The sequence below is a fragment of the Pseudomonas sp. LAP_36 genome, from assembly GCF_019456785.1.
Lineage (GTDB): Bacteria > Pseudomonadota > Gammaproteobacteria > Pseudomonadales > Pseudomonadaceae > Aquipseudomonas > Aquipseudomonas tritici.
In genome coordinates, this window is record NZ_JAHZMS010000006.1 from 346029 (window position 1) to 403699 (window position 57671).

At 60.2% G+C, this 57671-nt stretch carries 49 protein-coding genes and 2 tRNA genes (2 of these 51 cut by a window edge); 23 read left to right on the forward strand and 28 right to left on the reverse strand.

Annotated features, from left to right (window positions below):
* Positions 1-957 carry the 5' portion of a glycogen/starch/alpha-glucan phosphorylase gene (locus JBO08_RS20530; protein ID WP_065875768.1) on the reverse strand. The gene continues 1494 nt to the left of window position 1, outside the view, so only the first 957 of its 2451 coding nucleotides appear in the window; its start codon is at positions 955-957; its stop codon lies off the left edge, out of view.
* A gap of 240 nt (positions 958-1197) precedes the next feature.
* Here JBO08_RS20530 and JBO08_RS20535 point away from each other — a divergent pair, with 240 nt between their 5' ends.
* Positions 1198-1632 (forward strand): YkgJ family cysteine cluster protein, encoded by a 435-nt coding sequence (locus JBO08_RS20535; protein WP_017529542.1) that lies wholly within the window; start codon positions 1198-1200, stop codon positions 1630-1632.
* 204 nt (positions 1633-1836) lie between these two features.
* Here the strand turns inward: JBO08_RS20535 and typA are convergent, their stop codons facing one another.
* Both typA and thiI read right to left on the reverse strand, forming a co-directional pair.
* Positions 1837-3657 carry a translational GTPase TypA gene (typA, locus tag JBO08_RS20540; protein ID WP_053140412.1) on the reverse strand — a complete coding sequence of 607 codons (1821 nt, stop codon included), beginning with the start codon at positions 3655-3657 and terminating at the stop codon, positions 1837-1839.
* Between the two features lie 139 nt (positions 3658-3796).
* The gene (gene thiI / locus JBO08_RS20545) at positions 3797-5251 is read right to left on the reverse strand and encodes a tRNA uracil 4-sulfurtransferase ThiI (RefSeq protein ID WP_065879802.1); all 1455 of its coding nucleotides are present in this window, start codon (positions 5249-5251) and stop codon (positions 3797-3799) included.
* A gap of 332 nt (positions 5252-5583) precedes the next feature.
* On the opposite strand from thiI, the gene glnA reads away from it, so the two are divergent.
* The 4 genes from glnA to ntrC all read left to right on the forward strand — a co-directional run bounded on the left by glnA (position 5584) and on the right by ntrC (position 10597).
* On the forward strand, positions 5584-6990 hold the full coding sequence (gene glnA, locus JBO08_RS20550; protein ID WP_012721762.1) for a type I glutamate--ammonia ligase: 1407 nt from the start codon (positions 5584-5586) through the stop codon (positions 6988-6990).
* Positions 6991-7170: 180 nt separating this feature from the next.
* On the forward strand, positions 7171-7707 hold the full coding sequence (locus JBO08_RS20555; protein ID WP_065889163.1) for a chorismate mutase: 537 nt from the start codon (positions 7171-7173) through the stop codon (positions 7705-7707).
* A gap of 371 nt (positions 7708-8078) precedes the next feature.
* Complete coding sequence (gene glnL, locus JBO08_RS20560) at positions 8079-9164, forward strand: nitrogen regulation protein NR(II) (RefSeq protein ID WP_065875771.1); 1086 nt, start codon at positions 8079-8081, stop codon at positions 9162-9164.
* A complete protein-coding gene (gene ntrC, locus JBO08_RS20565) occupies positions 9161-10597 on the forward strand; it encodes a nitrogen regulation protein NR(I) (RefSeq protein WP_065875772.1) in 1437 nt (478 codons plus the stop codon). The genes glnL and ntrC overlap by 4 nt, the downstream gene beginning before the upstream one ends.
* A 529-nt stretch (positions 10598-11126) precedes the next feature.
* Here the strand turns inward: ntrC and JBO08_RS20570 are convergent.
* Positions 11127-11567 carry a hypothetical protein gene (locus JBO08_RS20570; RefSeq protein ID WP_065945585.1) on the reverse strand — a complete coding sequence of 147 codons (441 nt, stop codon included), beginning with the start codon at positions 11565-11567 and terminating at the stop codon, positions 11127-11129.
* Between JBO08_RS20570 and JBO08_RS20575 the strand changes: the two genes are divergently transcribed.
* Positions 11566-12021: a tRNA (cytidine(34)-2'-O)-methyltransferase gene (locus tag JBO08_RS20575; RefSeq protein WP_065875774.1), complete on the forward strand. Its 456-nt coding sequence runs from the start codon at positions 11566-11568 to the stop codon at positions 12019-12021. The two genes, JBO08_RS20570 and JBO08_RS20575, sit on opposite strands and share 2 nt — an antisense overlap.
* Positions 12022-12141: 120 nt before the next feature.
* On the opposite strand, the gene secB is transcribed toward JBO08_RS20575, so the two are convergent.
* The 3 genes from secB to JBO08_RS20590 are packed head-to-tail and all read right to left on the reverse strand — an operon-like array spanning position 12142 to position 13333.
* Entirely contained in the window at positions 12142-12621 is a 480-nt protein-coding gene (secB, locus tag JBO08_RS20580) for a protein-export chaperone SecB (protein WP_003237490.1), read from the reverse strand.
* A gap of 42 nt (positions 12622-12663) precedes the next feature.
* Positions 12664-12918 (reverse strand): glutaredoxin 3, encoded by a 255-nt coding sequence (gene grxC, locus JBO08_RS20585; RefSeq protein WP_033896917.1) that lies wholly within the window; start codon positions 12916-12918, stop codon positions 12664-12666.
* A 1-nt stretch (position 12919) separates the two neighbouring features.
* A complete protein-coding gene (locus JBO08_RS20590) occupies positions 12920-13333 on the reverse strand; it encodes a rhodanese-like domain-containing protein (RefSeq protein ID WP_049710466.1) in 414 nt (137 codons plus the stop codon).
* Between the two features lie 151 nt (positions 13334-13484).
* Between JBO08_RS20590 and gpmI the strand changes: the two genes are divergently transcribed.
* The 5 genes from gpmI (at position 13485) to JBO08_RS20615 (ending at position 19976) form a co-directional block, all read left to right on the forward strand.
* Positions 13485-15011 carry a 2,3-bisphosphoglycerate-independent phosphoglycerate mutase gene (gpmI, locus tag JBO08_RS20595; RefSeq protein WP_065875775.1) on the forward strand — a complete coding sequence of 509 codons (1527 nt, stop codon included), beginning with the start codon at positions 13485-13487 and terminating at the stop codon, positions 15009-15011.
* Positions 15012-15189: 178 nt separating this feature from the next.
* Positions 15190-16485: a murein hydrolase activator EnvC gene (locus JBO08_RS20600; RefSeq protein ID WP_065875776.1), complete on the forward strand. Its 1296-nt coding sequence runs from the start codon at positions 15190-15192 to the stop codon at positions 16483-16485.
* 31 nt (positions 16486-16516) lie between these two features.
* Positions 16517-17833, forward strand: a complete 1317-nt coding sequence (locus JBO08_RS20605) for a S41 family peptidase (protein WP_012721751.1) — start codon at positions 16517-16519, stop codon at positions 17831-17833.
* 1 nt (position 17834) lies between these two features.
* Entirely contained in the window at positions 17835-18620 is a 786-nt protein-coding gene (locus JBO08_RS20610; RefSeq protein ID WP_065875777.1) for a divergent polysaccharide deacetylase family protein, read from the forward strand.
* Positions 18621-18683: 63 nt separating this feature from the next.
* Positions 18684-19976, forward strand: coding sequence for a Vps62-related protein (locus JBO08_RS20615; RefSeq protein WP_065875778.1), 1293 nt, complete (start codon positions 18684-18686; stop codon positions 19974-19976).
* Here JBO08_RS20615 and JBO08_RS20620 read toward each other — a convergent pair.
* The 7 genes from JBO08_RS20620 to JBO08_RS20650 all read right to left on the reverse strand — a co-directional run bounded on the left by JBO08_RS20620 (position 19929) and on the right by JBO08_RS20650 (position 25746).
* A complete protein-coding gene (locus JBO08_RS20620; RefSeq protein ID WP_220074892.1) occupies positions 19929-20684 on the reverse strand; it encodes an ABC transporter substrate-binding protein in 756 nt (251 codons plus the stop codon). The genes JBO08_RS20615 and JBO08_RS20620 overlap by 48 nt on opposite strands.
* Positions 20685-20750: 66 nt before the next feature.
* Positions 20751-21521: an imidazole glycerol phosphate synthase subunit HisF gene (gene hisF / locus JBO08_RS20625; protein WP_017138643.1), complete on the reverse strand. Its 771-nt coding sequence runs from the start codon at positions 21519-21521 to the stop codon at positions 20751-20753.
* Positions 21522-21530: 9 nt separating this feature from the next.
* On the reverse strand, positions 21531-22268 hold the full coding sequence (gene hisA / locus JBO08_RS20630) for a 1-(5-phosphoribosyl)-5-[(5-phosphoribosylamino)methylideneamino]imidazole-4-carboxamide isomerase (RefSeq protein WP_220078212.1): 738 nt from the start codon (positions 22266-22268) through the stop codon (positions 21531-21533).
* 39 nt (positions 22269-22307) lie between these two features.
* Complete coding sequence (locus tag JBO08_RS20635) at positions 22308-22565, reverse strand: DUF2164 domain-containing protein (RefSeq protein ID WP_010213888.1); 258 nt, start codon at positions 22563-22565, stop codon at positions 22308-22310.
* Entirely contained in the window at positions 22565-23203 is a 639-nt protein-coding gene (gene hisH / locus JBO08_RS20640) for an imidazole glycerol phosphate synthase subunit HisH (protein ID WP_065875780.1), read from the reverse strand. Before hisH ends, JBO08_RS20635 begins: the two co-directional genes overlap by 1 nt.
* On the reverse strand, positions 23203-23796 hold the full coding sequence (hisB, locus tag JBO08_RS20645; RefSeq protein ID WP_017849940.1) for an imidazoleglycerol-phosphate dehydratase HisB: 594 nt from the start codon (positions 23794-23796) through the stop codon (positions 23203-23205). Before hisB ends, hisH begins: the two co-directional genes overlap by 1 nt.
* Positions 23797-24084: 288 nt before the next feature.
* Complete coding sequence (locus JBO08_RS20650) at positions 24085-25746, reverse strand: OFA family MFS transporter (RefSeq protein WP_065875781.1); 1662 nt, start codon at positions 25744-25746, stop codon at positions 24085-24087.
* A 324-nt stretch (positions 25747-26070) separates the two neighbouring features.
* Here JBO08_RS20650 and JBO08_RS20655 point away from each other — a divergent pair, with 324 nt between their 5' ends.
* The 4 genes from JBO08_RS20655 (at position 26071) to JBO08_RS20670 (ending at position 29793) form a co-directional block, all read left to right on the forward strand.
* Positions 26071-28281, forward strand: a complete 2211-nt coding sequence (locus JBO08_RS20655) for an AsmA family protein (protein ID WP_220074893.1) — start codon at positions 26071-26073, stop codon at positions 28279-28281.
* A complete protein-coding gene (mutY, locus tag JBO08_RS20660) occupies positions 28278-29345 on the forward strand; it encodes an A/G-specific adenine glycosylase (protein ID WP_065890265.1) in 1068 nt (355 codons plus the stop codon). The genes JBO08_RS20655 and mutY overlap by 4 nt, the downstream gene beginning before the upstream one ends.
* Positions 29342-29614, forward strand: coding sequence for an oxidative damage protection protein (locus JBO08_RS20665; RefSeq protein WP_065875784.1), 273 nt, complete (start codon positions 29342-29344; stop codon positions 29612-29614). The genes mutY and JBO08_RS20665 overlap by 4 nt, the downstream gene beginning before the upstream one ends.
* A 103-nt stretch (positions 29615-29717) precedes the next feature.
* Positions 29718-29793: transfer RNA gene (locus tag JBO08_RS20670), tRNA-Phe, on the forward strand.
* A 119-nt stretch (positions 29794-29912) separates the two neighbouring features.
* Here the strand turns inward: JBO08_RS20670 and JBO08_RS20675 are convergent.
* Both JBO08_RS20675 and JBO08_RS20680 read right to left on the reverse strand, forming a co-directional pair.
* The gene (locus JBO08_RS20675; RefSeq protein ID WP_186754393.1) at positions 29913-31505 is read right to left on the reverse strand and encodes a glycosyltransferase family 39 protein; all 1593 of its coding nucleotides are present in this window, start codon (positions 31503-31505) and stop codon (positions 29913-29915) included.
* Between the two features lie 87 nt (positions 31506-31592).
* Positions 31593-32558: an arsenic resistance protein gene (locus tag JBO08_RS20680; RefSeq protein ID WP_220074894.1), complete on the reverse strand. Its 966-nt coding sequence runs from the start codon at positions 32556-32558 to the stop codon at positions 31593-31595.
* Between the two features lie 172 nt (positions 32559-32730).
* Here JBO08_RS20680 and JBO08_RS20685 point away from each other — a divergent pair, with 172 nt between their 5' ends.
* Together JBO08_RS20685 and JBO08_RS20690 are read left to right on the forward strand one after the other, a co-directional pair.
* Positions 32731-33675 carry an alpha/beta fold hydrolase gene (locus tag JBO08_RS20685; protein WP_220074895.1) on the forward strand — a complete coding sequence of 315 codons (945 nt, stop codon included), beginning with the start codon at positions 32731-32733 and terminating at the stop codon, positions 33673-33675.
* A 12-nt stretch (positions 33676-33687) separates the two neighbouring features.
* On the forward strand, positions 33688-34101 hold the full coding sequence (locus JBO08_RS20690) for a hypothetical protein (RefSeq protein WP_065875788.1): 414 nt from the start codon (positions 33688-33690) through the stop codon (positions 34099-34101).
* 108 nt (positions 34102-34209) lie between these two features.
* Here the strand turns inward: JBO08_RS20690 and gabP are convergent, their stop codons facing one another.
* Positions 34210-35601 carry a GABA permease gene (gene gabP, locus JBO08_RS20695; protein ID WP_065875789.1) on the reverse strand — a complete coding sequence of 464 codons (1392 nt, stop codon included), beginning with the start codon at positions 35599-35601 and terminating at the stop codon, positions 34210-34212.
* Between the two features lie 555 nt (positions 35602-36156).
* Between gabP and JBO08_RS20700 the strand changes: the two genes are divergently transcribed.
* The 5 genes from JBO08_RS20700 to JBO08_RS20720 all read left to right on the forward strand — a co-directional run bounded on the left by JBO08_RS20700 (position 36157) and on the right by JBO08_RS20720 (position 40320).
* Positions 36157-36930 (forward strand): ABC transporter ATP-binding protein, encoded by a 774-nt coding sequence (locus JBO08_RS20700; RefSeq protein WP_010213906.1) that lies wholly within the window; start codon positions 36157-36159, stop codon positions 36928-36930.
* 13 nt (positions 36931-36943) lie between these two features.
* Positions 36944-37696: an ABC transporter substrate-binding protein gene (locus JBO08_RS20705; RefSeq protein ID WP_003187758.1), complete on the forward strand. Its 753-nt coding sequence runs from the start codon at positions 36944-36946 to the stop codon at positions 37694-37696.
* Between the two features lie 74 nt (positions 37697-37770).
* Positions 37771-38463 carry an ABC transporter permease gene (locus JBO08_RS20710; RefSeq protein ID WP_065875790.1) on the forward strand — a complete coding sequence of 231 codons (693 nt, stop codon included), beginning with the start codon at positions 37771-37773 and terminating at the stop codon, positions 38461-38463.
* Positions 38463-39152, forward strand: a complete 690-nt coding sequence (locus JBO08_RS20715) for an ABC transporter permease (protein WP_065875791.1) — start codon at positions 38463-38465, stop codon at positions 39150-39152. The genes JBO08_RS20710 and JBO08_RS20715 overlap by 1 nt, the downstream gene beginning before the upstream one ends.
* Positions 39133-40320 carry a methyltransferase gene (locus tag JBO08_RS20720; protein ID WP_065875792.1) on the forward strand — a complete coding sequence of 396 codons (1188 nt, stop codon included), beginning with the start codon at positions 39133-39135 and terminating at the stop codon, positions 40318-40320. Before JBO08_RS20715 ends, JBO08_RS20720 begins: the two co-directional genes overlap by 20 nt.
* Before the next feature lie 241 nt (positions 40321-40561).
* Here JBO08_RS20720 and bcsQ read toward each other — a convergent pair whose 3' ends face one another.
* Both bcsQ and JBO08_RS20730 read right to left on the reverse strand, forming a co-directional pair.
* Entirely contained in the window at positions 40562-41497 is a 936-nt protein-coding gene (bcsQ, locus tag JBO08_RS20725; RefSeq protein ID WP_065890255.1) for a cellulose biosynthesis protein BcsQ, read from the reverse strand.
* 264 nt (positions 41498-41761) lie between these two features.
* On the reverse strand, positions 41762-42172 hold the full coding sequence (locus tag JBO08_RS20730; protein WP_065875794.1) for a hypothetical protein: 411 nt from the start codon (positions 42170-42172) through the stop codon (positions 41762-41764).
* 197 nt (positions 42173-42369) lie between these two features.
* Between JBO08_RS20730 and JBO08_RS20735 the strand changes: the two genes are divergently transcribed.
* Positions 42370-42445, forward strand: a tRNA-Thr gene (locus JBO08_RS20735).
* A 410-nt stretch (positions 42446-42855) separates the two neighbouring features.
* Here JBO08_RS20735 and pelG read toward each other — a convergent pair.
* From pelG to JBO08_RS20780, 9 genes are all read right to left on the reverse strand, one after another.
* On the reverse strand, positions 42856-44226 hold the full coding sequence (gene pelG, locus JBO08_RS20740) for an exopolysaccharide Pel transporter PelG (protein WP_065875795.1): 1371 nt from the start codon (positions 44224-44226) through the stop codon (positions 42856-42858).
* Positions 44227-45741, reverse strand: coding sequence for a GT4 family glycosyltransferase PelF (gene pelF / locus JBO08_RS20745; RefSeq protein ID WP_065875796.1), 1515 nt, complete (start codon positions 45739-45741; stop codon positions 44227-44229).
* Complete coding sequence (locus JBO08_RS20750) at positions 45734-46726, reverse strand: transporter (RefSeq protein ID WP_065875797.1); 993 nt, start codon at positions 46724-46726, stop codon at positions 45734-45736. Before JBO08_RS20750 ends, pelF begins: the two co-directional genes overlap by 8 nt.
* Entirely contained in the window at positions 46704-48071 is a 1368-nt protein-coding gene (locus tag JBO08_RS20755; protein WP_065879782.1) for a PelD GGDEF domain-containing protein, read from the reverse strand. The genes JBO08_RS20750 and JBO08_RS20755 overlap by 23 nt, the downstream gene beginning before the upstream one ends.
* 5 nt (positions 48072-48076) lie before the next feature.
* Entirely contained in the window at positions 48077-48595 is a 519-nt protein-coding gene (locus JBO08_RS20760; protein ID WP_065875799.1) for a penicillin-binding protein activator LpoB, read from the reverse strand.
* Positions 48596-48622: 27 nt separating this feature from the next.
* The gene (locus tag JBO08_RS20765; protein ID WP_065875800.1) at positions 48623-52231 is read right to left on the reverse strand and encodes a tetratricopeptide repeat protein; all 3609 of its coding nucleotides are present in this window, start codon (positions 52229-52231) and stop codon (positions 48623-48625) included.
* On the reverse strand, positions 52209-55022 hold the full coding sequence (locus JBO08_RS20770) for a bifunctional glycoside hydrolase 114/ polysaccharide deacetylase family protein (RefSeq protein ID WP_220074896.1): 2814 nt from the start codon (positions 55020-55022) through the stop codon (positions 52209-52211). Before JBO08_RS20770 ends, JBO08_RS20765 begins: the two co-directional genes overlap by 23 nt.
* Before the next feature lie 61 nt (positions 55023-55083).
* Complete coding sequence (locus JBO08_RS20775; protein ID WP_220074897.1) at positions 55084-56016, reverse strand: NAD-dependent epimerase/dehydratase family protein; 933 nt, start codon at positions 56014-56016, stop codon at positions 55084-55086.
* A gap of 504 nt (positions 56017-56520) precedes the next feature.
* A protein-coding gene (locus tag JBO08_RS20780; protein ID WP_220074898.1) for an OprD family porin crosses the window boundary here: on the reverse strand, positions 56521-57671 show its 3' portion. It continues 166 nt past the right edge of the window; the window shows 1151 of its 1317 coding nt (coding positions 167-1317); its start codon lies beyond the right edge, outside the window; it ends in the stop codon at positions 56521-56523.

Here is a 57671-nt window from a genome sequence, read left to right on the forward strand (position 1 = left end):
CGCAGCGTGTTCGCCCAGGCTCAGCACCGAGCCATGCATGTTCTTGTGGCGACGCAGCAAATCCTGCAGCGAGGCCGAGACGAAGAAGTATTCCTGGCGCAGGCGCAGTTCCTGCCCCGCTTCGGTGCTGTCCGCGGGGTAAAGCACCCGGGAGATGCTTTCGGCGCGGGCCACTTCGGCGACGGCGCCCAGGTGGTCGCCGGCGTTGAAACGTTCCAGGTGCAGGTCTTCCACTGCGCGAGCACGCCACAGGCGCAAGGTATTGACACTCGCGCCGCGCCAGCCGACCACCGGGGTGTCGTAGGCAACCGCGCGTACGGTTTCGCTCGGCGTCCACACTTGGATCAGCTTGCCGGAAGCATCCGGCAGGGTTTCGACGCTGCCGCCAAACCCGATCGGGTAAATCACTTCGGCCCGTTCGAATTCCCATGGGTTGCCGAAATCCAGCCAGCGTTCGGTTTGCTCCTGTTGCCAGCCATCGACAATCGCTTGGCGGAACAGGCCGTGCTCATAACGAATGCCATAACCGTGACCCGCAATGCCCAACGTCGACATGCTTTCCATAAAGCACGCGGCCAGGCGACCCAGGCCACCGTTGCCTAGCGCCGCATCGGGCTCCAGCAGGCGGATGCGCTCCAAGTCGACGCCCAGCTCCGAGAGTGCCTCGCGCGCGATCTCCAACACACCAAGGTTGCTCAGGCTGTCGTACAGCAAACGACCGATGAGGAATTCCAGGGAAAGGTAATAAACGCGCTTTTGACCTTTGCGGTAAATACGCCGCGTATGGTCCATCCAGTGGTCGACCATCTGGTCGCGTGCGGCCAGGGCAATGGCTTCGAACCAGTCGTGGTCGAAGGCGTGATCCGGGTCCTTGCCCACCGCGTAGGTGAGTTTGGTCAAGACGGCATCGCGAAACGCGGCTACCTCTGCTTCTCGTGCAAGTGGTTCCTGAGACATCAATTGCGACCTCGGGCGAGATAGAAGGAGTTGCTAGAGCCTAGACGGTCTGACAGACGGCGGCCGCTCTGGTTCGGCAGTTTTTTAACGCATTCACCTATACAGGATTTAGATGCAGGGGCCGTGCCTGCTTTGACGTTCCAAAAGCCTTCCAGCAGAAACCCGGAAAATATTGTTCAAAAAATCACCAATCCCGGTATCATCGCGCGCCCGGATACAGCCCCACCTTTTGGAACCCTGATGAAGCCTCAACTGATCGCCGCCGCGGAACTCGACCGTCTTGAAACGTGGCAGAAATATTCCGCGCACATGTGCGGTGGTTGCGTGTCCAGCTGCTGCACGCTGCCGGTCGAAGTGAAGATCAAGGACCTGATCCGCATCGGCATCGTCGATGAGTTCGAGCGCGGCGACCCGCCAAAGAACATCGCCAAGCGCTTGCAGAAGGAAGGCATCGTCGAGCGTTTCAATTCCAAGTCAGAAATTTTTACTCTGCAGCGCATGAGCAACAACGATTGCCTGTACCTGGATCGTAAGACGCGCTTCTGCACTATTTATGACAAGCGCCCGGATACTTGCCGCAATCACCCGAAGATCGGGCCACGGCCTGGGTATTGCGCGTATAAGCCGAAGGAAGTGGTGCGCGAGACTAAGTTCAAGACCCTCGATAAGTTCTGATCTGGATTTTGGGGTGTTCTGACTGGCCTCTTCGCGAGCAAGCCCGCTCCCACACTTGACCGCGCTCATCCTGAAACAACGCGGTCGAATGTGGGAGCGGGCTTGCTCGCGAAAGGGTCGGCACAAACACCACACAAACTGCAGGCATAAAAAAACGCCCCCGGCCTTTCGACCGGGGGCGTTTTTCATTCAGCCTGAGTTAACTCAGTTCTTGGCTTTCTTGGCAGCGCGGGTACGCTCGCCTTCGTCCAGGATCTTCTTACGCAGGCGGATCGACTTAGGCGTCACTTCGCACAGCTCGTCGTCCTGGATGAATTCCAGGGCCTGTTCCAGGGTGAAGCGAACAGGTGGAACCAGGGCGATGGTTTCGTCTTTACCCGAAGCACGCATGTTGTCGAGCTTCTTGCCTTTGGTTGGGTTGACGCCCATGTCGTTGTCACGGCTGTTCAGACCAACGATCTGACCGTTGTAGATCTCTTGACCGTGTTCAACGAACAGCTTGCCACGCGCCTGGAGGGTTTCCAGGGAGTAGGTCAGTGCCTTGCCGGTTTCAACCGATACCAGAACACCGTTCTGACGGCCGGACATGTCGCCGGACTTCATGGTGTCATAGCGATCGAAGATCGAGGTCAGGATGCCAGCACCGTTGGTCAGGGTCAGGAACTGGTTACGGAAACCGATCAGACCGCGAGCAGGGATGTTGTATTCCAGACGTACACGGCCTTTGCCATCCGGCACCATGTTGGTCAGGTCGCCCTTACGCAGGCCCATCTCTTCCATGACCTTGCCCTGGGATTCTTCAGGGGTGTCGATGGTGACGTTTTCGAACGGTTCCTGCTTCACGCCGTCAACGGTACGGATGATCACTTCCGGACGACCAACGCCCATTTCGAAGCCTTCGCGACGCATGGTTTCGATCAGTACCGAGAGGTGCAGCTCACCACGGCCCGACACCTTGAACTTGTCAGCCGAGTCGCCTTCTTCAACGCGCAGAGCAACGTTGTACAGCAGCTCTTTGTCCAGACGTTCCTTGATGTTACGGGAGGTCACGAACTTGCCTTCTTTACCGCAGAAAGGCGAGTCGTTTACCTGGAAGGTCATGGAAACGGTTGGCTCGTCAACGGTCAGAGGCTTCATCGCCTCGACGGTGTCCGGCTGGCACAGGGTGTCGGAGATGAACAGCGAATCCATGCCGCTGACGCATACGATGTCGCCAGCAAAGGCTTCTTCAACGTCGATGCGGTGCAGGCCGTGGTGACCCATCAGCTTCAGGATACGACCGTTACGCTTCTTGCCGTCGGCGCCGATAGCCACAACCGGGGTGTTCGGCTTGACGCTACCACGCGCGATACGGCCAACGCCGATAACACCCAGGAAGCTGTTGTAGTCCAGTGCCGAGATTTGCATCTGGAACGGGCCTTCACGGTCAACCTTCGGTGGTGGAACGTGGTCAACGATCGCCTGGTACAGCGGGGTCATGTCTTCCGCCATGGCGGTGTGTTCCAGACCGGCAATACCGTTCAGGGCCGAGGCGTAGATAACCTGGAAGTCCAGTTGCTCTTCGGTAGCACCCAGGTTGTCGAACAGGTCGAAGATCTGGTCCAGAACCCAGTCCGGACGCGCGCCTGGACGGTCAACCTTGTTGATGCACACGATCGGACGCAGGCCGGCTTCGAAAGCCTTCTTGGTCACGAAACGGGTTTGCGGCATAGGGCCGTCTTGAGCGTCAACCAGCAGCAGAACGGAGTCAACCATCGACATTACGCGTTCTACTTCGCCGCCGAAGTCGGCGTGGCCCGGGGTATCCACGATGTTGATGTGGTAGCCGTTCCAGTTGATAGCGGTGTTTTTAGCCAGGATGGTAATACCGCGCTCTTTTTCCTGGTCGTTGGAGTCCATCACGCGCTCGTCGTTGAGCTCGTTGCGCTCCAGGGTGCCGGATTGACGCAAGAGTTTGTCTACCAGGGTGGTTTTACCGTGGTCAACGTGAGCAATGATGGCGATGTTACGTAGATTTTCGATCACTTGTGTATCTCGATCAGAGGATTCGGTGTGCTGACAGGTCGTGGCAGCGATTTACAGTAGAGTCAGGCCTTGCCGTTACAGCTTGACGGCAGAGTCGGGGGGCCGGTGACGCAGGCCACAGGCAAACAGCCCCGGGCTCTTAGCTCGGTCGATAAACGCGCACATTGGCATGCCCCTCACTGAGCAAATGGTGGGCATGCAGGCGACTCATCACGCCTTTGTCGCAATACAACAGGTACTGACGGCTGTTATCCAGTTCCTTGAAACGCGCGTTCAATGCATAAAACGGCAGCGTTTGTACGTCGATGCCGGCGATTTCCAGCGGCTCATCTTCGGCGGCATCCGGGTGACGGATGTCGACGACGATCTGGCCGGCCAGGGCTTCGCTGACTTCTTCGATCTTTACGTCCTGGCCCAGTTCGTCGATGACGCGATCGATCGGGACCATTTTGGCGTTCTCAAGCGCACGCTCAAGAATCGCCATGTCGAACTGTTGTTCTTCGTACTCCACGCGGTTGCGCTTGGCGTGGGTCTTGGGGTTCACCGAGATGACCCCGCAATATTCAGGCATATGCTTGGCGAAATCAGCGGTACCGATTTCTTCGGCCAGGTCGATGATGTCCTGCTTGTGACTGGCGATCAGCGGGCGCAGCACCAGCTTTTCGGTCACGCAGTCAATCAGCGACAGGTTCGGCAGCGTCTGGCTGGACACCTGGGAGATCGCCTCACCGGTCACCAGCGCGTCGATCTGCAACTGGTCGGCGATCCGCGACGCAGCGCGCAACATCATACGCTTCAAAACTACGCCCATATGACTGTTATCGACTTTGCCGAGAATTTCGCCCAACACTTCCTCGAACGGTACGCTTACAAATAGCACGCGTTGGGAGCTGCCGTATTTCTTCCAGATAAAGTGCGCAACTTCCATCACGCCCAATTCGTGTGCACGCCCGCCCAGGTTAAAGAAGCAGAAGTGGCTCATCAGGCCGCGGCGCATGATCTGGTAAGCCGCCACCGTGGAATCGAAACCGCCGGACATCAATACCAGGGTCTGTTCCAGGGCGCCCAGCGGGTAGCCGCCGATACTGTTGTGCTGGCTGTGGATCACAAACAACCGTTGGTCGCGAATTTCCATGCGCACTTCAATTTGCGGCGCTTTCAGGGAAATTCCGGCGGCGCCGCACTCGCGACGCAGCTTGCTGCCGACGTATTTTTCGACATCCATGGAGCTAAAGGTGTGCTTGCCGGCACGCTTGCAACGCACCGAAAAGATCTTCCCTTCCAGCTCATTACCGAAGTGCTGTTTGCACTTCTCGGTGATGTCGTCGAAGTCGCCAAGCGGGTACTCATCCACCTGCAGGAAATGCGCGATGCCCGGCATGCAGCTCAGGCGCTCGGTCATGTCCTTCAAGGCTTTGGGCTCGGTGACACGGGTTTCCAGCTCGAGGTTGTCCCACACGCCATTCACCACCACAGCCGGGTCCAGATCGCGGAGCACGGCACGGATGTTCTTGGCCAATTGACGGATGAAACGCATCCGTACCGGTCGGCTCTTGATGGTGATTTCGGGGAAGACTTTAACGATTAATTTCATGGAAACAGCGCGCGCCGGGCCTGCTGAAAAAGGGGGGCGCGGATTATAGCGGAAATCGCTCACGGTTTAACCAGTTAATATGCATAGCACACGCAACGCACTAAATGGGTGCGCTTTCGTTCCATTGCGCCACATTGCGGTGCGAAGATTTTACGCTTTTGTCGCAATGCACCTTTATAGGGGCGTTTTTGGATCAAAAAACCCATGTTGGCGCACTGGCATGCAATTTGCTCTCTTGTGAGGCAGGTTGCCATGGCGGAGTATCCGCGCCGGCATCACCCAAATTCTAAGGGCTACTCCACTACCCAGCCCGAAGCCACCCGGAGGACACTATGTCGAAGTCGGTTCAACTCATCAAAGATCATGACGTTAAATGGATTGATCTGCGCTTCACGGACACCAAAGGCACTCAGCACCACGTGACCATGCCGGCTCGCGATGCGCTGGATGATGCTTTCTTTGAAGAAGGCAAAATGTTCGACGGTTCCTCCATCGCTGGCTGGAAAGGCATCGAAGCCTCCGACATGATCCTGATGCCGGACGACAGCACTGCCGTGCTGGACCCGTTCACCGAAGAGCCAACCCTGATCCTGGTTTGCGACGTGATCGAGCCTTCGACCATGCAAGGCTACGACCGCGACCCACGTGCGATCGCCAAGCGTGCCGAGGAATACCTGAAGTCGACCGGCATCGGCGACACTGTATTCGTAGGCCCGGAGCCAGAATTCTTCATCTTCGACCAGGTCAAGTTCAAGTCCGACATCTCCGGTTCGATGTTCAAGATCTACTCCGAACAAGGCTCCTGGATGTCCGACCAGGACGTGGAAGGCGGCAACCATGGCCACCGTCCAGGTATCAAAGGTGGCTACTTCCCGGTTCCGCCGTTCGACCATGACCACGAAATCCGTACCTCCATGTGCAACGCCATGGAAGACATGGGCCTGGTCATCGAAGTGCACCACCACGAAGTGGCGACTGCCGGCCAGAACGAAATCGGTGTGAAGTTCAACACCCTGGTGGCCAAGGCTGACGAAGTTCAAACCCTGAAGTATTGCGTACACAACACTGCCGTTGCCTACGGCCGTACCGCTACCTTCATGCCTAAGCCGCTGTACGGCGATAACGGCTCGGGTATGCACGTTCACTTGTCCATCGCCAAAGATGGCAAGAACACCTTCGCTGGCGAAGGTTATGCCGGCCTGTCCGACACCGCCCTGTACTTCATCGGCGGTATCATCAAGCACGGTAAGGCCCTGAACGGCTTCACCAACCCGTCGACCAACTCCTACAAGCGTCTGGTCCCAGGTTTCGAAGCACCGGTAATGCTGGCTTACTCGGCACGTAACCGTTCCGCGTCGATCCGTATTCCTTACGTGTCCAGCCCTCGTGCTCGCCGTATCGAAGCGCGCTTCCCGGATCCAGCAGCCAACCCATACCTGGCCTTCGCTGCCCTGGTCATGGCCGGCCTGGACGGTATCCAGAACAAGATCCACCCTGGCGACGCCGCCGACAAAAACTTGTACGACCTGCCGCCTGAAGAGGCCAAAGAGATCCCACAAGTGTGTGGCAGCCTGAAAGAAGCCCTGGAAGAGCTGGACAAGGGCCGTGCGTTCCTGACCAAAGGCGGCGTGTTCAGCGACGACTTCATCGACGCTTACATCGAGCTGAAAAGCGCGGAAGAAATCAAGGTTCGCACCTTCGTACACCCGCTGGAATACGAGCTGTACTACAGCTGCTGATCCGGTAGCGCCGCTTAACGTGGCGTGCTGAAAAAAGACCTCCTTCAGGAGGTCTTTTTTTGCCCGCGATTTGTGAAGAATGCGGGAGCAGGCTGGCCCGCGATAGCGTACTGCCCGCCACCTGATGTATGACTGACCCACCGCCATCGCGGGCAAGCCCGCTCCCACAGGAGATCACCTTTGAAATACCGATTTGTGTTCGCTCTGTTATTTGTCAGTACCGGTGCGAGCGCCGCGCCACCTACCCTTGAGCCGCTGCTCAACAGCATCGCCGAGCGCCTGGAAATTGCCGACCAGGTAGCCCTGAGCAAATGGGACAGCAAAAAACCCGTAGAAGATAAGAAACGCGAACAAGAGGTGATCGCCAGCGTTGTCGCCCAGGCGCCAAGCTACAAGCTGGACCCTGCCGCCGCCGAGCAGTTTTTCTCGGCGCAGATCGAAGCGAACAAACTGGTGCAGTACACGCACCTGTCCGACTGGCAGTTCCAGGGAAAGGCGCCCGATGATCCGCGCCCGGACCTGGTCAAGCAGATTCGCCCGCAGCTGGATGAACTGCAAAAGCGCCTGCTGCAGCAACTGGCCGACTTCAGCCCGCAGCGCACCGACCCGCAGTGCCCGCAATGGCTCGCCACGGCCGTGCATGAGCCGCTGAACGATCCTTTGCGGCAACTGGCAATGATTCGCGCCACGGCCGAGCTGTGCATCCAGAAGAACTGAGGCTGTAACCCCGATCACAATGTGGGAGCTGGCTTGCCTGCGATAAGCGCGGTACATCCAAAACCGCTATCGCAGGCAAGCCAGCTCCCACACCCACCGCAACCTTCCAGGCGATTCACCGTAATTTCCTAGTTCCTGAACAACCTTCACAAAATCGCACTATATTGGTGCGACCCACTGCACCCTTCCCACCTGGCCAACCCATTTTGGTTCGAATCTTCCCGATGAAGCTGGCAGAACGCCACAGATTCGAGCCTTAAACGCCTATTTCAGGCGATTAACGCTTCTTTTCGGAGCCTTGGTTTGGTTTTTGCATTTTCCTTGTATCAGCGTGTGCCTCAAGCACGCGCCTTGCTCCAAAAGAGGTCCCGATGACCATCAGTGATGCACTGCACCGTTTGTTACTCGACAACCTGACCACCGCGACCATCCTGCTCAACGCCGATCTGCGTCTTGAGTACATGAACCCGGCAGCAGAGATGCTCCTGGCCATCAGCGGCCAGCGCAGCCATGGGCAGTTCATCAGCGAGCTGTTCACCGAGTCGGCCGAAGCCTTGAGCTCATTGCGCCAGGCGGTGGAGCAGGCACACCCGTTTACCAAACGCGAAGCGATGCTCACCGCCCTCACCGGCCAGACGCTGACGGTCGACTACGCCGTCACCCCGATCCTGAGCAATGGCGCGACCCTGCTGCTGCTCGAAGTGCACCCTCGCGACCGCCTGCTGCGCATTACCAAGGAAGAAGCGCAGCTGTCCAAGCAGGAAACCAGCAAGATGCTGGTGCGCGGCCTGGCCCATGAGATCAAGAACCCCCTCGGCGGGATTCGCGGCGCGGCGCAACTGCTGGCCCGCGAGCTGCCGGAGGAACACCTCAAGGACTACACCAACGTCATCATCGAAGAAGCCGACCGCCTGCGTAACCTGGTGGACCGCATGCTCGGCTCCAACAAACTGCCGTCGCTGGCGATGACCAACGTGCACGAAGTGCTGGAGCGCGTCTGCCACCTGGTCGAGGCCGAAAGCCAGGGCTGCATTACCTTGGTGCGCGACTATGATCCGAGCATTCCGGACGTATTGATCGACCGCGAACAGATGATCCAGGCAGTGCTCAATATCGTGCGCAACGCCATGCAAGCCATCAGCAGCCAGAACGAACTGCGCCTGGGCCGCATCAGCCTGCGCACCCGTGCCCTGCGCCAGTTCACCATCGGCCATGTGCGCCATCGCCTGGTGACCAAGGTCGAGATCATCGACAACGGCCCGGGCATTCCTGCGGAACTGCAGGAAACCATTTTCTTTCCCATGGTCAGCGGCCGCCCGGACGGTACCGGGCTGGGCCTGGCCATTACCCAGAACATCATCAGCCAGCACCAGGGTCTGATCGAATGTGAGAGCCATCCTGGCCACACCACGTTCTCGATCTTTCTGCCACTGGAACAAGGAGCCCCATCGACATGAGCCGTAGTGAAACTGTCTGGATCGTCGATGACGACCGTTCTATCCGCTGGGTCCTCGAGAAAGCCTTGCAACAGGAAGGCATGACCACCCAGAGCTTCGACAGCGCCGACGGGGTGATGAGCCGCCTGGCTCGCCAGCAGCCCGACGTGATCATTTCCGACATCCGCATGCCCGGCGCCAGTGGCCTGGACCTGTTGGCACGGATTCGCGAGCAGCATCCGCGTTTGCCGGTGATCATCATGACCGCGCACTCGGACCTGGACAGCGCTGTCGCGTCCTACCAGGGCGGCGCCTTTGAATACCTGCCCAAGCCATTCGACGTGGACGAGGCGGTGGCGCTGGTCAAACGCGCCAACCAGCACGCCCAGGAACAGCAGAACCAAGAAGCCCCACCCGCCCTGACCCGCACCCCGGAAATCATCGGCGAAGCGCCGGCGATGCAGGAAGTGTTTCGCGCCATCGGGCGTTTGAGCCACTCCAACATCACCGTACTGATCAATGGCGAATCGGGGACCGGTAAAGAACTGGTGGCCCACGCCCTGCACCGTCACAGCCCACGAGCGGCTTCGCCATTTATTGCGTTGAACATGGCGGCTATCCCGAAGGACTTGATGGAGTCCGAGTTGTTCGGCCATGAAAAAGGCGCGTTTACCGGCGCCGCCAACCTGCGTCGCGGGCGTTTTGAACAGGCGGACGGCGGCACGCTGTTCCTCGATGAAATCGGTGATATGCCGGCCGATACCCAGACCCGCCTGCTGCGCGTGCTGGCGGACGGCGAGTTCTACCGGGTTGGCGGGCACACGCCGGTCAAGGTCGACGTGCGTATCATCGCCGCGACCCACCAGAACCTGGAAACCCTGGTGCATGCGGGCAAATTCCGTGAGGACTTGTTCCACCGCCTCAATGTGATCCGTATCCACATTCCGCGGATGTCGGACCGTCGCGAAGACATCCCGACGCTCGCCCGCCACTTCCTTGCCCGCGCCGCGCAAGAGCTGGCGGTTGAGCCGAAGCTGCTCAAAAGCGAGACCGAGGAATACCTGAAGAACCTGCCGTGGCCAGGCAACGTGCGCCAGCTGGAGAACACTTGCCGCTGGATCACGGTGATGGCGTCCGGGCGCGAAGTGCATATCAGCGACCTGCCACCGGAACTGCTCAGCCTGCCGCAGGACTCTGCGCCGGTGACCAACTGGGAGCAGGCGCTGCGCCAATGGGCGGATCAGGCCCTGGCTCGCGGCCAGTCGAGCCTGCTGGACAGCGCCGTACCAGCGTTTGAGCGGATCATGATCGAAACCGCCCTGAAGCACACCGCAGGTCGCCGTCGCGATGCCGCCGTGCTGCTGGGCTGGGGCCGCAACACCCTGACGCGCAAGATCAAGGAGCTGGGGATGAAGGTCGATGGTGGTGACGACGATGAGGGCGACGACGCCTGACTTACAGGCTCACTGAAGATCTAATGTGGGAGCGGGCTTGCTCGCGAAGGCGGTGTCATTCAGCACATCAGTGACTGAAACACCGCCTTCGCGAGCAAGCCCGCTCCCACATTTGGATCTCCATAAGGGTCCAGGCGCGTGCACCGCTTCAATGCACCCTGTACCAGCATCGCGCACGCCTTCCAAGCCTCAAGCAAGCATCGTAGTAAGAACATAGAGAATCCCGAAAACAACGAAGCCCCGTATTCCGGGGCTTTGCGCTTTCTAGAAGTTTTTTTTGGCACACCTTGGCCACTCTGGCACGCGCCCTGCAATAACCCCTGTACTACCCAGTTTCGGGGACCTTGGTACAGGCAGGCCGAGACTCCCCTCTTTACACCCGGGGTGCTTGATGCGAACCGCATCGCGCTCCACACCGCTTTGGGGAACCTTGGTACAGGCAGGCCGGGGATTCCCTCTTTAACACCGAAGCCTCTGGCTTCACCCCGTTTTGGGAGCCCTGGTACAGGCAGGCCGGGAACTCCCTCTTTTATTGCTCTTGGAGATGGATCTCCAGCCGCCAGCGGCCATCAACTTCTTCCCCCCTCCAATCCCCGCGCAACGGCCGAGCCGCCACCAGGTTCAGCAGCAAGCCGCCGTCGGTCTTGCGCACGCGCCAGTTCACGTCCTTTTCATTGATCTTGAGTTGCCCACTGGTGCCCTTGCCTTGGGCGTCAAACAACAGCGCCACGGTGCCGTCGATATGCTCGCCGTGCAGCTTGGGTTCGCTGTTGAACCACACCACCACGCCATCCGCCGCGGTCTCAACCTGCTGCAGTTCGACCGGGTCCGGGGTGGTCAGGCGGCCAATCATCAAGCCGATCATCAAGCCGACAATCGCCAACGAGCCCATGACCCTGGGCAATAGCTTCGGCCTTGGGTCCTCTTCGGGGGTAGAATGCAGCGCATCTTTGCCTTCGGAGCCGTGCATGTTTCACGTCATCCTTTTTCAACCAGAAATTCCGCCGAATACCGGCAACGTTATCAGGCTGTGCGCCAACAGTGGCTGCCACCTGCATTTGATCGAGCCCCTGGGCTTTGACATGGACGACAAGCGCCTGCGCCGCGCCGGGCTGGACTACCACGAGTACGCCACCCTCAAGCGCCATGCCGACCTGGCGAGTTGCCTGGAAAGCCTGGGGCACCCGCGACTGTTCGCGTTCACCACCAAGGGTTCGCGACCGTTCCACGATGCCAGCTTTGCCGAGGGCGACGCGTTCCTGTTCGGCCCGGAGAGCCGGGGCCTGCCGCCGGAGGTGCTGGACGCACTGCCAGACGGTCATCGTCTGCGTTTGCCGATGCGCGAGGGGTGCCGCAGCTTGAACCTGTCCAACACCGTGGCCGTCGCTGTCTACGAAGGCTGGCGCCAACTCGGCTTTAAATAACACCCCTAACGAATGTGGGAGCGGGCTTGCTCGCGAAAGCAGTGTGCCAGTCAATGAAGGTATCGACTGAAGTACCGCCTTCGCGAGCAAGCCCGCTCCCACATTTTTTACATCCGCAGCTTATTGAACGGTCGACGAACCTTCACTTTGCATGCGCTGCAGCTCTTGCGCATACAGGGCATCGAAGTTCACCGGTGCCAGCATCAGCGCCGGGAACGAGCCACGGGTGACCAGGCTGTCCAGGGTCTCGCGGGCATACGGGAACAGGATGTTCGGGCAGAACGCACCCAGGGTGTGGCTCATGGACGCTTCGTCCAGGCCTTGGATCAGGAAGATACCGGCCTGTTGCACTTCAGCGATGAAGGCCACTTCTTCGCCGTTCTTGACGGTGACCGACAGGGTCAGCACGACTTCATGGAAATCGCCTTCCAGTGCTTTTTGACGGGTATTCAGGTCCAGCGCAACGCTTGGGGTCCATTCCTGGCGGAAGATCGCCGGGCTTTTCGGCGCTTCGAACGACAGGTCACGCACGTAGATCCGCTGCAGCGAGAACTGTGGGCCTTGGGCTTCTGCTGCTTCGGTGTTCTGTTGATCAGTCATCGCAGATCCTTCTCTATCTTGGGGTCTTTTAGGGTTTAGAAGTCAGACGAGCAGCAGCGCATCGAGTTTACCGGCGCGCTCCAGGGCGAACAGGTCATCGCAGCCACCGATGTGCCTGGCGCCGATCCAGATTTGCGGCACGGACGTGCGCCCCGCCTTCTGGGCCATTTCGGCACGCACCTGGGGTTTGCCGTCGACCTTGATCTCTTCGAAGGCAACGCCCTTTTTCTCCAGCAAGGCCTTGGCCCGCATGCAGTAAGGGCACCAATCGCTGGAATACACGACAACCTGGCTCATATCACTTCACCAGTGGCAGGTTATCGGCCTTCCAGCTGCCAATACCGCCGGACAGTTTGGCGGCGGTGAAACCGGACTTGAGCATCTCACGGGCGTGGGTGCCGGAGTGCTGGCCTTGGGCGTCGACCAGGATGATGGTCTTGGCCTTGTGCTTTTCCAGCTCGGCCAGGCGCGCGATCAGCTTGTCCTGAGGAATGTTCAGGGCGCCGACGATATGGCCAGCGGCGAAATCCTTGGCCGGGCGGATATCCACGACAACGGCCTCATCCTTGTTGACCAGCGCGGTCAGCTCCGCCGTGCTCAGGCTGCGGCCACCGCGGCTCAATTCGTGAGCGATCAGCAGCGCCAGCAGGATGACGAAGGCACCCACAAGCAGGTAGTGGGCAGTGGCAAATGCAATCAGGTGATCAACCATCAAGGAGGTTCCAGGGCGTTAAAATGGCGGTAAGTATACACAGCCGTCAGGGGGGGCCAACCCCCGTAAAGCGGTGACGTGGTCGGAACTTCGCTTTAAACTGCCACTCCCTTTTCAATTGTCTTCCTTTATTACCGCCGCGAGAGGATCTATGACTACCACGCCTAAACCTTTGGTCCTGATAATTCTCGATGGCTTCGGACACAGTGAAAGCCACCACGACAACGCGGTGTACGCGGCCAAGAAGCCGGTACTCGATCGTTTGACCGCCACCGTGCCGAACGGCCTGATCTCCGGCTCGGGCATGGACGTGGGCCTGCCGGACGGCCAGATGGGCAACTCGGAAGTCGGCCATATGAATCTCGGCGCCGGACGAGTGGTCTATCAAGACTTCACACGTGTGACCAAAGCGATCCGCGATGGCGAGTTCTTCGAGAACCCGACCATCTGCGCGGCGGTCGATAAAGCAGTGGCTGCCGGTAAAGCTGTGCATTTCATGGGCTTGTTGTCGGATGGTGGCGTCCACAGCCACCAGGACCACTTGGTCGCCATGGCCGAACTGGCGTTCAAGCGCGGCGCTGACAAGATCTACCTGCACGCCTTCCTCGACGGCCGTGACACCCCGCCGAAAAGCGCGCAATCGTCGATCGAACTGCTCGACACCACCTTCGCCGCCCTGGGCAAAGGCCGTATCGCCAGCCTGGTCGGCCGTTACTTCGCCATGGACCGCGACAACCGCTGGGACCGCGTAGCCCAGGCCTACAACCTGATCGTCGACGGCCAGGCCGAATTCCACGCCGCCACCGCCCAGGAAGGCCTCGAAGCCGCCTACGCCCGTGGCGAGAGCGATGAATTTGTCAAAGCCACCACCATCGGTGAGCCGGTGAAAGTCGAAGACGGCGACGCCGTGGTGTTCATGAACTTCCGCGCCGACCGCGCCCGCGAGCTGAGCCGCGTGTTTGTCGAAGACGGCTTCAAGGAGTTCGAGCGCGCGCGCCAGCCGAAGGTGCAGTACGTGGGCCTGACCCAATACGCCGCGAGCATCCCGGCTCCCGCCGCTTTTGCAGCAGGCACCTTGGATAACGTGCTGGGCGACTACCTGGCGAAAAACGGCAAGACCCAGCTGCGCATCGCCGAAACCGAAAAATACGCCCACGTGACGTTTTTCTTCTCCGGTGGCCGTGAAGAGCCGTTCCCGGGCGAAGAGCGCATCCTGATCCCGTCGCCAAAAGTCGCCACTTACGACCTGCAGCCGGAAATGAGCGCGCCGGAAGTCACCGACAAGATCGTCGACGCCATCGAACACCAGCGTTACGACGTGATCGTGGTCAACTACGCCAACGGCGACATGGTCGGCCACAGCGGCAACCTGGAAGCCGCCACCAAAGCCGTGGAATGCCTGGACCTGTGCGTCGGCCGCATCGTCGATGCCCTGGAAAAAGTCGGCGGCGAAGCGCTGATCACTGCCGACCACGGCAACTGCGAGCAAATGTCCGACGAATCCACCGGCCAGGCCCACACCGCCCACACTACCGAGCCGGTACCGTTCATCTACGTCGGCAAGCGCGACTTCAAAGTGCGTGAAGGCGGCGTGCTGGCGGATGTGGCGCCGACTATGTTGATGTTGATGGGGCTGGAGAAGCCGCAAGAAATGACCGGGACCTCGATCCTGGTCTGATTCTCAGCCTCACCCAAAAACCCGCTCCCACATTGGTTTTGCGCTGTTTGGAAGATATCTTTTCGCCATACCTGTGCCACTCGGCACCTATCTTGCCTTCCAGCCCCAATTGGGCGTTTTTTTTGCCGCGCTTGGCGGGCATACTAGGCCGTCCATTTCCCTGGTGTCGCCCGCCTCTATGCTTCGCGCCTTGATTACCCTTGCTCTTGTCTGCCTGCTCCAACCGGCGTTTGCCGATGAGCGCGCACAAACCCAACAACAGTTGGACGCTACGCGTCAGGACATTACCGAGCTGAAAAAGCTGCTCGGCAAGCTCCAGGAAGAAAAGTCCGGGGTGCAGAAAGACCTACGCGGCACGGAAACCGAGATGGGCAAGCTGGAGAAGCAGGTCCAGGAGCTACAAAAAGAATTAAAGAAGAGCGAGTCGGAACTGGAGCGACTCGACGCTGAGAAAAAAAAACTCCAGAGCGCACGCGTTGAACAGCAACGCCTGATCGCAATCCAGGCCCGCGCCGCCTACCAGAACGGCCGCCAGGAGTACCTCAAGCTGCTGCTCAACCAGCAGAACCCTGAGAAATTTGCGCGCACCCTCACCTACTACGACTACCTGAGCAAAGCCCGCATGGAGCAATTGAAAAGCTTCAACGAGACTCTGCGCCAGTTGGTCAATGTGGAACAGGAAATCGCCAACCAGCAATCGCAATTGCAGGACCAGAAAAGCGCCCTCGACACCCAGCGCAACGAGCTGGACAAGGTCCGCAAGGAGCGCCAGCTGGCCCTGGCCAAGCTCAATGACGACGTAAAGGCGCGCGACGCCAAGCTGCAAGCCCGCGAGCAGGACCAGGCCGACTTGGCCAAAGTGCTCAAGACCATCGAAGAAACCCTGGCTCGCCAGGCACGTGAGGCCGAAGAAGCGCGGCAGAAAGCGCTGATCGCCCAGCAGGAAGCCGAAAAAAAGCGCCAGCGTGAGGCCGAACTGGCTGCCACCTCGGACGCCCCGGCACCGCGCAAACCGGCGCATGCAGCCCCTGGCCCGCTGGTTTCCAGCGCCGGCGAGTCGTTCGGCGGCCCTTTTGCTTCAGCTCGCGGCAAACTTCCATGGCCGGTTGATGGTCGATTACTGGCACGCTTCGGTGAAACCCGTGGCGATGACACCCGCGCCAAGTGGGACGGGGTGATGATCAGCGCCTCTGCCGGCAGCCAGGTCCACGCTGTTCACGGTGGGCGCGTGGTATTTGCCGATTGGCTGCGCGGCGCCGGTTTGTTGGTGATTCTCGACCACGGTAATGGCTATTTGAGCCTTTACGGCCACAATCAGACTTTACTCAAGTCGGCAGGTGATGTTGTAAAAGCCGGTGAATCCATCTCCACTGTGGGTAACAGTGGTGGCCAGGACACTCCGGCGCTGTACTTCGCTATTCGTCAGCAGGGTCGCCCGAGCGATCCTGCACAATGGTGCAGAACCCAAGGATAAGGGTCGCATCTACATTAGGAGTTCGTTCGACATGCTGCATTTGTCCCGCCTCACTTCGCTGGCCCTGACGATCGCCCTGGTGATCGGCGCGCCCCTGGCTTTCGCCGACCAGGCCGCCCCGGCTGCACCTGCTGCCACCGCCGCGACCACCAAGGCGCCGTTGCCGCTGGACGAGCTGCGCACCTTTGCCGAGGTCATGGACCGGATCAAGGCAGCCTATGTCGAACCCGTAGATGACAAGACCCTGCTGGAGAATGCCATCAAGGGCATGCTCAGCAACCTCGACCCGCACTCCGCCTACCTGGGCCCGGAAGATTTTGCCGAGCTGCAGGAAAGCACCAGCGGTGAGTTCGGCGGCCTGGGCATTGAAGTTGGCGCCGAAGACGGCAACATCAAGGTGGTCTCGCCGATCGATGACACCCCCGCGTCGAAGGCCGGCATCCAGGCCGGCGACTTCATCGTCAAGATCAACGGCCAGCCGACCCGTGGCCAGACCATGACCGAAGCCGTCGACAAGATGCGCGGCAAGATCGGCCAGAAAATCACCCTGACCCTGGTACGCGACGGCGGCAACCCGTTCGATGTAACGCTGACCCGCGCGACCATTGTGGTCAAGAGCGTGAAGAGCCAGCTGCTGGAGTCGGGCTACGGTTACATCCGTATCACCCAGTTCCAGGTCAAGACCGGTGACGAAGTGGCCAAGGCCCTGGCCAAGCTGCGCAAGGACAACGGCAAGAAACTCAGCGGCATCGTGCTCGACCTGCGCAACAACCCAGGCGGCGTGCTGCAATCGGCGGTGGAAGTGGTTGATCACTTCATCACCAAGGGCCTGATCGTCTACACCAAGGGCCGTATTGCCAACTCCGAACTGCGCTTCTCGGCCACCGGCAACGACCTCAGCGAAAACGTGCCGCTGGCCGTGCTGATCAACGGCGGCAGCGCCTCGGCGTCGGAAATCGTCGCCGGCGCCCTGCAAGACCAGAAACGCGGCGTGCTGATGGGCACCACCAGCTTCGGCAAAGGCTCGGTACAAACCGTGTTGCCGCTGAACAACGAGCGTGCGCTGAAGATCACCACTGCTTTGTACTACACGCCGAACGGCCGCTCGATCCAGGCCCAGGGCATCGTGCCGGACATTGAGGTGCGCAAGGCCAAGATCACCAACGAGATCGACAGCGAGTACTACAAAGAAGCGGACCTGCAAGGTCATTTGGGCAATGGCAACGGCGGCGCCGACCAACCGACCGGCAGCGGCAAGAAAGCCAAGCCGATGCCGCAGGACGACGACTACCAGCTGGCTCAGGCACTCAGCCTGCTCAAAGGCCTGAGCATCACGCGCAGCCGTTGATATGCGTTTTGCCCTGATCATCGCGGTGCTGTGCAGCCTGGCAGGCGTCGCCCATGCGACGCCTGCCGGCGAGCCGCACAAAGCCTACCTGACCCTCATCATCGACGACCTCGGGCAGAACCTGCCCCGGGATCGTCGCGTGCTGGCCCTGCCTGGGCCGGTCACCACGGCGGTCATGCCCGACACACCCCACGCCGCCGAATTTGCCCGCGAGGCACACAAAGCCGGCAAGATCGTGATCCTGCATATGCCCATGGACCCGGCGACCGGCCCCTTCGCCTGGCACCCTGAGCTGCCCATCGAAGAACTCGCCAAGCGCCTGGACGCTGCGTTCAAGGCGGTGCCCTACACCGCAGGCATCAACAACCACATGGGCAGCCGCATGACCGCGCAACCGGTCGCCATGGCCTGGTTGATGGCCGAGCTGCAACGGCGCAACAAGTTCTTCGTCGACAGCCGCACCAGCGCGCAGACCGTCGCGGCAGCCGAGGCGCAGAAGATTGGATTGGCCCATGTCTCGCGGGATGTATTCCTCGATGACGAGCGCACTGAAGCAGCGATCACCACGCAATTGCAGACCGCAATCAAGCTGGCCCACAAGCAGGGTTCGGTCGTGATGATCGGTCACCCTTACCCGCAAACCCTGGCGGTGCTGGAGCGCGAGCTGCCCAAACTTAAGGCTCAGGGCGTCGATTGGATCGATATCAAGTTGATGATCAGCGTGCGCAGTAACCAAGCGATGGCGGGTCACGGCAAAAACGGCACCTACCTTCCTGCGCGTAGATAGATACAGCCCGGCAATGCGCTGACTGCTCGATAGTTGATGCTCCCATCAACTGGAGAGCCCATCATGAAGCCTCTGCAATTCAACGACCTGCTCATCAGCTTTACCAGCGAATTCCTGCCCCTGTGGAACGACAAGGGGTCCAGCGCGCACGAAGCCGTCGGCCTCTGGCGGCCCAGCATGACATCCGACGCGCTGAACCCGTTTTACGCCCTGGGTGATATTGCGGTGGGTCACTATCGCAATATCAACCACAGCAAGATCGTCGCCGTCGTGAGCGACGCGAATAAGGTCGACGGCACGGCCCTGCGTGCGCCCGTTGACTATCAATTGGTGTGGCACGATGAAGGGACTGGCGCTCACGCCAATTTTTCAATCTGGCGCCCGCTGCCCCCGGAGGGTTACGTCACGATGGGACTGGTGTGCGGTGTCGGCTACGACAAACCTTCGCGCCATGCCGTACGCTGCGTACGAGCAGACCTGGTCGTAACAGCTCAAGCGGGCGAACTGATCTGGAATGATAAAGGCAGCGGCTCCGCCAACGATTTCAGCGCCTGGTCGGTCATCCCTCCCGGTGCATCTCCCGGCGAAGCCTACCTGGCACCTGGCACCTTCCTTGGCAGTGACAGTTATGCCAGGCCAAGCGTAGAGACCTACGCGCTGCGGCTGGCGCTGACCGCGCAACTCAGCGACCTGCCGGCACCTCCCGCCCTCATCGGGCATGAAAGCCCTGCTGCGGATGACACCACCTCAACGCTTCAGGTGTGCGAGCTGCCGTGGTTCTGTGTAAAAGACCCGGAGCTGACTGCAGTCGAACAGTCTCAGTCGTCGCCCACCTATCGCCTGGAGCGCACGGACCGCCACCTTATCGCCGGCTTCGGGCACAACACCGAGGCGACCAGTCAGCCGTTCATGTGGACGGCCACCAAGGGCGAACTGGGAGGAAATGCCAAGGCCCTGGCAGCCAACACCAGCATCGACCTGAGCAACGAGTGGCCCGTGTACCCACATGCCTTTGAGTTGAATTTTTCGGCGCATCTGGACCGAGACTTCACGCACACCCAACGCTCGGCGAAAGGCTGGAGCCACGCCTCGCCGCTGGAAATCATCACTTACGTCCCGCCAAACAAAGCCGTCGCGGCTTACCTTGTGCGCAGTGAGTATTGCCTGCTGCGTCAGGACGGCAGCCAGGTTTCAGGTACCGTCAGCTACACCAATGGTGATCACATTTATATGAGCGAGTCTTCCGAGGCCGCGCCATTGCCGGATGAAGCGCCTCCAGCATCAGAAGCCCCTCAAGCAGAGCCGAACCTAGAGGTAACGGGCCATGATTTGATCGATAACGCCCTCATCCCGTAACTGATCAAGCGCCGCCTGCAGCTTGCTCACCACTTCATCCGGCACGTCTTTATTCAACGCCAGGTAAAGCTGGGCACTGTTGAAGCGCAAGACGGTTTTAAGCTGGGTCACCCCGACCTGGCGGGCTAGGTAACGACCCGCCGGGTCACCGGTCGCCCACAGATCAATCTGGCCTTCCACCAGCTTTTGCGCATTGTCTTGGTCACGCAGTGCAACGACCGGGTTAAGGCCCTGCTTTTCCAGCGTTTCAGCAATGGCGTCGCCCTTGTAGGCGCCGATCTTGTAGCGGCGCGCGTGCTCAAGGTCGGTCAGTTGGATCTTGCTGTCGGCCTTGGCCAGTAGCACCCAATCGTCCGGACCGATAGGGCCGACCCATTTGAATAACGCCTCGCGATCCGGCAAACGGGCCATCACGAATACGCCATAGCCAGGTTTTTCCAGGGCGAGCTTGTAGATGCGCTCCCAAGGAAAACGCAGGGTGAGGTTGTAGGAAATGCCGGCACGCTTGAAGGTCTCGCGCACGATGTCCACGGCGATGCCTTCGATGTTCTCGTCCTTGGCGAAGTTCTTGCCGTTTTTCGCCATGTTGTAGGGCGGGAAGTTTTCCGTCAGCAACACCAGGGAGGCGTCAGACGGTTCTTCGGCGTTGGCCGAACCTGCCAGCAGAAGGGAAGTACTGGCGAGGACGAGCAGCAGGGTCTTGAACATGAAGGCTACCGGAATCCATGGCAAGCGCAGAGAGTGCCGCGCACTTGCCATGGTGTCCAGCAGCGTTTAGCGAACGACGATACCGCGCGCCGCCATGTAGGCCTTGGCCTCGGGAACGGTGTACTCGCCAAAGTGGAAAATACTCGCCGCCAGCACCGCGCTGGCGTGGCCTTCGATCACACCATCGGCTAAATGCTGCAGGTTGCCGACGCCGCCGGAAGCGATCACTGGAATGCCCAGCGCATCGCTGATGGCGCGGGTCACGCCCAGGTCGAAGCCGTTTTTCATGCCGTCCTGGTCCATGCTGGTCAGCAGGATTTCACCGGCGCCGAGGGCTTCCATCTTCATTGCCCACTCCACCGCGTCCAGGCCGGTCGGCTTGCGACCGCCGTGGGTGAAGATCTCCCAGCGCGGGGTTTCGCCCGGGCCGGAGACTTTTTTGGCGTCGATGGCAACGACGATGCATTGCGAGCCGAAGTGCTGCGCTGCTTCGCCGACGAACTCCGGGTTGAACACCGCTGCCGTGTTGATCGACACCTTGTCCGCGCCGGCATTGAGCAAGTTGCGGATGTCCTGCACGGTGCGCACACCACCGCCCACGGTCAGCGGGATGAATACCTGGCTGGCCATGCGTTCGACGGTATGCAATGTGGTGTCGCGGCCGTCGACGCTGGCAGTGATGTCGAGAAAGGTAATCTCGTCGGCACCTTGCTCATCATAGCGACGCGCGATTTCCACCGGGTCGCCGGCATCACGGATGTTCTCGAACTTGACGCCCTTGACCACGCGACCGTTGTCGACGTCCAGGCAAGGGATGATGCGTTTGGCCAGCGCCATGGTCAGTCCTCAGCCGTTGTAGGCGTCGCAGTAAGCCTGGGCTTCGGCGACGTCCAGGGTACCTTCGTAGATCGCGCGGCCGGTGATGGCGCCGATGATGCCGGGGGCCTTGGCGTCCAGCAGCGACTTGATGTCGCCCAGGTTGTGAATGCCGCCGGAGGCGATCACCGGAATCTTTGTCGCAGCGGCCAGCGCAGCGGTGAACGGCACGTTGCAGCCCTGCATCATGCCGTCTTTGGCGATGTCGGTATAAACGATGGCGGACACGCCGTCGGCTTCGAACTGCTTGGCCAGGTCAATCACTTGGATGGTGCTGATTTCAGCCCAGCCGTCGGTGGCGACGAAACCATCCTTGGCGTCCAGGCCCACGATGACTTTGTCTGGGAATGCGCGGCAGGCTTCGGCGACGAAGGCTGGGTCTTTCACGGCCTTGGTGCCAATGATCACGTAGCTCACGCCAGCCTTGACGTAGTGCTCGATGGTTTCCAGGGAGCGGATACCGCCGCCGATCTGAATCGGCAGGTTCGGGTAGCGTTTGGCGATCGCAGTGACCACCTCGCCGTTGACCGGTTGGCCTTCGAAGGCGCCGTTCAGGTCCACCAGATGCAGACGACGGCAGCCCCCTTCCACCCATTTGGCAGCCATGCTCACCGGGTCATCGGAGAACACGGTGGAGTCTTCCATGCGGCCTTGGCGCAGACGGACGCAGGCGCCGTCCTTGAGATCGATAGCGGGGATAATCAGCATCTGGCAAACCTTATTCGATATTCAGCAATGCTTGGGAAATCAGGGTTTCTCAAGCGACCACAGGTCGCTTTCGATGCTTTCGAACCTTTCTTTAAGGAGCGTCTGCGTATCGAAAATCGCTCTGTTGTAATAGTGCGGAGCCACTTCGGTGGTGAACAGCTCAAGAATCTCGGCGACCTCGAACGAGCCCAGCTTGAGCTCGAAGCGGTCTTCCATGAAGCGCTTGATCTTGAGGGTAGCCTCACTCTCCTGCTCGGGGGTGAGGTTCAAGATCGGCTGCTTCGGCTTCCTGGCCATTACCAGCGACCATCCCAGGCGGCGAAGTTCTGCAGCAATTGCAGGCCGTGGGTATGGCTCTTCTCCGGGTGGAACTGCACGGCAAAGCGCGAACCTTCGGCCAGCGCTGCGGCGAAGTCGACGCCGTAGTGTCCGCCACCCACCACCTGGCCCGGTTGACCGGCGGCGATGTAGTAGCTGTGCACGAAGTAGAAGCGCGCCATGTCCGGCACTTCGTGCCACAGCGGGTGATCCACGGTCTGGCGGACCTCGTTCCAGCCCATGTGCGGGACTTTCAGGTGTTCGCCGTCTTCATGCAGGTCTTTGCCAAAGAACTTCACCTGACCCGGGAACAAACCGATGCAGTCGACGCCGTCGTTCTCTTCACTGCTGTCGAGCAAGGCTTGCATGCCCACGCAGATGCCGAGGAACGGACGGTCCTGGCTGACTTCGCGCACCAGGCTGTCAAAGCCCAGGCGGCGGATCTCGGCCATGCAATCGCGAATCGCGCCAACACCAGGGAACACCACGCGGTCGGCCTCGCGAATCACGTTGGCATCGCTGGTGATCAGCACCTTGCCGGCACCGACGTGCTCGAGGGCCTTGGCCACCGAGTGCAGGTTACCCATGCCGTAATCGATAACCGCGACCGTCTGCATTACAGGACGCCCTTGGTCGAAGGCATCTGCCCGGCCATGCGCTCATCCAGCTCGACGGCCATGCGCAGCGCGCGGCCGAATGCCTTGAACACGGTTTCGATCTGGTGGTGGGTGTTGGTGCCGCGCAGGTTGTCGATGTGCAGGCTGACAAGTGCGTGGTTGACGAAACCCTGGAAGAATTCCTGGAACAGGTCGACGTCAAAGCCGCCCACGGTGGCGCGGGTGTAGGGCACGTGCATCTGCAGGCCTGGGCGGCCGGAGAAGTCGATGACCACACGCGACAGCGCTTCGTCCAGCGGGACATAGGCGTGACCGTAGCGACGGATGCCTTTTTTGTCGCCGATAGCCTTGGCAAACGCCTGGCCGAGGGTGATGCCAACGTCTTCCACCGTGTGGTGGTCGTCGATATGCAGGTCGCCCTTGCTGACGATATCCAGGTCGATCAGCCCGTGACGGGCGATCTGGTCCAGCATGTGCTCAAGAAAAGGGACACCGATATCAAATCGGGCCTTTCCGGTGCCATCCAGGTTGATCGAGGCTTTGATCTGGGTTTCCAGAGTGTCGCGCTCGACGGACGCCTTACGTTCGGCCATCACCAGCTCCGCAAAATCATTGGGCGAAAAAGGCAGCCATTATAGGGGCGCGGGCGCTAAACAGAAACATCGGAGGGGATAAGACTGACGAGTTGAAGCGAGAGATGTCGGGGATAGACATGTGCATACATGTGAGAGCCAGTCGTGTAGTGAGCGGGCTTGCCCCGCGCTGGGTGGCGCAGCCGCCCCAACCCAGGCACCGAATTCTCCAGTTAAAACGCGGTGTCCGGTTTTGGGGGCGGCTGCGCCACCCAGCGCGGGGCAAGCCCGCTCACTACAGGTTTGGTGCTAGCGGAACAGTACCGCCGTCTTCTGCAGGGTCACCCACACACCCCACGCCAACGGAATACCCACCACCAGCCAGGCGGCAATCGCCAATGGCACAGTGCCGGAAGCCGCTTTCCACTCCAGGGAAGTGGTCGCATCCGCGCCTTTGTCATGGCCAAGCGCCTGTTCGGCGGCCAATTCGGCATCGGTCATGAAGTACTTGTCGGCCACCGGACGCACCAGCAGGTTGCAGATGAAACCCAGCACCAGCAGGCCGGCGAGGATGTACAAGGTGATGTCGTAGGCCGCCGCGCGTTCAACGCCAATGCTCAGCTGATACTCACGCAGGTAGTTCACCAATACCGGACCCAATACGCCCGCAGCGGCCCAGGCGGTCAGCAGGCGACCGTGGATCGCGCCAACCATTTGCGTACCGAACAGGTCAGCCAGGTAGGCCGGAACGGTCGCAAAACCACCGCCGTACATCGACAGGATGATGCAGAACGCCGCCACAAACAGCGCCACGTTACCCAAATGCCCCAGGTTCGGGATCAACGCGTACAGGGCAAAGCCCAGGGCGAAGAACACGAAGTAGGTGTTTTTACGCCCCAGGTAGTCGGAGAACGACGCCCAGAAGAATCGGCCACCGATGTTGAACAGGCTCAACAACCCCGTGAAACCTGCTGCGATGGCTGCGATGGACGCCAGTTGACCGGCATCCAGCTGACCAAACGGTACATCCACACCCAGCAGCTTGCCGCCGAACACTTCCTGCAGCAGTGGCGAAGCCATGCCGAGGATGCCGATACCGGCGGATACGTTCAGGCACAGCACCAGCCAAACCAGGCGGAATTGCGGGGTTTTCCACGCCACGTTCACGTGCACGTGGCGGTGGGTGATCATCGCGTTGCTGGCTTTTTTCGCCGGTGCGGTCCAGCCCTCAGGTTTCCAGCCGGTTGGCGGAACGCGGTAGGACAAGGCGCCGCCGATCATGAACACGAAATAGATCGCGGCCATCACCAGGAAGCTCTGCCATACACCCACGCTGTCTGGCGTTGCGAAGTGCCCCATCAATGCGGCTGCCAACGGGGCGCCAACCATCGCACCACCGCCGAAGCCCATGATCGCCATACCGGTGGCCATGCCACGCTTGTCCGGGAACCACTTGATCAGGGTCGATACAGGCGAGATATAGCCCAGGCCCAGGCCGATACCGCCGATGACCCCGGAGCCGATCCACATCAGCCAGATCTGGTGGGTATAGATACCCAGCGCCGAGATCAACAGGCCGCCACACCAGCACAACGCCGATACAACACCGGCCTTACGTGGCCCGGCATGTTCCAGCCAGCCGCCCCAGATGGCTGCCGAGCAGCCCAGGAAGATGAAGAACAGGGTGTAGATCCAGCCCAGCATGGAGATGGGCCAGTCGCATTGGGACGAGAAGACTTGGGCGATGAAGCTCATGTCCGGCGCACAAGCAACCGGCTTGGTGATACCCAGCGCCTTGGACAATGGCAGCCAGAACACCGAGAACCCGTAGGCCATGCCGATGCAAAGGTGGATAGCCAGGGCGGCCGGTGGAACCAGCCAGCGGTTGAAGCCGGGCTTGGCGATGATGCGTTCCTTGGACAGGAACGCTGGCTTTGCAGCAGATGAACCTGCCGCAGTGCTAGTGCTCATTGGTGTTTCCCCCAGTTGTTAGTATGTGTCCGTCAGGCGCTCTCTCCCTCGGCCTTGCACGCAAAGCGTGGCCGTTTTGTTGAGTGAAGCTCCATTTTAGGCGCGACCTTAGGTCGCAGAAGGCGGACGAACGTGCAGAGATTAGCACCTGTCGATGACAGAAAAACCAAAGTGACATCACCTTTTTCAGGAAATTTGTTTATTTGACGCCAAAAACCCGTTCCCCCACCGCTGGATACAATGTAACGATCGGAGCACTGACGCAGGCCGTCGGGCGTTATACTCTGCGGCTAAATTTTGAAATCGACATACAAGGACTCGCCCATGAAAGCGTTCGGCAAAATCCTGGGTCTGGTACTTCTCGGGCTGTTGCTGATCATTGTGGCTCTAGGCTTTGCCCTGACCCATCTCTTCGATCCCAACGACTATAAAGACGAGATTCGCCAGATTGCCCGCGACAAGGCCCACATCGAGCTGACGCTCAATGGCGACATCGGCTGGAGCCTGTTCCCCTGGCTTGGCCTGGAACTGCACGAAGCCAGCGTGGCAACCCTGACCGCACCGACCCAGCCCTTCGCCGACCTGCAGATGCTCGGCCTGTCGGTACGCGTGCTGCCGCTGCTGCGCCGCGAAGTGCAGATGAGTGACGTGCGTGTCGAAGGTCTCAACCTGCGCCTCAACCGCAACAAGGAAGGGCACGGCAACTGGGAAGACATCGGCAAGAACGTGACAGAGACGAGCGTCGGCAGCCCTGGCTCGGTTGAACAACCGGCCGAACCCGAATCGGACAAGCCGGCAAAACCCATCCGCCTGGATATCGACAGCCTGACGGTCAACAACGCCCGCATCGAATACAACGATGAGCAGACCGGCAAGCAGTTCAGCGCCGAAAGCATCCAATTGAGCGCTGGCGCCGTGCATGAAGGCGCCAGCATCCCGGTGAAACTCACCGCCTTCTTCGGCAGCAATCAGCCGGTGATGCGCGTCAAGACCGAACTCAACGGCAACCTGCGCATCCAGCGTGCGCTCAAGCGCTACCAGCTTGAAGACATGAAGATCACCGGCGAAGCCACGGGCGAGCCACTGCAAGGCAAGACCGTGACCTTCTCGACCCAGGGCCAACTGTTGGTGGACCAGGCGGCGAATATCGCCGAATGGACCAACATGAAGCTCTCGGCCAACCAACTGCGCGCGTTGGGCGAGCTGAAGGTCAACGACCTAGACAAGACCCCGCAGCTCAGCGGCGCCCTGTCCATCGCCCAATTCGACCTGGCCAAGTTCCTCGACAGCGTCGGCCACCCGCTGCCGCCAATGGCCGAGGGCAGCCTGAGCAAGGTCGAACTGGTCAGCCGCCTCAAGGGCACGCCAAGCAGCATCGCCCTGGAAGACCTGAACCTGAAACTCGATGGCAGCACCTTCACCGGTCGCGTCGCCGTGGAGGATTTCGCCAAGCAATCCCTGCGCGTTCAGCTCAAGGGCGACACGTTCAATGCCGACAACTATCTGCCGGCCAAGTCCGAATCCGCCAAGGGCGCAGCCGCTGCCCGCCAGGCCGAAGTGCAGAACAGCGAAGCCGGTGCCATGGCTGCCGGCGGCACCACACCGCTGCCCGAAGCGCCGACCAAAGGCGCCTGGAGCACCGACAAACTGTTGCCATTGACCCGCCTGCGCACGCTGGATGTGGACGCCGACCTCGCGTTTGGCCAACTGACCCTGAGCAAGTTGCCGATCCAGAATGCCGTGCTCAAAGCGTCCGGCATCGATGGCCAACTCAAGCTCGACACCCTGAGCGGCGGTCTCTACAACGGCACCTTCCAGGCCAACGGCAACCTCGATGTGCGCCAGGATATCCCGGTGCTCGCGCTGCAAAGCCGGATCAAGCAGGTACCGGTCGAACGCATCCTGCAAGCCCAGGGGCAAACCCCGCCGGTGAAGGGCCAGATCACCCTCGACAGCAACCTCACTGGCCGCGGCAATAGCCAGAAAGCGCTGATCGACAGCCTCAACGGCACCGCCAGTTTCGTGATCAACAACGGCGTGCTGCTCAACGCCAACCTTGAACAGCAACTGTGCACCGGCATCGCCTTGCTCAACCGCAAAACCTTGAGCAGCACACCGCAAGGCAAGGACACGCCGTTCCAGGAACTGAAGGGCAACCTGACCTTCCGTAACGGTGTCGCCAGCAACCCGGACCTGAAAGTGCGCATCCCGGGCCTGACGGTCAACGGTAATGGCGATGTCGATCTGCGCGTCCTGGGCATGGACTACCGCGTCGGCATCATTGTCGAAGGTGATCAGCGCGAAACGCCGGACCCGGCCTGCCAGGTGGGCTCCAACTTCCAGGGCATCGAAGTGCCGCTGCGCTGCCGTGGCCCGCTGGAGCTGGGCGCCAAGGCGTGCCGCCTGGACAAGGACGGCCTTGGCCAAGTCGCGATCAAGGCGGCGGGCAACCGCCTCAACGAGAAGCTTGAAGAGAAGCTCGACAAGGTTAACCCGAAGCTCAAAGACGCACTGAAAGGCCTGTTCAATCGATGAGAAACGAGCAATTTTCAGAGGCGGTGCTGAACTGGTACGACCGCCACGGTCGCCACGACCTGCCCTGGCAACAGGGCATAACGCCTTATCGGGTGTGGGTCTCGGAGATCATGCTGCAGCAGACCCAGGTGAGCACCGTGCTCAATTATTTCGACCGCTTCATGGCGTCGCTGCCAACGGTCGAGGCCCTGGCGGCTGCGCCGGAAGATGAAGTGCTGCACTTGTGGACCGGGCTGGGGTACTACACCCGGGCGCGCAACCTGCAAAAGACGGCGAAGATTATCGTGGCCGAATACGGCGGCGAATTTCCCAAGGATGTCGAGAAGCTCACCGAGTTGCCCGGCATAGGCTTGTCCACCGCCGGAGCGATCGCCAGCCTGAGCATGGGCCTGCGTGCGCCGATCCTCGACGGCAACGTCAAACGCGTGCTGGCACGTTTCACCGCGCAGGAGGGCTACCCGGGCGAACCCAAGGTGGCCAAGCAACTGTGGGCCACCGCAGAACGCTTCACGCCGCATGATCGCGTCAACGCCTACACCCAGGCGATGATGGATATGGGCGCCACCCTCTGCACCCGCAGCAAACCCAGCTGCCTGTTGTGCCCGCTGGAAAAAGGCTGCGAAGCGCACATGCTCGGCCTGGAGACGCGCTACCCGATCCCCAAGCCGCGCAAGACCATCCCGCAGAAGCGCACGCTGATGCCGCTGCTGGCAAATGCCGAAGGCGCGATCCTGCTTTACCGTCGCCCCTCGACGGGTCTGTGGGGCGGCCTGTGGAGCTTGCCGGAGCTGGATGACCTGCAAGACCTGGAGCACCTGGCCAACCAGCACGCGCTGGCACTGGGCAAGCAACAGGAACTGCCGAGCCTGATTCACACCTTCAGCCACTTTCAGTTGGCTATCGAACCCTGGCTGGTCCAGGTCGAGGAATCCGCCCATCACGTGGCCGAGGCCGACTGGCTCTGGTATAACCTCGCCACCCCGCCGCGCCTGGGCCTTGCCGCCCCGGTGAAAAAACTGCTGAAGCGCGCGGCCGACGTATTGAATGCAGGAGTTTCGTCATGACCCGCACCATCATGTGCCGCAAGTACAAAGAAGAATTGCCAGGCCTCGAACGCCCTCCGTACCCAGGTGCCAAGGGCCAGGACATTTTCGAGCACGTCTCCGCCAAAGCCTGGGCCGACTGGCTGAAACACCAGACTCTGCTGATCAACGAAAAACGCCTGAACATGATGAACGCCGAAGACCGTAAATACCTGGCAGGCGAGATGGACAAGTTCTTTTCCGGCGAGGAATACGCCAAGGCAGACGGCTACGTGCCGCCTGCTCAATAATTGATCAAAAACCGGGGTCGGCACGTAAGCGACGGTAATAATTAAATATTTTTTGAAAACTTGCTTGACGACCCCCTGAAAAACCCGTTTAATGCGCCCCGTTGCCCAGATAGCTCAGTCGGTAGAGCAGGGGATTGAAAATCCCCGTGTCGGCGGTTCGATTCCGTCTCTGGGCACCACTAATTAGTTTCAGGTGGTGCTAACGTCATCTGAAACACACAAGAAACCCGCCTAGTGCGGGTTTTTTGTTGCCTGGAATTTGACTTAACCCAGTGGCGATTTTGATCTGGCACTTCGCTCACTTCAGCAAAAACACCATCAGCGGATTATCGTTCAACCGCCCTTCAAAACTTGGAGCGACGTCCTCCAGGGATGTCCCTTGCAGCAACGCCACTTCCTTGCGCGCCACAATCACCCACGCCGGCCGTGGCAAAGTACCTAATCGGTCAAGCTCATGAGCCCCCACAAACACCGGCCGCTCATCGTGATCCAGGTTCATCATGTAGCGCACTGCCCAGGTATCCCGGCCAAGGTTGATAAACACCAAAGGCCCCGGCTGCGTAACGCGCAGTGCTTCCACCTGGCCGACAAACTGCCGCGTATCGAACTGCAGGTCCTTGGCCGGTTCTACCACCATCACCAACAACAACCATTGCGCCAACAAAGCGATCAGGCTGAGCCACACCAACCGCCCCACCCGCCGCCAGGCGATCAACGTCGCCACCTGTAGCAGCGCCAACGCGCTGATCAGCAGCGGCAGTGAAACATCTGGCCAGTCACCATGCTTCTGCCAGCCATGCCGACAGACAAACACTGCCACCACGCACAACGCCGGTAGCGCCGCGACAAGCCCTTCGTAACATCGGCGCACGCCAGCGAGCCAACCTTGCGACTGAAGCAGCCCATAGGCCGCGACAGCCGCAAACATCGGCACCATGGGCAGGATGTAGTAAGCGCGCTTGAAGTGCGGCACCGACAGCCCGAGCAAGATCATCATGCCGCAGGCACCGAGCCGCACCACCAATTGCATATCGCCCTCGAACCGCTCGGCCCAGCGATGACGCAGCGCAATCATGGTGGCCAGCGCCAACGGCACCACCGGGAAGTAGCGATACAAGCTCAGCTGGAAGTAAAAATAGAACGGCTCACCGGTTTCATCGAGGCGTCCGCCCACCTGCATCTTGAACACTTCATCGGCAAATGCGTCACCACCGCTGAGGCGCGCCAGTTTCACCAACAGCCACCAACAGGCTGCCAACAACACCAGGCCGACGAGGCCATGAATGAGCACTTGCTTCACGCGCTCGCCAGGCTTGCCCAGCGCCCAATACACGCACACCACGCCACAGACTTCGATCAACCCCAGTGGCCCGCGTATGGCAAAGCCCAGAATGAACAACGCAAACACCGCCAGCCGCCTCCAGCGTCCACCACTGTGCAGCAGGTAAAAACTGCCTACACAGAGCAACGCTACCATCTGGTCCAGGCAGACCGAGCGGGATTTTTCGAGCAGTTGGGTGGTGAGCAACGTCAGCAGCACGGTGAGCAGCGCCCACTGGCGATTCGCCGGGACGAGCAAGCGATAGATCAAGGCAACCACCCCAGCGGACGCCAGGGCGGTGGGCAGCACATTCGCCAGATGGTTGGGCGCACCAAATAGCCGTGCGAACACGAAGCTGAAAAAGGTCGCGGTGCCGGGGTAATCCGCGTAGGGCTGACCATAGGTAGTCGGGAAAAGGCTCGCACCATGGCGAAACATTTCTTGTAGGAACAGCGCCCAGCGTCCGTCAAACCCTTGGGGTTGCTGATCCCATATACCCAAGGTGAACAGCAACAGGGCAAACAGGAAAATGCCCAGGGATTCCAGGCGAAAACGGTTGCGGTGATCCATCGGTTGACCTGTCAGGTAAGGGGCGCCGACTTATGGTGCCGACTGCCCTGCTGAATAACGCCTGAACAGACCTGAACATTCCCGCGCTTACCGACCTGCGGGCCACACCCACTTAGGGATCAACCGAACGTAAATCAACTCGCCCACCAGCTCGATCAGGGTTTGCAGGATCACCGCCGTCGCCGCCAACCCGCGCACATCCTCGGGCAAGGCCAGCGCCAGAGGCAATACCACCAGCGAGTTGCGTGTCGACGCGCTGAATGTCACCGCCCTGGCCGTCGCCGCCGGGAGTGCAAACAACCGCGAGGCCAACACGCCCATCAGCGGCGCCAGCACCAGAAAACCGACATACACCGGGATCACCGGCAGCAACAGGTTGATATCCCGTACCACCGATGTGATTTGCGAGCCGATCACCACAAACAACACCACCGCCATCGCCGGCACCGGCAACCACGCCCAGCCACTGTTCCAAACACTGACGACCGACGATCGCCGTGCCAGGGAAGTCGTCACCACCGCCAGAATCATCGGCACCACGATCAACAAGAGAAACGCCTCGAAAAACGGCCTTGCCTCCACCACCACCTCGGATTGGGCGCCGAGCATCACACTCAGATAGATCGGTAACAGCACCAATTGCAGCAGCAACAGCACCGGCGTAGCCGCCAGCATCAACCGCGAATCGCCCTTGCCGATATGGGTAAACACCACCACGTAGTCGATGCACGGGGTCAGCAACACCAGCAACGCCCCTATCAGCAATGCCGGACGCCCGACCAGACTCTGGGTCAATGCCCACACCAGCAGGGGCACCAGGATGAAGTTGGCGAGCAGTAGTGCCGACAGGAAACGCTTGTTACTCAAGCTCTGGCGCAGATCCAAAAAAGGAATTTGGAGGAACATCGCGTACATCAGCACCGCAATGGCGGGCGTGACCAGCGCGCTGAGGCCGTGGGCAAGTGAGGGTGCGAGCAGGCCAAAAGCGGCGGCCAGCAGCACAGCTACAAAGTAGACCGGGATCTGGTTGTGTTCGAGGGTGTCGCGGGTCATGGCCTGACTCAGATCGATCGAAAGTTCGTCAGCCTATGCACCCAAACGGATCACGTCGAGCATCGTGACAGTCTCCGCGCCCAGGGGAGCGAAATTTGTTAGTTTCAATTCTTTATAAAAAGCGCGTGAGCTACCAAGCCCTCATAGAAAAGCGCAAGGAAAGAGTCGCCCTATGCACCTGCCAACCCGTCCCGCCCCCGAAGCGTTCCGTGAGCCCGCCGCTGACGGCTACCCCATCGGCGGCTTCACCTGGCGCCACCTGCGCACCGCCCTCGAACGCCCCGTCGTCGTCATCAACGCCGCCACCTCCGTACGCTGCCGCCACTACGCCCGCTTCGCCGACTACCTGTTCATCAACGGCCTTGACGTCATCACCTACGACTACCGTGGCATCGGCGAATCCCGCAGCGGGTCACTGCGTGGCTTCAAAGCCTCATGGTCGGATTGGGGCGTGCTGGATTTCGAGGCGATGCTGCAGCGAGCGCAACGGGAATTTCCAGGGCAGCCGATTGATGTCGTCGGCCACAGCTTCGGTGGCTGTGCAGCCGGGCTCGGGGCGTCGGGCGCGATCATCCGGCGGGTCGTGACCGTAGGGGCGCAGTTTGCGTACTGGCGCGATTACGCAGCAAATGAGCGTTGGCGGATGTTTGCCAAATGGCATGTAGTGATGCCGCTGGCGACGGCGCTATGCGGGTACTTCCCCGGCAAACGCTTGGGCTGGCTGGAGGACACGCCAGCGGGCGTGGTGCGGGACTGGAGCACGCTAACGCCCAGGTTTGAAACGCGACCCAGCGGGCGAACCTTGGGTGAGTTGCCATTCAGTCGCGTGAAGGCGCAGATACTGGCCATCAGCATCACCGATGATCCATTCGGGACCGTCGCAGCCATCGAGCGACTACTGGGTTACTTCGACAGCAGTGAGCGCACTCATCTGCGGATCGCGCCTGCAGATATTGGCGAAAAGGCAGTCGGACATTTCGCATTTTTTCGCAGCGAGCATCAGGAGAGGCTGTGGCCGATTGCATTGGTGTGGCTGCAAAACGGCCAATTAGCTGCGGACCCCCTTGGGATTTCCCCCAACCTGCGCTTCAATACTCCCCCAGTTTCAGAACCCTAGGACGCTAAGCCCATGGCCTCGCCAGACAAGCAGCAAAAACGTGCCCAACGGGCAAAGGCCAAGGCCAAGCAAAACCGTACCCAGCGCGCTGTCGCGACCAAGCCGGATGCGTTTGCCGGTGATGACAGCCGCATTGACCTTGAGTCAGTGGATTTGACCGAGCTGTTCGTAGAAATGCGCGCTGCAGGCGAAACCAGCCAGCAAGCCCTCTGCGCCGTGTTCCTGGCCCACCCGTTGCTGGCGCTGGTGCTTGAGCAGGAAGGCGAAGAAGAAGCCACCGACTTTATCCTGGCGGCGCTGATCGAGTATCGGCAGTGGGCCACGGACACTGATGATGAAGCAGCAGCACTGGCGTGGATTGAGTCGCCAGAGTTCCAGGCGGATTACGTGGCGGCATCCCAGGTGCTGACCAGCTCGCAAGACTGACACCGGACAAAATGTGGGAGCCGGGCTTGCCCGCGATGGCGGTGTGTCAGCCGACGAAGATATCGACTATCAGTCCGTCATCGCGGGCAAGCCCGGCTCCCACAATGTTTAGTTCAGCACCGCAGCACCCGCTCTCTGCGCCTTGCGCCGGCTGGATACAAACAATCCCGCCAGCACCACCAGCAAGCTCAGCACCCCAGTCGCGATAATCTCGACCCGATGCGCTTCCTGGAACAGCATGATGGTCAGCGTGCCCACGATGAACACCATCACCGCGTAGGTCAGGCCCGGGAACAGCCACATCTTGAAGACGATCTTCTCACCCGCCGCCGCGCGTTTCTGGCGCATGCGCAGTTGCGACACCGCGATCACCAGATAGACCAGCAATGCAATGGCGCCCGAGCTGGCGAGCAGGAATTCGAACACTGCCGCCGGGGCCACGTAGTTGGCGAACACTGCCAGGAACGCTGCGCCAGTAGACAGCAGAACAGCCCAGTAAGGCGTGCCACTCTTGTTGGTGCGCTTGGCCACGGCCGGTGCATCACCGCGACGGCCCAGGGAGAACAGCATGCGCGATGCGGTGTACAGCGCCGAGTTCAGGCAGCTGGTCACGGCGACCAGTACCACCAGGTCGACAATCAGCTTGGCATTCGGGATGCCCATGCGTTCCAGTACGGTCTGATACGAACCCACCGCTGCCAGGGTCGGATCGTTCCATGGCACCAGGGACACTACGATGAAGATCGACAGCAGGTAGAACAGACCAATCCGCCAGATCACCGAGTTGGTGGCTTTGGTGATTTGCTGGCCTGGGTTCTTCGATTCCGCCGCCGCGATGGTGACGATCTCGGTGCCCATGAAGGAGAACATGGTGGTCAGGATCGCCGCCAATACCGCGCCCATGCCGTTCGGCATGAAGCCTTGGGTGTCGAACAAGTGCGAAACGCCGCTGACCTGGCTGGTTGGCAGGAAACCGAAAATCGCCGCAAGACCGAGGATCACGAAGCCCACAATCGCCACGACCTTGATCAGCGCAAACCAGAACTCGAACTCGCCGTAGTTCTTCACGCTGAACAGGTTGGTCGCGGTCAGCAACAAGGTGATGATCAGCGTAAAGGCCCAGATGGCCACATCCGGGAACCAGGCATGCAGGATGGTCGCGGCGGCGTTGGCCTCCAACGGAATCACTAGCACCCAGAACCACCAATAGAGCCAGCCGATGGTAAAACCGGCCCAGTGGCCGATCGCCCGGTCGGCATAGGTGGAGAACGAACCGGTGTCCGGCGACGCGACGGCCATTTCGGCCAGCATGCGCATCACCAACACCACCAGCGTACCCGCAGCGGCGTAAGCCAACAGTACGGCCGGGCCAGCGGCAGCAATCGCGTGGCCGGAGCCAACAAACAAACCGGCACCGATGACGCCGGCAATCGACAGCATGGTGACGTGACGCGGTTTGAGCCCCTGTTCGAGGTCATTGGAGCTTTGCGTACTACTCATTGACACACCTTTACGAGGAATTGCGAAAACGGTCCGCCCGGCCTGCGATCTTTCTCGTGAAAAGAAACCAACAGGGCGTTCTTTATTTTTTACGCAAGATTTGCGCCAAAATGTTACGGCGTCGCGATTGACGCGGGTTGTAGGAAGATTGAGCAGTCATCGCAAGTCATTGAGAACAATGGCATTCCGCTATACCGTTACCGTGCGACTCACTTTCAAGACGAATAAACGCACCATAAACACACACAAAAAGTACGTGACGCCCTACAAAAGGGCTGATAAGCACCGTTTGCCCGGTTAACCCTTCCAACCCCCGGCTAAAGCTGGCACCATCGCGCCCTTTTTTACGCGAAGCCTGCGGCTTTTCGGGTTCAAACGGTTGTTCGGTTGTTGATGGCGCGACACGCTGCTGTGCCGATGCGACACCCTGCCGCACACCACCTGTTTACCGCCGGCCGCGCTGTTGGCTGCCATCAAGACGCTATGCTAGCTTGGCGCCTCGCCAGGAAGGCGGACCAACAGCGAAGATCGCAACGAACACAACGAGGACCGCACATGGCCGAGGCCACGCCCGCGCTTGAAATCCGCAACTTGCATAAACGCTATGGTGAGCTGGAGGTACTTAAAGGTATTTCGCTGACCGCTCGCGACGGCGATGTGATCTCGATCCTGGGTTCCTCCGGTTCCGGCAAGTCCACCTTCCTGCGCTGCATCAACCTGCTGGAAAACCCGCACCAGGGCCAGATCCTGGTGGCCGGCGAAGAACTCAAGCTCAAGGCCGCGAAAAACGGCGAGCTGATGGCCGCCGACGGCAAGCAGATCAACCGCCTGCGCAGCGAAATCGGTTTTGTGTTTCAAAACTTTAACCTGTGGCCGCACATGAGCATCCTCGACAACATCATCGAGGCCCCCCGCCGTGTGCTCGGCCAAAGTAAAGCCGAAGCCATTGAAGTGGCTGAAGCCCTGCTGGCCAAGGTCGGGATTGCCGACAAGCGCCACGCCTACCCCGCGCAACTGTCCGGCGGCCAGCAACAACGGGCGGCCATCGCGCGCACCCTGGCGATGCAACCCAAGGTCATCCTGTTCGACGAGCCCACTTCGGCGCTTGACCCGGAAATGGTTCAGGAAGTACTTAATGTGATCCGCGCGCTGGCCGAAGAAGGCCGCACCATGCTGTTGGTCACCCATGAAATGGGCTTCGCCCGCCAAGTGTCCAGTGAAGTGGTGTTCCTCCACCAGGGCCTGGTCGAAGAGCAAGGATCGCCACAGCAGGTGTTTGAAAACCCGCTTTCGGCGCGCTGCAAACAATTCATGTCCAGCAACCGCTAACGGAGCAACATGCATGCAGAACTATAAAAAATTCCTTCTGGCCGCGGCCGTCTCGATGGCGTTCAGCGCCACGGCCATGGCAGAAACCTTGAAAATGGGGATCGAAGCGGCCTATCCGCCGTTCAACAACAAGGACGCCAGCGGCAACGTCGTCGGCTTCGACAAAGACATCGGTGACGCCCTGTGCGCCAAGATGAAAGTCGAGAAGTGCGAAGTGTATGTGTCCGACTGGGACGGCATCATCCCGGCCCTGAACGCCAAGAAGTTCGACTTCCTGGTGTCCTCGCTGTCCATCACCGATGAACGCAAGCAGGCCGTCGACTTCACCGACCCGTACTACTCCAACAAACTGCAGTTCATCGCACCTAAAGCCACCGCCGACTTCAAGACCGACGCCGCTTACCTGAAAGGAAAAGTCATCGGTGCACAACGCGCGACGTTGGCCGGTACTTACCTGGAAGACAAGCTGCCTGATACCGAAGCCAAGCTCTACGACACCCAGGAAAACGCCTACCTCGACCTGACGTCCGGTCGCCTGGACGGCATCCTGGCCGACAAGTACGTGCAGTACGAATGGCTCAAGAGCAAAGACGGTTCCGCCTACGAGTTCAAAGGCGACCCGGTGGTAGAAAGCGACAAGATCGGTATCGCCGTACGTAAAGGCGACCCGCTGCGCGAACGCCTGAACAAAGCCCTGGCGGAGATCAAGGCAGACGGCACCTACAAGAAGATCAACGACAAGTACTTCCCTTTCAGCATCGAATGATCTGAACGGTATGCCCGACGCGCTCATGTGAGCGCGTCGGCTTTTTGCAATGCCTGCCGCGATATGAAAACACCATGAATTTCGATCTCTACGGATTCGGCCCGGCGCTTGCCGCTGGCGCGCTGATGACCGTCAAACTGGCGCTCACGGCTTTGTGCCTGGGGCTGGTGCTCGGCCTTGCCGGGGCCTTGGCCAAGACTTCACCGTACAAGCCGCTGCAATGGGTGGGTGGCGCGTATTCGACCATCGTGCGCGGCGTGCCGGAACTGTTGTGGGTGCTGCTCATTTACTTCGGCACGATCAATCTGATGCGTGAACTGGGCGAGGTGTTCGGCATTCCCGACCTGTCACTCAGTGCCTTCGCCGCCGGGGTCATCGCCTTGGGCTTGTGCTATGGCGCCTACGCCACGGAAGTCCTGCGCGGCGCAATCATCGCCATCCCCAAGGGCCACCGCGAAGCCGGTTTGGCGCTGGGGCTGTCGAAAACCCGCATCTTCACGCGCCTGATCATGCCGCAGATGTGGCGCATCGCCCTACCGGGCCTGGGCAACCTGTTCATGATCCTGATGAAGGATACCGCGCTGGTCACCGTCATCGGCCTTGAAGAAATCATGCGTCACGCGCAGATCGCGGTCACCGTCACCCGGCAGCCCTTCACCTTTTATCTGGTGGCGGCCTTCATCTATCTGGGCCTTACTTCGCTGTCGATGATCGGCATGCACTTGCTGGAACAACGCGCCGCGCGCGGCTTCGTGAGGACGACGTAATGGAATGGGAAGTCATCCTCAAGTGGCTGCCGAAATTTATCCAGGGCGCCATCCTGACCCTGGAGCTGGTGGGCATTGCCGTGATTCTCGGGTTGCTACTCGCGATTCCCCTAGGCGTCGCCCGGGCGTCCAAGCGTTGGTATGTGCGCTCGCTGCCCTACGCCTACATCTTCTTTTTCCGTGGCACACCGCTGCTGGTGCAATTGTTCCTGGTGTACTACGGCCTGGCTCAATTCGATGCGGTGAAAACCAGCTTCATGTGGCCGTATTTGCGTGATCCGTTCTGGTGCGCCACGGCCACCATGACCCTGCACACCGCCGCCTACATCGCCGAGATCCTGCGCGGCGCGATCCAGGCGATTCCACCGGGTGAAATCGAAGCGGCCCGGGCACTGGGCATGTCCAGGCCCAAGACGTTGTTCTACATCATCCTGCCCCGTGCCGCGCGCATCGGCCTGCCCGCCTACAGCAACGAAGTGATCCTGATGCTCAAGGCCAGTTCGCTGGCGAGCACGGTGACACTGCTGGAGCTGACCGGCATGGCCAGGACGATCATCGCGCGCAACTATCTGACGGTGGATATGTTCTTCACCGCCGGCGTGTTCTACCTGCTGATGTCGTATCTGCTGGTACGCGGCTTCAAACTGCTGGAACGCTGGCTGCGCGTCGATGAATGCCAGGGACGTTGAGGCACGCTTCCAGGCGCTGGATGCGTTTCTGATCGAGCACCAAGGGCTGTGGAAACCACGGCCCTTTACGCATCGGCATCTACCCTGGGAAACCGAACATCCTGACCTCGCCGCCTGGCTGCGTCAACGTTCGTTGGCCGATGCGGAAACCAGTCACAACCAGCCGCATGATCTGGCGGCACCTGCTCCGTTTCCACAACTTGCCGCGCAAGCCCGACACCTCAGCGCTGTGGATCAATTACCAACGCAGCCGCTGGCACCCGCTCGCCATCGCCTGAACGTCGACGTCCCCGGCCGCAAATGGCAGCAAATCGAAGCGTTCGGCGCTGCCCTGCAGTTTGCGCAAACACCCACGCACTGGCTCGACTGGTGTGCGGGCAAGGGCTACCTTGGCCGTCGCCTGTTGCAAGCCGATCAAGCGCTGACCTGCCTGGAATATGATCCGGCGTTGATCGCCGCAGGCCAGGCGTTGAGCGATCACCATGGCCTGCCCGTTATCCATCGCCTGCAAGATGTGATGGCCGATGTGGCGCTCAGCCGTGAACACACGCCCGTCGCCCTGCACGCCTGTGGCGACCTGCACGTGCGCCTGCTAAAACTGGCCAACGCGGTCGGTTGCCAACAGCTCGCGCTGGCGCCCTGCTGCTATAACCGCATCACCGCCGACACCTACCAGGCACTGTCCAACGCAGGCCGCGCCTCAACCTTGCAACTGTCGATCGATGACCTTGGCCTGCCCCTGAGCGAAACCGTCACCGCCGGCAAGCGGGTGCGCTTGCAGCGCGACACATCCATGGCGCGGCGCCTGGGTTTCGATCAACTGCAACGCGAGCTGCGTGGCTGCGACGAATACCTGCCCGCGCCTTCACTGCCCACGAGTTGGCTGGACAAGCCTTTCGCCGACTACTGCCGGGAACTGGCACGCCTTAAAGGGTTATCCACAGGTGAACAGGAGTGGGCGACATTAGAGGCGTACGGCTGGAGCCGCTTGGCCGAGGTCAGAAACCTGGAATTGGTGCGTGGCCTATTTCGGCGCCCGCTGGAGTTATGGCTGGTACTGGATCGGGCATTGTTTCTAAGCGAAACCGGCTACAAGGTCGAAGTGGGCAGCTTCTGCGAACCCGCATTGACGCCGCGCAACTTGATGGTGCTTGCCGAGCGCGATTAAGGGGCAGAATTGTCGCACCACAGCCTGTGGATAACTCTGTTGATGGATTCTTTACAGAGCCTGTAGCAATCTGCGCTACAGGTCAAAAACCAAGCTGATCATTTTTTGTTCACAAAATAAAACACCCGCAAAACAGGCAGTTGCGGCGGGATGAGAACCGCTCCACAAAATGGCTGTTACGTGACCCCCTCAACCAACCGATTGTGCATAAGCATCTGGCGTTAAGCGTATAAACCGCGACTTATAGCGATTTTTTGCGCGCAATCAATAACCGGCAAAGCTCGTCGATATCGTCTCCGGCCAAGGTCAATGCCTGGCTGTCCAAGGGGTCGATACCAAACGCCAGCGCTTCACTGATTGCCTTGTCGCGGTGCACCTCCAACGGCGGCTGTCCACCCAGGCGCTGCTTGAACGCCTCAAGCATGTCCAGGGTGAAGGCATCGTCCTCATCCAGTTGGTTAAGCACATAGCGAACCTGCGGCGGGCCCTCGCGCGCAAGATGTGGCGCCAGCAGCCTATCGAGTTGGTCCAGGGTGCCCAAGGACGCGGCGTCAGCCTTGGCAATCACCAACACCACATCGGCCACGCTCAAGGCTTGATGAAAGTAGACATTATTACCGGCGGGGGTATCGATGATCACCGTTTGCCGCGCGCTCAGGTGCAACCCCGACAACTGCTGCGCCAGCCAACCCGGTTCGCGCTTGAGCCAACCGTGAAGGTTTTCCTGCTGCTGGGCATCGATATCGCCAAAGGGGATGACCCGGCACCCGGCGAAGCCCGGTTGCTGGATCTGAGCCCAGGGCGTATTCAACAAGCTGGTGCGACCGATGCCAGGCAAGCTCGCGCTGACGCCGAAGTGATGACGCAATGCGTTCTGCGGGTCCAAGTCCAAGGCCACCACCGACTCACCCAACCGCTGCATGCCGCTGCTCAAGGCAGTGACCAGCGTGCTGCGGCCCACGCCTCCATTGGCCGATACCAACGCGACTACAGTTGGCCGTGCCACGGCAACATCTTCCTGTTGAGGTGGTTCATTGGCGCTCGGGCCTGAAGAAGGAAAGGGGGCGCCATCGTCGACCGGAACACTGCCGAAGAAATGCAACCGCGCGCTCAGCCCGCGCACATCTCGAGTGACATGTTTGCCGAGCAACACAAAAATCTCGTCAGTAAGGCTCATGACCAAACTCCCACACGACGCTGCCTAAAGACGTGAAGGGTCGGCAAGAAGAAGGCTTACCGCAGGTCTTTTTATATAGGCGGCTCTGCTACCGCATTCTCTGACACCGACAACAAAGTGTCATTATTTTGATGAAGTTAACGCTGAATTTTTAGACCGGCGGCAAGTAGTCAAATTAATGACCACGCCAGCATTGGCCCCAAAGTATTTGTACACATGAACGAACCGGGCACCCGACTGCCCGGTTCTGGCACACCAATCGACTTAAGGGCGAATGCGGCGCTCGGTGAACTCGTAATCACCCTGGCAATCACTGGAAGGATCCGCCGCCACACTTACGTAATGCACGGTATCCGGGTCCACCAGTTTATACGTGTAGATATCCGGCGAAGGCACGCCATCCGTGCGCAATTCATTCTTGCCATTGGCCGCTGCCCACGTGCCCTGCTCGGTCTGAATCACCTGAGTCTGCTGCGCATCACGGAAGAAGGTAATAGTGAAACGGCCGTCCGGCTTGAGGTTATTGGTCCACGACAGGAACTGGCACTTGCTGGTCTCCGTGCGCAAACCCTTCCAGGTGCCGACCAAAGCTGGATCGTTGCCAGGCTTATGGGTGGAACACGCGCTGAGGGCCGTGACGAGAAGGATGAGGGACAGTGAAAGAGTCCGTTTCATGTAGGGCTTCCTTTGGTAGAAATGGTGCGGAGGCTGCCTCGATCAAGGCCGAGTAGACCGCTAGATGACGAGGGATGAATCCTACCTCGTTGCGAGGAAAAAGGGATCATTGCGAGAAAACCTTGGCTTCTGCAAAAATAGTCAGAATTCAGGGGTTTACAGAAGCTTGGCAATCGCTATAATCGTCGCCCTAACACGCCGGTATAGCTCAGTTGGTAGAGCAACTGACTTGTAATCAGTAGGTCCCGGGTTCGACTCCTGGTGCCGGCACCAAACAAAACGAAGGCTCGCAGAAATGCGGGCCTTTGTTGTTTCTACACTTTGGTGTTATTGCGAGTTGCCTCGCCCCGTTTGAGCTTGCGCCGCGGCTTCTCAAAGTCCTCGCGAAATGAGCCTCCCTCCCCCTCGCGGCGTAAGTTAGACGCATAAAAAGCTTCTGCTCTACAAACAAACAGCGACTTGATTCTCCCGCTCGAGCAAAAAACTACGACTGACCTACACTCAGCGCGGCAGTATCCTTTTGCCGTCATTCAGGGATAGGGATCATGTTAAGAGCGTACGTAAAAACAGTCCTGAAGGTGCTGGAGTCTCCTTGAAACACCGGGCAATAACCCGCCGTCAGCAACAAAAAAGGCACTTGCCGCTAACCGACAAGTGCCTTTTTTATTCGCCAGCCACCGCGATCAGCGCGACAACATAAACGTCTCGTACTCCAGATCCTCCAACGCCGTCGACAACCGCGCCAGCCCCAGCAGTACGCACGCCAGCAGCGACAGCGTAAACCCATACCCGAAGAAGCTCGGCCCCAGGTGCATGCTCAGCAGCGTCAAGCCGGCGTTTAGGACGGCGAACAGGACGCACAATTCCAACACCACGCGGCGTTTGTCGAGGTAGAAGAACACGTTGAGCAGCGCCATGAAGACGACCTGGATGCTCACGCCGATCAGGTCGATGTAGAACAGTGGCAGGTAGTAACTGGAGATGCCCAGCCAGTCCAGCAGGCGTGGTGCGAAGAGGAACAGCAGCACCACGGTGAGGCCTTGGACTTTGCAGATTTCGAGCAGACCCTGGCGGATGGACAGGGTCATTTCGGTCTTCAGGGAGCCGATATGCTGCAGGGTTTCGCCGTCGCGGATGGCCCGGAACAGGCGGTCGTACCATTCGGCAAAGTCGGTTTCGATGCGCACTAGGAACACGGCCATGCCGGGGATGATCGCGAGGTAGGCGATGAAGATCGGCATGTCGTAGAGGATCGAGGCGCGCAGCGGGCCGATGACGGTGTTGGAGGTGGCCGGGTTGAACCAGAACATGATCTTGTCCACCCAGATGCCGAAGTTGTAGAAGAACCCGGTCACCAGCAGGCTGAGGAACACGTTGCGGCGATCGAGGAAGTCGAAGGCGATGAGCTTCTCAGCCCGGTATTCGCGCAGGATGTCGTAGAGGTACAGGAACAGCAACGTGCTGTGCCCGATCAACAGCGCCAGCAGCAAGCCTGGCATCTGCAGGAAGCTCAGCAGGTAGGCGCTCGCAACCATCAGCGAGTAGCCCACCAGCATCACCAGCAGGATGCGGTTATATTTTTTCATCCCCGACAGGAAAATGATCACCAGCCACAGGTTGCACAGCACCACGAAGTTCGAGAGCACCAGCACGCGGTAGATCAGCGGCTGATCGAACAGCACCGCCAGCAGGATGATGCCGAGTACGCCAGCGCCCACGGTAACCATCAGCAATATGCCCAGCAGGTTGGGCAGGATTTGCTCGTAGTTGCGCTGGAACAGTTGGTCGGACACAAACCGGGTAAAGAACAGTTGCAGGCCGCCCGTCAGGATCAACGAGCTGGCCATCAGGTACGTCACCGTCACCAGAAACTGCCCGACCAGCGAGTTGGGCAACATCAAGCCCAGGCTAATGATGCCCACCAGCATCACGCTGATGATCGACAACACCCACGGCCCGGAGCTGATCAGCCCGGCATAGACGTAGGCATGCAGGGTGGCGGTGTAAGAGTCGCGCGAGAGGATCTTGCGCAGTTCAAAGCCAATACCGGCCATTTAGCTGTTCTCCATGGCTGCCTGGTACAGGTCGCGGTAGCGCTGCAACATCAAGGCTTCGGTGTAATAACGGTTGACCCGCGCCAGGCCGCTGGCCTGTGCGGCTTGCCAGCGTTCCGGGCTGCGCAGCAGTTCCAGGATGGCGACGGAGGTGGCCTGTGGGTCGGCGATCGCGACAACCTTGCCCGCAATACCAAGGTCACGGTCTTCGGCGCTGCCGCCTTCGATCAGTTCGCGGCACGAGCCCACGTCGCTGCTGACCACCGGCGTGCCGGCGGCCCAGGCTTCGAGGATCACCAGGGGTTGCGCCTCACTGATCGAGGTCAACACCATCAGGCCGAGCTGCGGCAGGATGTCCTGGATGCGCTGGAAGCCGAGGAAGTGCACCTTGCCCTCCAGGCCCAAGCTGGCCATCAGGCTGCGGCATTCGCTGACGTACTCCGGGTCTTCCTCTTCCGGCCCGACGATCCAGCCTTCAACCTCAGGCATGGCACTGATCACACCGCGCATGGCCCGCAGGAAGGTTTTCACGTCCTTGATCGGCACCACACGCCCGATCAGGCCCACCCGCGGGGCAATGCCCGGCGCGCGTGTTTCAAGCACACGATTCCACTGCGACAGGTCGATGCCGTTGGCAATCAATTGCGTGCGCGCAGGCTCGGCGCCGTCCTTGATCTGGCGCTGACGGTTACCGTCATACAAGGCGATGATGTTGTCGGCGCTGTTGTAGGCCAATTGGCCGATCCGCTCGAAGTAGCGCACCCACAGCGTACGGATGTAACCCGAGCCGCCGTCGAGGCTGCGGTTCAGCGCCTGGCCGGAGGTCTCGGCGATCCACGAGGCCTGGGCCAGGTCGATCTTGCGTTCTTTGGTGTAAATGCCGTGCTCGCTGAGCAAGTAGGCGCAGTTCCAGCGTTGCTTGAGAATGCAGCCCAAAAGCCCGGCGTAACCGGTGGAAATCGAATGCAGCATGCGCGCCCGCGGCATTTTGCGCGAGGCTTCGGCCAGCATCAGCAAAGGCGACTGCAGCGAGCGCAGGGTCCAGAAATAATTGACGAAGGACGGGTCGGCGCAATGCAGGCGATAACCTTCGCTGAGCGTCTCCCAACTGGCGCGGCTGCGCAGGACGTCGTCGAGGGTCATGTCGCCGTTGGCGATGCAATCGAGCAGCTTCTCACCCAGCTCACGTTCAGGCTGATCCGGGTGATGCAAAAAGCGATACAGGTCGGCCAGGTGCTGCGGGTCGGCTTCGCGCGGTGTGCCGCGCAGATGGGTGGGATGGGTCGCGTCCTCGAGAAACATCTCTTCGATGTGCAGCACGTTGGCCGGCACTTCGTAACGGCGTTTCTCATACGCTGAGCGCTGGCCGCCGATGAACATCACCGAAAAGGTCAACTCCGGCAGGCCGAGGATCATCTGGTGAATCCAGCTCGACACGCCGCCGCGCACGTAAGGCCAGGTGCCTTCGAGCAGCAGGCAGATGTCTGCAATCGGTGCCTCTTGCTTGTTACTCATTCCAGCTCCTCACCAACTCAGCGAACGGTGGCCGCTGGCGGGTTTTCTCGGGAAGGCTGGCGAGCAACCCGGGAATTTCGTGATAACGACCGGCCTCGAACGCCAGCTCTGCGCGAAACGGCAAGACCTGGGCCGAACCCATGCCGTTTTCTTCCGCCAGGCGCAGCAGGACTTCGGCGCGCTCGTTCTCGCCGCGCTCCAGGGCGATACGGCCAGCCAGCAGGAACAGCTCACCGCCCTCGCCCGCCGCCAAGCCCTGCTCGGCATGCTCGCTGGCCTGGTTGAGTACGTGCTCCAGCACGCTGCCTTGCGCCAGGCCGAGGTAGGCCAGTTCCCAGTACCAGCGCGCCAGCATGCTGTGGACCGGGCCTGCGGTGCGCGTACTGACATCCACCAGTTGCTCGAGGGCCATCTGGATATGCAGGTTGATATCGCTTTCCTGCTTGTCGAGCATCGAGTAGGCGAGCAGGCGCACGTCGTCGCTGGGGTCTGCCAGCGCCAACTTGAGAATGGGCACCGCTTCCTTGCCGGGCATCCGTCGCGTGGCCAACAAGGCCGACAAACGCTGGTCCGGATCGGGCGCGTGACGCAGCACATCCTGTAAGCCGCCATCGGCGAAAACCGGCTTGTGCAATTGCGCCTGCGCGCGGTACGGCAAGCTTGGAATACCAACGGCCTGCCAGGCTTGTTTGTCGCGTTTGCGCGGCAAGTACAGCGCCGGGAAGATCGCAGCCACCACACCCAAGGTGCCGATGACCGGCACAAAGAACGCCAGGCTGAAGATGAACAGCGGGCTCCACGGCAACGGCTTGCGGTAGCGCGCCGGCAGCAACAGCCACACGGCCGCGCACAGCATCAGGCAGGCGAGCCCGTGGCTGAAGGAGAAGACCAGCAATTGGTGCAATTGAGGCGCATCGAGCCACAAACTGGCCCAACTGCCCGCCTCTAACAACAAGGCTCCGCTAAACAGCCACTTGCTGATCATTCAAGCCACACTCGTTGTAAAGGAAGTTACGCAGCCCGTTGCGATCACAGCCAGGCTCCAGGTTGAAAGGCATCACCCGTACGCCCAGGCTTTCGAAGTCGCTGTCGATACCAAAGTGCTCATGCAACAGCAGACTGATACGGGCCAGGTAGCCCTCGGTGCCTTGCGGGCTGGTCAACGGCAACAACACCAACAGCAGCGCGTGGTCGCGGTTGTTGCGCACCGGCAAGTGCAGGTCCAGGCCGCGCTGGCTGCGCTCCATCAGGCGCGTCAGCTCGTCGTTGGGGCGCGTCATCTCAAACGCGAACAACCCGGCCGGCAAGGTGTGCTGCTCGATGTCCACCAGCGAGCGCTTGAGTTGCAACGTGAACTGCTGGGCGTCGGCGTCCGGCAGTTGCAGCACTTGCGGGTCGCGACGCAGCAGGTCGGCGATGTGGCCGGCCAGCAGCGACAACAGGCTCAAGGTGCGGTCCTGGAACGCAAAGAACGGCATCTGCCGAACCGCCAGGATGGCCATCAGGTTGCCTTCGGCGTCGATCAGCGGGATGCACGCTTGCAGCGACGAAAACTGCGAGGAGTTGCCGGAATCAATCAATTCCTGGCGCACGCTGACCAGTTCACCGCGCTCAAGGCACAGCTTGATCAGGTCATCACCCGCGTCCAACGGGCCCATCACACCGATCATCGCCAGGGCTTGAGGCAGTATGTTTTTTTCGCTGTCGTCGACGCGGTACAACCCAGCCACGCGCAAGGCGCCGTACTGGCCGAGCATCGCTACGATGGGCTCAGCCAGCGCGATCAGTGCATCGCCTTCGACCGGCATGCCGCGCAGCTTTTCCCGCAAGCCCAGCAAGGAACTGCGCAGGCTCTGGTCGCTGCCCGCCACACGCTGCTCGAGCAGGTCATGGGAGACCCGCAGAATCTGGTGGGCGCGGGTGAATTCGTCGAGACGGTACTGACGGTATTCGTTGGCCATCTGCAGACGCTCAAGGCGACGCACCCACAGGTCCCGCACTTCACCGACGAGCATCCCGCACACCAGCACGCCGACGATAAACGACGGATCAAGCTGGGTGTAACCTTCGTGCCCGCTGCTGCGCAGCGCAAACAGCGCCGCCACCACCAGAACCGCGCTGAACAAGCCGCGCACGAAGCCATAACGTACACCTAACAGCAGCGGTGCCAGGATCGGCCAGGGGAAACCGGCATGCATCTGCAACGGGTCTTCAGGCGTGAGCCAGAAGCCGAGGCCGATCGCCAGGCCCGTCACCAGTATCGTTTCCAGCCAAGACACCGGCCCGCTGGCGCGAGGCGCCAGGCTGTAATCCATGTGTGGAGAATTCATTGCGTTCACTCGAACCGAAGGGCGCCAACAAGTTTGTCGATGACTGTTTGAGCATTGCCCGCCAGGCTTTCACGGGACCAGCCGGCGCGGGCGCCACTTTTGCTCCACAGCACACGACCGCTGCTGGCTTCCAGCACGCGCAGGCTGATGCCCACCGCCGGTTCGCCGTCCAGGCCGTTCTTGTACTGCCACTCTTCCACGCTGCCCGCGACCACGTAATCGAGTTTCTGCTCACGGGCCCAATCGAGGGCACCGGCCAGACGCTCGTTGTCGTCCATCAAGGCTTGTTCGCCCTGGGTGGTGACCGGGTAAACCCGTGGTTGCAGACCATGGCTGCTGAGCACACTGAGCAGGATCTGCTCGCTGCGCTCACCGGCTTGCGGGGTCTGCGAATAGTTGACCATCGGCACGATGCCCCACTGCGCATTGCGCGGCAGGTTCGGGCTGGTCTCACTGGTGAAGCTTGAGCAGCCGGCAACGAACAGGACTGTCAGCGCCAGGCTCAGTTTACGAATTACTTGCATAGGTTTTCTCCCGTAGAGATTCTGTAATCAGCGCCCGAAACGCACGCCGTAGCTCATGCCCAGTGTTCCGCCGGATTTACCATCCCCGCCTTGTGGCGCAGATTGGTAACCGACGGTCAGGGCCAGTTCGTCGTCACCCAGCACTTCAAAGCCGATGCCGGTGTTCATGCCGTAGTTGAAGGTTTGGTCTGTCCACTGCCAGCCTGCCGTCACGTCCACCAACCAGGTGTATTGCGGCTTGGTGCGCACCAGCGCGCCAGGGATGCCGCGACGCCAGGTGGTACCGACGTAGAGTTGGCCGTAGCGGCTTTGCAGCAGGTTGTCGGCGGTGACCGGGTCTACATCGAGAGGATCAGGCAGACCCGTGTCGGTATCTATCGACTGAGGCGTCACCTTGACGGCGCCGCCGTTGCGGCTCGACAGGTAGTCAAGCTCCCGGTCCTTCACGCTGTTCTTCTGATAATCCGCACCGCCGCGCACCGTCCAGTTAGGCCCGGCAAATTCCAGCGTGTGGTTAAGCTCAACCTTCAGCGCATGCCCGGTACCCAGCGAGTCGCCGGCACGGGTAGAGAACGAACGCTGCGCCACTTCCCAGCTCAACTGGTCCCGGGCGGTCAGGCCATGACGCCCACCGACCCAGGCTCGGTCCTGCTGGCCGAAGGCGCGCATCAAGCCGCTGTCGTCACTCTTGCGATGCCAGTCCAGGCCGGTCTCGAGTTGGTGGCTGGAACCCAGCTGCCACATGCGCGACAGGCCCAGGCCGTTGCGATCGTCGTCCTTGCGCTGGCTGGTGTCAGCGAACACCTTCCAGCTGCCGTTTTCCACCGAACGAATCAAGGTCAGGGCCGCGTTGCTTTCGTCACCGATCCTCGATGAGATGATGTCGTCGCCCTTGTAGTTGCCGTGCTCCATCTCGAGGTCGGCGTACCAGTTGTCACCCAGGTTGTGGGCGATTTCCAGGCGCGGCGCATCAAACGAGAGGCCACCGAAGTCTTGCTTCTGGTAGGACAGTAGCGCGCCTTGCGGGGTGCTTTCGTGGATCTCCACGGCTTGACGGCGCAGTTGCTCGCGCACCGACTCCGGCTGGTCGTCACCCAATGCGGTCAAGCTGACGTCCAGCGCTTCGTTGGTGCGACCCAGGCGGCTGAGTGCCTGCGCACGTTGCGCCGGGTTCAGGTCGCTGCTGGCCAACAGGGTTTCAACCTGGGCCTTGTTGCGACTGCGCAGCGCTTCCTGAATCTGCTCGTAACGGTCGACCTTGAGGCCTTGGCTACGCGCCCATTCCAGCCATTGGTCTTTCTGCGACTCCTGATTGGTCGCATCCAGCCGTGCCAGCAAGCGCTCGAACCACATCTGCTTCATCGACGGCGAACCGTCTTTCCACTTCAACAGTTCCTGCTGCGCCTTGCGTGGCGAGTAGCTGCTGGACATCAGCCGCAACCAGATTGCGTAGCGCTGGGACGAAGGTTGCAGCCCTTCAGCCTCGGGGTTGCGCAGCAGTTTCAAACGCAGCCGCTGCGCCGCATCCTGGTAGCCGGCGGTGTCCAGTGCGTCGGCGTACGCCGCCTGCACCAGCCAGTCGTTCGGGGTGAGCTTGAGGTACATGCGGTACCAGGCCAAGGCGTCGGTATCACGATTCAACAACTGACTGGCGCTGGCAAATGGCAGCCAGAGCAGACGGTCTTCACGCGCATAGGCACGCCATTTGGCCAGCAATGGCTTGAGTTTCTCGGTGTTGCCCTGGTCGACATACATCCAGATCATGCGTTCGCGGAACAGGTTGTCGTTGGGATAACGTGACAGGCCCAGCAGGTACAAACGCTCGGCTTCGGCGCTGTCGCCCTGCTCAATCGCCAATGCACCCCGCACGGCCAGGACCTGGGCTTGCTCGTAGGCCTCCGGGTACTGTTTAGCGTCTTCGAGCAACGCGACCACTTGGTCCCACTCCTGCAATTCCTGGGCGAGCTGCAAGGCCTCGACCAAGCGTTGCGGGTCTTGGGCGCGTTTCCAACTGGCGACCATCAGGGCCAGGGCGCGCTGTGGGTCTCGGGTGCGATAAAGGGTGATGAGCTGGCTCTCGTCGCCGCTGACCAGCTTGCCGTTGATCGCCAGCAGGCGTTCCAACGAAACGCGCAGGTCTTCATCACGCTCCAGGTCCCACGCCAGGCTAGCGCGGGCGTGCCAATACTCAGGATCCTCGATCGAAGGGTCATCCAACTTCACGACGTCCCATGCAGCCTGCTCGTCAAACAGCTTCATCTCGGTGCCAACCCAGTCCACTCGCTCGGCCGGGGTCAGCGTGAAACGTTTGGCGTAGTCGTTGTAGACCTTGCTGCGCGCGGCGAACTGCCCTGTGTTGTCCAGGTTTTGCAGCAAGCGTGTCCACGCCAGGCGGTGCCCTGGGTATTTGCGCAGATAGGTGCGCAACCAGGCTTCGGCCTCGGCGGGCGTGCCGCGCGATTCGTGGCCGTAGACCAAGGCGTCCAGCTCGATATCGGTGAGCGCGCGCTGCTGCATGATTTCGGCGAGCAATGGGATCGAACGGTCGAAATCGAACAGTTGGCTCGCCAGGCGCCAAGCGTGCTCGCGGGTTTTCGGGTCTTCCTTGAGTTTGAGCAAGCGAATCCAATAACCCACGGCCGCTGCGTTATCGCCGCGCCATTCGCCCAGGAGCGCCATTTGCTCGAGCAATACGGGGTCATCAGGGTAGTCGACCGTCAATTGCTGGCCGGTTTCCCACGCACCGGCCAGGTCGTTGATGGCCAGGCGCACGTGGAATTCTTTCAGGGCAATTTTCGGGTTGTCCGGCTGCACCTCGCGCCACTGCTTGAGCACGCGCTGCGCCAGGTCAAAGCGCTTGGTCGCCACGGCCACATCGACGCCCTGCTCCAACCACGCCACATCGGCCGAGGACTGGGTGAGCTGGGGCAATTCGTCGGACAGCACCTGCGCGGCCTGTTCGTCGTGGCCCGCCGACAGCAAGCTGTTGAACGCCAACTGCGCATAATCACGGCGCTCGGCCGGTAGCTGGGCGTCGCGACGCAGTTGCAAGTAGATGTCCGCGGCATGCTGCGGTTGGCCGGCGGCCATGTACCACTGCGCGGCGGCTTTGAGCGAGTCGGCACGTTGCGCCGGATCGCGCGCGGCGATTTCTTCATACACGTTGGCCGCGAACTCAGGCGCCTGCAACGTCAACGCGCGCTTGGCCAGGTTTTGCAACTGCGGCATCGGCAACTTGCGGTAGTCGAAGCTACCCAGGCGCTCGGCCAGGGCCCGTTGCGCGATCAGGTCGTTGCTGCTGTCGGCGACCAGGGCATCCAGTTCCAGGCGGTAATAAGCCTGGGTTTCCGGCTGTGGCTTGGGCCACGCTTCCAGGTGCTGGCGCGCTTTGGTGTAGTCACCGAGGCGAATCAACAAATCGACCAGTTGCAGACGCAGGTGATCGTCGTCCGGGTGCGCCGTCAGCAGCAGCTCGGCATAGTTGGCCGAGACCGCATCCGGCTGGCGACCGTCAGGCTGGAACACTTCTTCACGCTGGAAGGTCGCCCACAACAGGCCACCTACGGCAACCGCCACCACCGCCAATGCCCAAGGATTGAGCAGGCGGCTGTTTTTAGTTGCAGAGGAGCTGACCATTACTCACCTGCTTCATAGGTAATTGAAAAGTCCACAGGCCGGCGGAAGCCTTGCCCGCAAATCGTTGACCATCCACTTCCACGCGGCAGGCAGTAGCCGAACGTACGGAGAAGGTCAGGTCGAATTGGCCGGCGAACGCAAAGCTCACGCGGCGCTCATCCAGGTAACGCCAGTCCAGCAGAGGCAAATTGGCTTCTTCCAGCGCCGGTCTCGGGTCTCGATCCGGGCGCAGCACCAGCAACGCCTTGTCGCTGCTCAGGGCCACGTAGCGCCCTTGCGGCAAATCGCGCACGCCGGCGATGCCCTGCGATTGCAACAGGTCCGGCCAGCCCATTTGCGCGTCCAGGCGCACGGTACGCAGTGCGTCCATCCCGCGAATCTGCCAGGCGCCATCCGCGGTGCGTGCCAGGCTCGCCTGATACAAACCGTGCAGACGGTCGAGGTAGTCGCTCATCCACAACGACATCGGCTGCTGCTCGCGCATGTAGCCATAGATCTCGTGCATGGCCTTGATCGACGCCTGCTTGGTGCTGGAATAGAAGTGGTAATAGAGGTGCAGGCCACGCAGACGGCGTGGGCTGTCGGTGAGCTGGAAGGTCTCGATCAACTCGCGGAAACCGTAATACGGGCCCTTCCACAAGTTGGTGTAGAGGTTCTCGTTGATGATCGGCGCGTAGTACTGCAAGCCGCCTGCGGTCGGGCGCAGCAGCGGGTTAAGGCCGGTCAGCGACGGATTGGCCTTGGTCATGATGGTTTCGGCACCGTTGACGTTTTTCAGGCCAGCGTCATACGCCAATTGGATGGTGCTCGCCGATGGCAGTGCATCACCTGGCCAGAACACCAATTTCACCGGCTTCTGCGGGGTGGTCAGGTTCTGGTTGATGTAGTCGCGCGAGCCAAAGATTTCGCGGCGAAAATCAATTTTGTCGTAGCCAGGCACCTTCATGTTCATGCCGTATTCCGGATTGAAGTTCTCGCGTTTCTTGGCTTTATCCGGCTGCATGAAAAATGGGTGGCTGTAGGTATGCGTGGCCACTTCAACTTTAGGGTTGGCAAAGATCTCGCGTGCAATCGGCTCCAGCTCACGGGCCAGGAAGGGGAACGCGCCGCGCGGCGAAATCTCGGCTTCGATGATCGACACCGACGTCAGGAACGGGTTGGGCTTGATGTAGTCGTCCAGCGTGTGGCGACCCGCGTAAGGCGTGCCACGCACTTCGGCGCGGGAAGGGAAGCCATCGCCATCGATGTGCACGGTCGCAATGCGCCGGCCATTTTCGGTAGTGCTGTCCGGGCGCGGCTGGCTTGGCAGGTGCAGGCTGGCCTGGAGAAACGCAAAGGGATCGAGGATCCAGCGGCTGCGCTCGTTGTTGGTTTCAAGCAGATAGGGCGCAAGTGCCAAGCCACCCCATTTGCCGACCACCACCGGCGTGAACACGTCACCGCCGGGCCCCTTCAACGACAGCGCCGCTGTCGGGCCATTGGGCATCACGGAAACGGCGGCGAGGTCACGCGAGCGCGGCACCACCGGCGCTTCAAATGCGCCCACCAGGGCTTTGTCCTGGTGAGTAACGGTCAGCACCTGCGTGGCGGGCGGCGCATCACGCTTGAGGCCAAGGCGCTTGAGCAGCAGCTTGTCCTCAATCGGCAAACCACTGAAAAACGCCACAGGCACCTGTTCGTCCAGGCGCGCATTGATGAAGCGATTAAACGCAGCCGGGTCCTGGGGCGGGCCGCTGGTCATCCATGTGACAACGCCGGCGTACAGGCCACTGAAGCTGTACAGCGGAAGCTTGCTGTCGGCCGGAAAATAATCGACGCGATAGCCCAGGTACTCCAGCAAGCCGCCGAGGTCGCTATGACCGGCAGCATCTTCCAGCGCACCTTCGCGCGGGTCGAAGATCAGCGCGATACGGCGTGGCTGAACCTCGATGCTGCTGATGCCCAGGGTGTTGAGGTCAGGCGTGCTGATATACGGGATGTAGCCTTCTTCGCGCAGGCGCTTTGCGAGCTTGCGCGCGTCTTCACGGCGCTCAGGCGGCAAGTAATCGATCGCTACCAGCGGGATGCCTTTGGCACGCAGCGGTTTCAAATGCGTTTCAAGCCATTCGCGGTCGGACTCCGAGACCGGGCGATAACGCTTGGCGGAGGCGTCCCAGCCCGCGTGAATCGACTCGACTGCCACGGCGGCGGCAACGCCATCCAGCTCGGGCAATACTTCGAAACCGCGATTGAAGAACAACTTCAATGTTGGCTGACGCTTGTGCATTTCACGCAGCAGGTTGGCCAGGCCCACGCGCTGAGCTTCACGCTGGGCTTGAGGCAAGAGTTGGAAACTGTCGAGGGTGTCGAGAAACACACCGCCATAACCTTGGGCTTGCAAGGCTTTGGCGCGAGCAAACAAGTGCTCACGCCAGGCTTGCGAAGTGAGGTCCATGACCTGGCTGTCCCAGGCATCGTTACGCACCGGGGAAACCGCTTTGCTCAAGCCGGCTTTGTCGAGCTCCGCCTTATTACCGTCGAATTCGCCCACGGACAAATAAGCAAAGGGTTCGCTGCCCAGCGTGCGCAAGGTTTTGACGTCGGCGGGCGTCATGTGGCCGGGCTCGACCACAGCCCAGTCGAACTGCGCCAACTCCGCCAGGGGCGGCTGATCGGCATACCAAAAGGCCACGCTGGCCGGCTGCGGCACAGTAGCGGCCTGCACAGGGGCCCCGCCAACGAACAACGCAAACGCGGCCAGCAGCCGCTCGGCTATTGCGCGGACACGCGTCCTGCGAAAAACGATTTCCATAATGCACTCTTGAAATGATTGAAACTGGGACGGCGCTAAGGTCAAACAGGTGACCGGAGGGTTACAAACTGCGAAGCAGCTGTGCCAACCCCTGGCCCACGGACGTCGGTTCCGAGAGCACGTAGCGTTGCAGCAAGCGCGTGTTATCCGCGCGGGAATGACGAATATCGCCTTGGCGTTGCGCCTGATGCGTCACCGTCAGCGCCGTACCGGTCGCACCACCCAGCTCGCTGATCAGGTCGTTCAAACTGGTCGCGCGGCTGAACCCGACATTGACCGCACCAGAGGCTGCCTCGCGGGCCTCCACGGCCTGCACGAGAATGCTCACCAGATCTTGCACGTAGACAAAATCGCGCGTTTGCCCACCGTCACCGAATACGGTAATCGGCTGCTTGGCGATTGCCCGCTGGCTGAAGATACTGATCACACCCGAGTACGGAGAGGACGGGTCCTGGCGTGGGCCAAAGATATTGAAGAAGCGAAAGATCACCGGCTCCAGGCCATGTTCACGACGATAGAAGTCCAGGTAATACTCACTGGCCAGCTTGTCGCACGCGTAAGGCGTCAGGGGAGACTTGGGGGTGTCTTCTTCAATGGCCGTGCCTTCGCCGTTGTTGCCATAGACTGCAGCGCTGGAAGCGAATACCACACGCTTCACACCCGCCTTCAGCATGGCTTGGCACACATTGAGCGTGCCGACGAAATTGCTCTGGTGGGTAGCGACAGGATCGTCCACCGACGCCTGCACCGATGCCACTGCTGCCAGGTGAACCACAGCATGGCATCCCAGCATGGCTTGCTCGACCACCGCCGTGTCTGCAACGTCACCCACGACGACATCCAGATGCGGATTCCCGATAGGCAAATTGCTCGTCTTGCCGGTCGACAGGTTATCCAGCACACGAATGCTGTAACCCTTGCCCAGCAAGGCCTCTACCAAATGCGAGCCAATAAAGCCTGCACCACCGGTAATCAAAACTCGCTTAACATCCATGGAGGTTCTTCCTGACGACTCAAGCGGAGATTTCATATAGGCAGTCCGCTAACGGTGGCACGATTAAGGCCCAGCACAGACTGACAAATCCCTCAGCCCGCTTGGTGCAATGATGTCAGTTTAATGGCTTGAAGCCATCAAAACGCCGCCGATCATGTTAGATCCGGGAGAAACTGTCAACATATCGTCTTTTATGCCGCCAGACGGTAGGCGACTTTAAATCACCGTCATTTAATTGACTCATATTCGGGTGTTTAAACGCGGTTAACGTCGATTGGGTTAGGCGAAATTTTTGCCACTTACCTGCTATCCGTTTTTTCAGACGTCCCGCCTTGTCAGTGCTTTTAAAAAATGGTGTACAGCGCTCCTGAAAAGGGATCTGCGCAACGTTTGTGGGCATAAAGCTTGTGCCTGAGGCGCAAAAGGACTGCCGGGCGCACATAAAAAAACCCCGAACAGGTCGGGGTTTTTTATCGCCTGGAATCAGGCGCGACGCCGGATCAATCAGAAAACGTTGATCGGGTAGTCGGCGAACAGACGGATTTCGTTACCGCCTACGTTGTACTGGTCAGCGTTGTTGGAAACGCGCAGCCACGAGGCGCGAGCACGCAGGCTCAGGTCTTTGGCTGGACCGCTCTGGACCACGTACTTGAACTGGTTCCAGATTTCGCGCTCAGTGCCATCGCCACGGTTGGTGCCGTCGTCGATATTGGTACCGCGCACGTAGGCCACGTTGTAGGTCAGGCCCGGTACGCCGAAGGTGGCGAAGTCGATGCCGTAGCCAAGTTGCCACGAACGCTCATCCTTGCCATTGAAGTCAGACCAGTAGGAGTTGGCCAGCAGGATGGTGTTGCCACCGTCGCCGATGCCGCCAGCGTTGCGGTAGCCGCCATACAGGTAGCCGGTGTCGCCGGTGCTGCGCTGGTGAGCGACGGTGAAGCTGTGCGGGCCAACAGCCCACGTGGCGCCCAGGCTCCAGATTTTGTTGTCGCGGGCGTCAGCATCTTTCTGGTTTTCCAGGGCGAAGCTGCGGTCCAGCTTGGTTTTGTAGCCGTTGAAGTCAAATGTCAGCGACTGCTTCTCTGGCAGGGCCAGCACGTAGTTGACGTTGACGTATTGCTTCTTCAGCACGTCCTGCATGTCGGAGGCATACAGCGCGGCCGACAGGCTTTCGGTGAATTTGTAGCTACCACCGATATAGTCGATGCTTTTCAGGCGACCGCTGTCGGTGCCTTCCATGCTCTTGCGCGCTTCTTTGGTGAAGTGACCCGCGTCCAGTTGCAGACCGGCGATCTCTTTGGAGACGATCGAAGTACCGGTGTAGGTTTCCGACAACAGACGGGAGTTGTCGTACTGAAGCACAGGCACAGCCGGGAACTGATCACCGTACTTGAGCACCGTGTTGGAAACGCGGAACTTCACGGCAGCGCCGCCCTTGGCCAGGTCGTGGGGTGCCGAGCCAGGGTTGTTCGAGCCATCAGGGTTGGTAGTGCCGTTGCCCTGTTTGAAGAAGTCGATGCCGCCCGCGCCAGCGCGACCTTGACCACCGTCCAGACGGATAGCGTATTGGCCGATCACGTCCACACCCACACCCACGGTGCCTTGGGTGAAACCGGACTCGAACTTACCGATGAAGCCTTGGCCCCATTCGGCTT

Bases quoted from the DNA above. Each gene is read 5' to 3' on its own strand.
- JBO08_RS20535 (WP_017529542.1), top strand. From the start codon at position 1,198: ATGAAGCCTCAACTGATCGCCGCCGCGGAACTCGACCGTCTTGAAACG.
- thiI (WP_065879802.1), bottom strand. From the start codon at position 5,251: ATGAAATTAATCGTTAAAGTCTTCCCCGAAATCACCATCAAGAGCCGA.
- glnA (WP_012721762.1), top strand. From the start codon at position 5,584: ATGTCGAAGTCGGTTCAACTCATCAAAGATCATGACGTTAAATGGATT.
- glnL (WP_065875771.1), top strand. From the start codon at position 8,079: ATGACCATCAGTGATGCACTGCACCGTTTGTTACTCGACAACCTGACC.
- ntrC (WP_065875772.1), top strand. From the start codon at position 9,161: ATGAGCCGTAGTGAAACTGTCTGGATCGTCGATGACGACCGTTCTATC.
- JBO08_RS20575 (WP_065875774.1), top strand. From the start codon at position 11,566: ATGTTTCACGTCATCCTTTTTCAACCAGAAATTCCGCCGAATACCGGC.
- JBO08_RS20570 (WP_065945585.1), bottom strand. From the start codon at position 11,567: ATGCACGGCTCCGAAGGCAAAGATGCGCTGCATTCTACCCCCGAAGAG.
- secB (WP_003237490.1), bottom strand. From the start codon at position 12,621: ATGACTGATCAACAGAACACCGAAGCAGCAGAAGCCCAAGGCCCACAG.
- grxC (WP_033896917.1), bottom strand. From the start codon at position 12,918: ATGAGCCAGGTTGTCGTGTATTCCAGCGATTGGTGCCCTTACTGCATG.
- JBO08_RS20590 (WP_049710466.1), bottom strand. From the start codon at position 13,333: ATGGTTGATCACCTGATTGCATTTGCCACTGCCCACTACCTGCTTGTG.
- gpmI (WP_065875775.1), top strand. From the start codon at position 13,485: ATGACTACCACGCCTAAACCTTTGGTCCTGATAATTCTCGATGGCTTC.
- JBO08_RS20600 (WP_065875776.1), top strand. From the start codon at position 15,190: ATGCTTCGCGCCTTGATTACCCTTGCTCTTGTCTGCCTGCTCCAACCG.
- JBO08_RS20605 (WP_012721751.1), top strand. From the start codon at position 16,517: ATGCTGCATTTGTCCCGCCTCACTTCGCTGGCCCTGACGATCGCCCTG.
- JBO08_RS20610 (WP_065875777.1), top strand. From the start codon at position 17,835: ATGCGTTTTGCCCTGATCATCGCGGTGCTGTGCAGCCTGGCAGGCGTC.
- JBO08_RS20615 (WP_065875778.1), top strand. From the start codon at position 18,684: ATGAAGCCTCTGCAATTCAACGACCTGCTCATCAGCTTTACCAGCGAA.
- JBO08_RS20620 (WP_220074892.1), bottom strand. From the start codon at position 20,684: ATGTTCAAGACCCTGCTGCTCGTCCTCGCCAGTACTTCCCTTCTGCTG.
- hisF (WP_017138643.1), bottom strand. From the start codon at position 21,521: ATGGCGCTGGCCAAACGCATCATCCCTTGCCTGGACGTCGACAACGGT.
- hisA (WP_220078212.1), bottom strand. From the start codon at position 22,268: ATGCTGATTATCCCCGCTATCGATCTCAAGGACGGCGCCTGCGTCCGT.
- JBO08_RS20635 (WP_010213888.1), bottom strand. From the start codon at position 22,565: ATGGCCAGGAAGCCGAAGCAGCCGATCTTGAACCTCACCCCCGAGCAG.
- hisH (WP_065875780.1), bottom strand. From the start codon at position 23,203: ATGCAGACGGTCGCGGTTATCGATTACGGCATGGGTAACCTGCACTCG.
- hisB (WP_017849940.1), bottom strand. From the start codon at position 23,796: ATGGCCGAACGTAAGGCGTCCGTCGAGCGCGACACTCTGGAAACCCAG.
- JBO08_RS20650 (WP_065875781.1), bottom strand. From the start codon at position 25,746: ATGAGCACTAGCACTGCGGCAGGTTCATCTGCTGCAAAGCCAGCGTTC.
- JBO08_RS20655 (WP_220074893.1), top strand. From the start codon at position 26,071: ATGAAAGCGTTCGGCAAAATCCTGGGTCTGGTACTTCTCGGGCTGTTG.
- mutY (WP_065890265.1), top strand. From the start codon at position 28,278: ATGAGAAACGAGCAATTTTCAGAGGCGGTGCTGAACTGGTACGACCGC.
- JBO08_RS20665 (WP_065875784.1), top strand. From the start codon at position 29,342: ATGACCCGCACCATCATGTGCCGCAAGTACAAAGAAGAATTGCCAGGC.
- JBO08_RS20675 (WP_186754393.1), bottom strand. From the start codon at position 31,505: ATGGATCACCGCAACCGTTTTCGCCTGGAATCCCTGGGCATTTTCCTG.
- JBO08_RS20680 (WP_220074894.1), bottom strand. From the start codon at position 32,558: ATGACCCGCGACACCCTCGAACACAACCAGATCCCGGTCTACTTTGTA.
- JBO08_RS20685 (WP_220074895.1), top strand. From the start codon at position 32,731: ATGCACCTGCCAACCCGTCCCGCCCCCGAAGCGTTCCGTGAGCCCGCC.
- JBO08_RS20690 (WP_065875788.1), top strand. From the start codon at position 33,688: ATGGCCTCGCCAGACAAGCAGCAAAAACGTGCCCAACGGGCAAAGGCC.
- gabP (WP_065875789.1), bottom strand. From the start codon at position 35,601: ATGAGTAGTACGCAAAGCTCCAATGACCTCGAACAGGGGCTCAAACCG.
- JBO08_RS20700 (WP_010213906.1), top strand. From the start codon at position 36,157: ATGGCCGAGGCCACGCCCGCGCTTGAAATCCGCAACTTGCATAAACGC.
- JBO08_RS20705 (WP_003187758.1), top strand. From the start codon at position 36,944: ATGCAGAACTATAAAAAATTCCTTCTGGCCGCGGCCGTCTCGATGGCG.
- JBO08_RS20710 (WP_065875790.1), top strand. From the start codon at position 37,771: ATGAATTTCGATCTCTACGGATTCGGCCCGGCGCTTGCCGCTGGCGCG.
- JBO08_RS20715 (WP_065875791.1), top strand. From the start codon at position 38,463: ATGGAATGGGAAGTCATCCTCAAGTGGCTGCCGAAATTTATCCAGGGC.
- JBO08_RS20720 (WP_065875792.1), top strand. From the start codon at position 39,133: ATGAATGCCAGGGACGTTGAGGCACGCTTCCAGGCGCTGGATGCGTTT.
- bcsQ (WP_065890255.1), bottom strand. From the start codon at position 41,497: ATGAGCCTTACTGACGAGATTTTTGTGTTGCTCGGCAAACATGTCACT.
- JBO08_RS20730 (WP_065875794.1), bottom strand. From the start codon at position 42,172: ATGAAACGGACTCTTTCACTGTCCCTCATCCTTCTCGTCACGGCCCTC.
- pelG (WP_065875795.1), bottom strand. From the start codon at position 44,226: ATGGCCGGTATTGGCTTTGAACTGCGCAAGATCCTCTCGCGCGACTCT.
- pelF (WP_065875796.1), bottom strand. From the start codon at position 45,741: ATGAGTAACAAGCAAGAGGCACCGATTGCAGACATCTGCCTGCTGCTC.
- JBO08_RS20750 (WP_065875797.1), bottom strand. From the start codon at position 46,726: ATGATCAGCAAGTGGCTGTTTAGCGGAGCCTTGTTGTTAGAGGCGGGC.
- JBO08_RS20755 (WP_065879782.1), bottom strand. From the start codon at position 48,071: ATGAATTCTCCACACATGGATTACAGCCTGGCGCCTCGCGCCAGCGGG.
- JBO08_RS20760 (WP_065875799.1), bottom strand. From the start codon at position 48,595: ATGCAAGTAATTCGTAAACTGAGCCTGGCGCTGACAGTCCTGTTCGTT.
- JBO08_RS20765 (WP_065875800.1), bottom strand. From the start codon at position 52,231: ATGGTCAGCTCCTCTGCAACTAAAAACAGCCGCCTGCTCAATCCTTGG.
- JBO08_RS20770 (WP_220074896.1), bottom strand. From the start codon at position 55,022: ATGGAAATCGTTTTTCGCAGGACGCGTGTCCGCGCAATAGCCGAGCGG.
- JBO08_RS20775 (WP_220074897.1), bottom strand. From the start codon at position 56,016: ATGGATGTTAAGCGAGTTTTGATTACCGGTGGTGCAGGCTTTATTGGC.